General features: G+C 44.5%; 49 protein-coding genes and 1 pseudogene (1 of these 50 running past the window's edge). 28 read left to right on the top strand and 22 right to left on the bottom strand.

Annotation, left to right across the window (positions count from 1 at the left end; translation table 11 throughout):
* The 3 genes from AACT52_RS12470 to AACT52_RS12460 form a co-directional block, all read right to left on the bottom strand.
* Positions 1-1,166 carry the 5' portion of a beta-ketoacyl-ACP synthase gene (locus AACT52_RS12470; RefSeq protein WP_073626496.1) on the bottom strand. The gene continues 16 nt to the left of window position 1, outside the view, so 1,166 of the gene's 1,182 nt are visible here — the first part of the coding sequence; its start codon is at positions 1,164-1,166; the stop codon falls past the left edge of the window.
* A gap of 160 nt (positions 1,167-1,326) precedes the next feature.
* Positions 1,327-2,151, bottom strand: coding sequence for a peptidylprolyl isomerase (locus AACT52_RS12465; RefSeq protein WP_073626494.1), 825 nt, complete (start codon positions 2,149-2,151; stop codon positions 1,327-1,329).
* A gap of 35 nt (positions 2,152-2,186) precedes the next feature.
* Entirely contained in the window at positions 2,187-2,783 is a 597-nt protein-coding gene (locus AACT52_RS12460) for a photosystem I assembly protein Ycf4 (RefSeq protein WP_073626492.1), read from the bottom strand.
* Between the two features lie 485 nt (positions 2,784-3,268).
* Here AACT52_RS12460 and psbD point away from each other — a divergent pair, with 485 nt between their 5' ends.
* From psbD to AACT52_RS12445, 3 genes are all read left to right on the top strand, one after another.
* Positions 3,269-4,327, top strand: coding sequence for a photosystem II D2 protein (photosystem q(a) protein) (gene psbD / locus AACT52_RS12455; protein WP_073626490.1), 1,059 nt, complete (start codon positions 3,269-3,271; stop codon positions 4,325-4,327).
* Complete coding sequence (gene psbC / locus AACT52_RS12450; RefSeq protein ID WP_073626488.1) at positions 4,311-5,696, top strand: photosystem II reaction center protein CP43; 1,386 nt, start codon at positions 4,311-4,313, stop codon at positions 5,694-5,696. Before psbD ends, psbC begins: the two co-directional genes overlap by 17 nt.
* A 344-nt stretch (positions 5,697-6,040) precedes the next feature.
* On the top strand, positions 6,041-6,223 hold the full coding sequence (locus tag AACT52_RS12445; RefSeq protein ID WP_073626486.1) for a PCP reductase family protein: 183 nt from the start codon (positions 6,041-6,043) through the stop codon (positions 6,221-6,223).
* A 187-nt stretch (positions 6,224-6,410) separates the two neighbouring features.
* Here AACT52_RS12445 and AACT52_RS12440 read toward each other — a convergent pair whose 3' ends face one another.
* Positions 6,411-6,923, bottom strand: a complete 513-nt coding sequence (locus tag AACT52_RS12440) for a hypothetical protein (RefSeq protein WP_073626484.1) — start codon at positions 6,921-6,923, stop codon at positions 6,411-6,413.
* 309 nt (positions 6,924-7,232) lie between these two features.
* Between AACT52_RS12440 and AACT52_RS12435 the strand changes: the two genes are divergently transcribed.
* Positions 7,233-7,772, top strand: a complete 540-nt coding sequence (locus tag AACT52_RS12435; RefSeq protein ID WP_272937050.1) for an RNA-guided endonuclease InsQ/TnpB family protein — start codon at positions 7,233-7,235, stop codon at positions 7,770-7,772.
* 61 nt (positions 7,773-7,833) lie between these two features.
* Here the strand turns inward: AACT52_RS12435 and gcvP are convergent, their stop codons facing one another.
* From gcvP to gcvT, 3 genes are all read right to left on the bottom strand, one after another.
* Positions 7,834-10,815 carry an aminomethyl-transferring glycine dehydrogenase gene (gene gcvP, locus AACT52_RS12430; protein ID WP_073626482.1) on the bottom strand — a complete coding sequence of 994 codons (2,982 nt, stop codon included), beginning with the start codon at positions 10,813-10,815 and terminating at the stop codon, positions 7,834-7,836.
* A 260-nt stretch (positions 10,816-11,075) separates the two neighbouring features.
* Complete coding sequence (gcvH, locus tag AACT52_RS12425; RefSeq protein WP_073626480.1) at positions 11,076-11,462, bottom strand: glycine cleavage system protein GcvH; 387 nt, start codon at positions 11,460-11,462, stop codon at positions 11,076-11,078.
* A 206-nt stretch (positions 11,463-11,668) separates the two neighbouring features.
* On the bottom strand, positions 11,669-12,805 hold the full coding sequence (gene gcvT / locus AACT52_RS12420) for a glycine cleavage system aminomethyltransferase GcvT (protein ID WP_073626478.1): 1,137 nt from the start codon (positions 12,803-12,805) through the stop codon (positions 11,669-11,671).
* Positions 12,806-13,030: 225 nt separating this feature from the next.
* On the opposite strand from gcvT, the gene AACT52_RS12415 reads away from it, so the two are divergent.
* The 6 genes and pseudogenes from AACT52_RS12415 to AACT52_RS12390 all read left to right on the top strand — a co-directional run.
* Positions 13,031-14,101, top strand: a complete 1,071-nt coding sequence (locus AACT52_RS12415; RefSeq protein ID WP_198940793.1) for a sulfate ABC transporter substrate-binding protein — start codon at positions 13,031-13,033, stop codon at positions 14,099-14,101.
* 5 nt (positions 14,102-14,106) lie between these two features.
* Positions 14,107-14,979, top strand: coding sequence for a sulfate ABC transporter permease subunit CysT (cysT, locus tag AACT52_RS12410; RefSeq protein WP_073626473.1), 873 nt, complete (start codon positions 14,107-14,109; stop codon positions 14,977-14,979).
* Complete coding sequence (gene cysW / locus AACT52_RS12405; protein WP_073626471.1) at positions 14,969-15,835, top strand: sulfate ABC transporter permease subunit CysW; 867 nt, start codon at positions 14,969-14,971, stop codon at positions 15,833-15,835. Before cysT ends, cysW begins: the two co-directional genes overlap by 11 nt.
* A 237-nt stretch (positions 15,836-16,072) precedes the next feature.
* Complete coding sequence (locus tag AACT52_RS12400) at positions 16,073-17,227, top strand: PstS family phosphate ABC transporter substrate-binding protein (RefSeq protein WP_073626469.1); 1,155 nt, start codon at positions 16,073-16,075, stop codon at positions 17,225-17,227.
* Between the two features lie 3 nt (positions 17,228-17,230).
* Positions 17,231-19,618, top strand: coding sequence for a hypothetical protein (locus AACT52_RS12395; protein WP_073626467.1), 2,388 nt, complete (start codon positions 17,231-17,233; stop codon positions 19,616-19,618).
* 85 nt (positions 19,619-19,703) lie between these two features.
* Positions 19,704-19,994 (top strand): annotated as a pseudogene (locus AACT52_RS12390) (pentapeptide repeat-containing protein); the annotation flags it as partial.
* A 729-nt stretch (positions 19,995-20,723) separates the two neighbouring features.
* Here AACT52_RS12390 and AACT52_RS12385 read toward each other — a convergent pair.
* Both AACT52_RS12385 and AACT52_RS12380 read right to left on the bottom strand, forming a co-directional pair.
* A complete protein-coding gene (locus AACT52_RS12385) occupies positions 20,724-21,527 on the bottom strand; it encodes a sugar phosphate nucleotidyltransferase (protein ID WP_073626465.1) in 804 nt (267 codons plus the stop codon).
* A 217-nt stretch (positions 21,528-21,744) separates the two neighbouring features.
* Complete coding sequence (locus AACT52_RS12380) at positions 21,745-22,056, bottom strand: YkvA family protein (protein WP_073626464.1); 312 nt, start codon at positions 22,054-22,056, stop codon at positions 21,745-21,747.
* A 217-nt stretch (positions 22,057-22,273) separates the two neighbouring features.
* Between AACT52_RS12380 and AACT52_RS12375 the strand changes: the two genes are divergently transcribed.
* Positions 22,274-23,062 carry a MotA/TolQ/ExbB proton channel family protein gene (locus tag AACT52_RS12375; protein WP_073626462.1) on the top strand — a complete coding sequence of 263 codons (789 nt, stop codon included), beginning with the start codon at positions 22,274-22,276 and terminating at the stop codon, positions 23,060-23,062.
* 34 nt (positions 23,063-23,096) lie between these two features.
* The gene (locus AACT52_RS12370) at positions 23,097-23,786 is read left to right on the top strand and encodes an ExbD/TolR family protein (protein ID WP_073626460.1); all 690 of its coding nucleotides are present in this window, start codon (positions 23,097-23,099) and stop codon (positions 23,784-23,786) included.
* A gap of 307 nt (positions 23,787-24,093) precedes the next feature.
* On the opposite strand, the gene psb29 is transcribed toward AACT52_RS12370, so the two are convergent.
* The gene (gene psb29, locus AACT52_RS12365; protein WP_073626457.1) at positions 24,094-24,801 is read right to left on the bottom strand and encodes a photosystem II biogenesis protein Psp29; all 708 of its coding nucleotides are present in this window, start codon (positions 24,799-24,801) and stop codon (positions 24,094-24,096) included.
* A gap of 278 nt (positions 24,802-25,079) precedes the next feature.
* Here psb29 and AACT52_RS12360 point away from each other — a divergent pair, with 278 nt between their 5' ends.
* The gene (locus tag AACT52_RS12360) at positions 25,080-25,682 is read left to right on the top strand and encodes a chromophore lyase CpcT/CpeT (RefSeq protein WP_073626455.1); all 603 of its coding nucleotides are present in this window, start codon (positions 25,080-25,082) and stop codon (positions 25,680-25,682) included.
* Here the strand turns inward: AACT52_RS12360 and AACT52_RS12355 are convergent.
* Both AACT52_RS12355 and hemF read right to left on the bottom strand, forming a co-directional pair.
* Positions 25,679-26,047: an STAS domain-containing protein gene (locus AACT52_RS12355; RefSeq protein ID WP_073626453.1), complete on the bottom strand. Its 369-nt coding sequence runs from the start codon at positions 26,045-26,047 to the stop codon at positions 25,679-25,681. The genes AACT52_RS12360 and AACT52_RS12355 overlap by 4 nt on opposite strands.
* A gap of 341 nt (positions 26,048-26,388) precedes the next feature.
* Positions 26,389-27,438, bottom strand: a complete 1,050-nt coding sequence (gene hemF, locus AACT52_RS12350) for an oxygen-dependent coproporphyrinogen oxidase (protein WP_073626451.1) — start codon at positions 27,436-27,438, stop codon at positions 26,389-26,391.
* Between the two features lie 627 nt (positions 27,439-28,065).
* On the opposite strand from hemF, the gene AACT52_RS12345 reads away from it, so the two are divergent.
* The 8 genes from AACT52_RS12345 to AACT52_RS12310 all read left to right on the top strand — a co-directional run bounded on the left by AACT52_RS12345 (position 28,066) and on the right by AACT52_RS12310 (position 38,077).
* Positions 28,066-28,590 carry a polyketide cyclase / dehydrase and lipid transport gene (locus AACT52_RS12345; protein WP_041035894.1) on the top strand — a complete coding sequence of 175 codons (525 nt, stop codon included), beginning with the start codon at positions 28,066-28,068 and terminating at the stop codon, positions 28,588-28,590.
* Positions 28,591-28,830: 240 nt separating this feature from the next.
* Positions 28,831-29,901: an Mrp/NBP35 family ATP-binding protein gene (locus AACT52_RS12340; RefSeq protein ID WP_073626447.1), complete on the top strand. Its 1,071-nt coding sequence runs from the start codon at positions 28,831-28,833 to the stop codon at positions 29,899-29,901.
* A gap of 100 nt (positions 29,902-30,001) precedes the next feature.
* On the top strand, positions 30,002-31,306 hold the full coding sequence (gene rodA, locus AACT52_RS12335; RefSeq protein WP_073626445.1) for a rod shape-determining protein RodA: 1,305 nt from the start codon (positions 30,002-30,004) through the stop codon (positions 31,304-31,306).
* 100 nt (positions 31,307-31,406) lie between these two features.
* Complete coding sequence (locus AACT52_RS12330; RefSeq protein WP_041035899.1) at positions 31,407-31,604, top strand: NAD(P)H dehydrogenase subunit NdhS; 198 nt, start codon at positions 31,407-31,409, stop codon at positions 31,602-31,604.
* 151 nt (positions 31,605-31,755) lie between these two features.
* A complete protein-coding gene (locus tag AACT52_RS12325) occupies positions 31,756-32,412 on the top strand; it encodes an HAS-barrel domain-containing protein (protein ID WP_073626443.1) in 657 nt (218 codons plus the stop codon).
* Positions 32,413-32,559: 147 nt separating this feature from the next.
* Positions 32,560-34,707 carry a cation:proton antiporter domain-containing protein gene (locus tag AACT52_RS12320; protein WP_073626441.1) on the top strand — a complete coding sequence of 716 codons (2,148 nt, stop codon included), beginning with the start codon at positions 32,560-32,562 and terminating at the stop codon, positions 34,705-34,707.
* Positions 34,708-35,667: 960 nt separating this feature from the next.
* A complete protein-coding gene (locus AACT52_RS12315; RefSeq protein ID WP_073626439.1) occupies positions 35,668-36,606 on the top strand; it encodes a UDP-glucuronic acid decarboxylase family protein in 939 nt (312 codons plus the stop codon).
* Between the two features lie 73 nt (positions 36,607-36,679).
* Complete coding sequence (locus AACT52_RS12310; protein WP_073626438.1) at positions 36,680-38,077, top strand: UDP-glucose dehydrogenase family protein; 1,398 nt, start codon at positions 36,680-36,682, stop codon at positions 38,075-38,077.
* Positions 38,078-38,273: 196 nt separating this feature from the next.
* Here AACT52_RS12310 and AACT52_RS12305 read toward each other — a convergent pair whose 3' ends face one another.
* Complete coding sequence (locus AACT52_RS12305; protein ID WP_073626437.1) at positions 38,274-39,068, bottom strand: LmeA family phospholipid-binding protein; 795 nt, start codon at positions 39,066-39,068, stop codon at positions 38,274-38,276.
* A 157-nt stretch (positions 39,069-39,225) separates the two neighbouring features.
* The gene (locus AACT52_RS12300) at positions 39,226-39,813 is read right to left on the bottom strand and encodes a TetR/AcrR family transcriptional regulator (RefSeq protein WP_073626435.1); all 588 of its coding nucleotides are present in this window, start codon (positions 39,811-39,813) and stop codon (positions 39,226-39,228) included.
* Positions 39,814-40,062: 249 nt separating this feature from the next.
* Between AACT52_RS12300 and AACT52_RS12295 the strand changes: the two genes are divergently transcribed.
* The 4 genes from AACT52_RS12295 (at position 40,063) to AACT52_RS12280 (ending at position 44,029) form a co-directional block, all read left to right on the top strand.
* A complete protein-coding gene (locus tag AACT52_RS12295; protein ID WP_337251555.1) occupies positions 40,063-41,466 on the top strand; it encodes an amidase in 1,404 nt (467 codons plus the stop codon).
* A 109-nt stretch (positions 41,467-41,575) separates the two neighbouring features.
* Positions 41,576-42,133 carry a dihydrofolate reductase family protein gene (locus tag AACT52_RS12290; protein ID WP_073626434.1) on the top strand — a complete coding sequence of 186 codons (558 nt, stop codon included), beginning with the start codon at positions 41,576-41,578 and terminating at the stop codon, positions 42,131-42,133.
* A gap of 232 nt (positions 42,134-42,365) precedes the next feature.
* Positions 42,366-43,016, top strand: coding sequence for a tetratricopeptide repeat protein (locus tag AACT52_RS12285; protein WP_073626432.1), 651 nt, complete (start codon positions 42,366-42,368; stop codon positions 43,014-43,016).
* A 299-nt stretch (positions 43,017-43,315) separates the two neighbouring features.
* On the top strand, positions 43,316-44,029 hold the full coding sequence (locus tag AACT52_RS12280) for a tetratricopeptide repeat protein (RefSeq protein ID WP_073626430.1): 714 nt from the start codon (positions 43,316-43,318) through the stop codon (positions 44,027-44,029).
* Positions 44,030-44,401: 372 nt separating this feature from the next.
* Here AACT52_RS12280 and AACT52_RS12275 read toward each other — a convergent pair whose 3' ends face one another.
* The 6 genes from AACT52_RS12275 to AACT52_RS12250 all read right to left on the bottom strand — a co-directional run bounded on the left by AACT52_RS12275 (position 44,402) and on the right by AACT52_RS12250 (position 52,731).
* The gene (locus AACT52_RS12275) at positions 44,402-46,006 is read right to left on the bottom strand and encodes an MDR family MFS transporter (protein ID WP_233153756.1); all 1,605 of its coding nucleotides are present in this window, start codon (positions 46,004-46,006) and stop codon (positions 44,402-44,404) included.
* Between the two features lie 430 nt (positions 46,007-46,436).
* Entirely contained in the window at positions 46,437-47,006 is a 570-nt protein-coding gene (locus AACT52_RS12270; RefSeq protein WP_096549351.1) for an NADPH-dependent FMN reductase, read from the bottom strand.
* A 177-nt stretch (positions 47,007-47,183) separates the two neighbouring features.
* Positions 47,184-48,458, bottom strand: coding sequence for an MFS transporter (locus AACT52_RS12265; RefSeq protein WP_073626428.1), 1,275 nt, complete (start codon positions 48,456-48,458; stop codon positions 47,184-47,186).
* 161 nt (positions 48,459-48,619) lie between these two features.
* A complete protein-coding gene (locus tag AACT52_RS12260; protein ID WP_073626426.1) occupies positions 48,620-50,146 on the bottom strand; it encodes an HlyD family secretion protein in 1,527 nt (508 codons plus the stop codon).
* 162 nt (positions 50,147-50,308) lie between these two features.
* A complete protein-coding gene (locus AACT52_RS12255) occupies positions 50,309-50,776 on the bottom strand; it encodes a MarR family winged helix-turn-helix transcriptional regulator (RefSeq protein ID WP_073626424.1) in 468 nt (155 codons plus the stop codon).
* 329 nt (positions 50,777-51,105) lie between these two features.
* Entirely contained in the window at positions 51,106-52,731 is a 1,626-nt protein-coding gene (locus AACT52_RS12250) for an ArnT family glycosyltransferase (RefSeq protein ID WP_073626422.1), read from the bottom strand.
* Positions 52,732-52,877: 146 nt separating this feature from the next.
* On the opposite strand from AACT52_RS12250, the gene AACT52_RS12245 reads away from it, so the two are divergent.
* The 3 genes from AACT52_RS12245 (at position 52,878) to AACT52_RS12235 (ending at position 55,103) form a co-directional block, all read left to right on the top strand.
* Positions 52,878-53,525, top strand: a complete 648-nt coding sequence (locus AACT52_RS12245) for a class I SAM-dependent methyltransferase (RefSeq protein ID WP_073626420.1) — start codon at positions 52,878-52,880, stop codon at positions 53,523-53,525.
* 89 nt (positions 53,526-53,614) lie between these two features.
* A complete protein-coding gene (locus AACT52_RS12240) occupies positions 53,615-54,145 on the top strand; it encodes a hypothetical protein (protein ID WP_073626418.1) in 531 nt (176 codons plus the stop codon).
* A gap of 70 nt (positions 54,146-54,215) precedes the next feature.
* Positions 54,216-55,103: a hypothetical protein gene (locus AACT52_RS12235; protein WP_073626416.1), complete on the top strand. Its 888-nt coding sequence runs from the start codon at positions 54,216-54,218 to the stop codon at positions 55,101-55,103.
* 434 nt (positions 55,104-55,537) lie between these two features.
* Here the strand turns inward: AACT52_RS12235 and AACT52_RS12230 are convergent, their stop codons facing one another.
* Together AACT52_RS12230 and AACT52_RS12225 are read right to left on the bottom strand one after the other, a co-directional pair.
* The gene (locus tag AACT52_RS12230) at positions 55,538-56,302 is read right to left on the bottom strand and encodes a hypothetical protein (protein WP_073626414.1); all 765 of its coding nucleotides are present in this window, start codon (positions 56,300-56,302) and stop codon (positions 55,538-55,540) included.
* 366 nt (positions 56,303-56,668) lie between these two features.
* Complete coding sequence (locus AACT52_RS12225) at positions 56,669-57,139, bottom strand: hydrogenase maturation protease (RefSeq protein ID WP_073626783.1); 471 nt, start codon at positions 57,137-57,139, stop codon at positions 56,669-56,671.
* Positions 57,140-57,671: the final 532 nt, after the last annotated feature.

Genomic DNA, 57,671 nt, shown 5'->3' with positions numbered 1-57,671 from the left:
AAAGCTATCACGGCATTCTGCCCTCCAAATCCAAAGCTAAAACACAGCACATTGTGAATTTTCCTTTGACGCGCCTGTCTCACCAAATTCAAATCAAATTCCGAATTGCTTAGCCCAACACAAGGTGGTAATATTTGCTGCTTCATAGCCATCAGTGAAAGAGCGACGCCCAAGGCTCCTGATGCTCCTAGCGTATGACCTGTTGCCCCTTTTGTAGAACTCACTGCCACGCTTTTCGGAAATAAACGCTGTATCAAGATACTCTCAATGCGGTCATTAAGGAGAGTGGCTGTACCGTGAGCATGAATATAATCAATATCATTTGGACTCAGGTGACTGCGGTCAAGACATTGTTTCACGGCGGCGATCGCACTCTTGGCTTCTGGTTCTGGAGCATTCGCATGATATGCGTCTGCTGTCAAGCCAAAACCCAGAATTTGACCATAAACTCTTGCTTGGCGTTGATGTGCCAGTTGGGCTGATTCTAGAACAAATACCGCGCCCCCTTCGCCTAACACCAAGCCTTCACGGTGTAAATCAAACGGATATGCTCCGGTTTTCGCCAAGGCTCCCATTTGCTGGAACCCAGTTATGGTAAGGGGTGTAATCGGTGCTTCCACTGCACCAGCAATGACCCTTTGACATTGCCCAGTTTGGATAAGTAAAGCAGCTTGTGCGATCGCCCAAATTCCGGTAGCACAAGCTGCCATCGGTGCCAAAACAACTCCACAAGCACCTATTTCCCGTGCAGCTGCAATGGCATTCATATGAGGCAAGGTTTCCAACCAATTCTCTAAAGAAGATGAGGCACATGAGGGACTAGTACCTTCCTCATCCCCCCTATCCCCCACTCTCCTGTCCATCTGCCGCGCCATCTGCTCCCACAATCCCTGATAGCTACGACTCGAACCAATCACAACCCCACAATCTGGCAAAGGTGGAAACAATCCTGCATGTTTCAAAGCAGATGTAACAACCGACTGAGTCAGCACTCTCATGTGTGCTGGTTGTTTCGCAATCATTCCTAAAGGACGTGGTTCGAGTTCTGAAAATGGTTGATGCCATCTTATTCCAGATTGACCTGCTATTAACTGTTGCCAACTGTCCTCTAGGTTTTTGCCCAAAGCGGAAACTAGACCAATACCAGTGACAACAACAGCGACCAATTTCGTGGTTTACGGAGTAGGTGATTTGGAAAAGATAAAAAATATGAAGAATACAAGGAGGATGAGAAGATAATGGGAGTCATTTCTCCCCCTGCTCCCTCATCTTCCTCATCCTCCTCATCCTCCTCATCCCCCTTATCTTCCTCATTTCTAGTTGCTACTATCCAGCGTTTTTCAGATTTTCTGCGCCTTGGGTGACTTTAGCAGAATCAATGCGATCGCCCTGCTGAATTTTGTTCACCACGTCGAATCCGTTAGTCACATTGCCAAAAACAGCATAGCTACCATCCAGAAAACCCAAATCGGCTAAAGCGAAGTAAAACTGCGAGGAAGCAGAATCAGGCATTTGCGATCGCGCCATTGCCACTGCACCCTGCTTGTGCTGCAATACAGGTGGCTGAGTAACACCAGCCGCTTCTAATGTTTTGCTGTAAATCGGTTGCTCTGCGCCTTTTGGCTTAATCTCTAAAGGTATATACCGAATTTTTCCAGTTTTTGGATCGGTAAAACTTCCTGTTCCCAACCTATTTGCTGGAACTTTCGGGTCTTTACTTTGGGGATCGCCTCCTTGAACCACAAAAGGTTGGGGTTGGCGCACGACTCTATGAAAAACCAAGCCATCGTATACACCCTTTTGGACTAAATCGACGAAGTTACCAGCAGTAATTGGGGCATTTGTACCGTCTACTTCGATAGTGATGGGTGAACCTTTGACAGTCATAACCACCGTTGCTTTTCCTTCGAGTCGTGGTAAATCTTTCATTCCAGGAATACTCTCGCTTATATTTTCAGATACAGAGGTCGCCTCTGTGCTTGCCGTGTTAGCTGTATGAGTAGTTGTCTCGGCGGTTGAATTGGTGCTTGCTTCGGTAGCTGTGGATGTTGGGGAAGAATTAGAAGCAACTTGCTGTGTGGAACAGCCCCCCAACATCAACGCACCAACAATCATGAGAGTTACTAAAAATTGGGGAATTTTTAACCGCATTGCCAGTTACAGATACAACCACAGTATCTTAGCTTCTAAAGTCCTTCTAACGGCACACCCAAAAAGCGAGCTAACTCGGCACCTTGAACTTCTAACTCTTGTAACGACAAAGGTTGACCAACCCGTGTCAAGGGAATGTCTCGGCGACCCTTAACGCGTAGGTAAAGTGCGCGACGAGGATTAATACCTTCTCTGGCGTCAACTCGCACACATTGCACATCTTCTATACGGCAGTCAAGCTCAATTCTGCGGTTTTTCCCAGGATATCCCCAACGGAAGATTTTAATTGTGCCATTTTGGCGGTCAAACTCGTTGTATCCGCCTCCCACGTTCCATAAAACCGTCAGCCACAGGTACAAGGCTAAAAGTATGCCAGCAGTACCGTAGAACCCCATAACCAAACCTTGTGGGACGAAGGCAAGTTGAGTTGGGTCGGAAACTAGGAGTAAATTAATTTTGAGGTAGCTGGAAATACCAGCAAGCAAAAAGCCCGTGGCTCCTATAGAAACGACAGTTGCCCACCAGTAGTTGCTAAACCGACGAGAACCGAGAACCTTCTGATGTAAGACGCTTGAAGCAGAGCGATCGCCGTTTGGCGACTCACCTGTGTTAATGGTTGTTGATGCCGTCATGAACACTACCTTGGTGCGTGAGATCTTCCCTTTACAAAGTCTGCCATTGCAGCAGATGTATTGCAAGTTTAGCGAATTTCCACGCCTTCATTACCGAGTACCAAGCAATGAGTGGAAAAGGACTTACTCAGTTCACTCAGCACTTATTGCTCAGAACTTTAATTTTTAAGTTTTCTGAGAAAAGTTATGTCAGATTGTAAAAATTCTGATATTAATCATAAGTAGTGGGTTGAAGCTTTATACCTGATTTTTTCTGAAAATCAGGCACAAAGCACGACTAATGTGATAAGTTAAGAATCATTAAGTTTCTGCAAGCTGGATTACCAACTCGTGGAAACTATTGCGACACTGATATGAGAATTGCCGACTCAAAAGGCGGTAAGTTCTCATAATGCCCAGCAGCCTTAAACTGGCTGTAAGTGTCATAAAAGAAGTTAATTCCTCAAAAAAGTTGCAATTTTAGTAAAAAAGAGGATTTTAGTCCGATGACCATCGCAGTTGGACGCGCCCCTAGTAGCAGAGGGTGGTTTGACGTTCTCGACGACTGGTTGAAGCGTGACCGTTTCGTGTTCGTAGGTTGGTCAGGAATATTACTATTCCCCTGCGCCTTTCTAGCACTTGGCGGTTGGCTGACCGGTACGACGTTTGTAACGAGCTGGTATACGCACGGCTTAGCCTCATCGTACCTGGAAGGCTGCAACTTCCTAACAGTAGCCGTATCTACACCAGCAGACAGCATGGGACACTCGCTGTTGCTGTTGTGGGGACCAGAAGCACAAGGGGACTTCACCCGTTGGTGCCAATTAGGTGGGTTGTGGACATTCGTGGCGCTGCACGGAGCATTTGGTCTGATTGGCTTCATGCTGCGTCAATTTGAAATCGCACGTTTGGTAGGGATTCGTCCTTATAACGCGATCGCATTTTCTGCACCAATTGCGGTATTCGTCAGCGTCTTCTTGATGTACCCCTTGGGACAGTCTTCCTGGTTCTTCGCCCCCAGCTTTGGAGTGGCAGCAATTTTCCGCTTCCTGTTGTTCTTGCAAGGGTTCCACAACTGGACACTCAACCCCTTCCACATGATGGGAGTAGCGGGTGTACTTGGTGGAGCACTGCTGTGTGCTATCCACGGTGCAACAGTAGAGAACACCTTGTTTGAAGACGGCGATGCAGCGAACACCTTCCGCGCCTTCAACCCCACCCAAGCCGAAGAAACCTACTCGATGGTGACGGCAAACCGTTTCTGGTCACAGATCTTCGGGATTGCCTTCTCCAACAAGCGCTGGTTACACTTCTTCATGTTGTTTGTGCCAGTCACAGGCTTGTGGATGAGTGCAGTTGGTATTGTCGGTTTGGCACTCAACTTGCGGGCATATGACTTCGTGTCGCAAGAATTACGTGCGGCAGAAGACCCAGAGTTTGAAACTTTCTATACCAAGAACATTTTGTTGAACGAGGGTATCCGCGCTTGGATGGCTCCTCAAGATCAGCCTCACGAAAAATTTGTATTCCCAGAAGAGGTACTACCACGTGGTAACGCTCTCTAATAGATCTGTTGTTGCAGGTGGTCGTGATCAGGATTCCACCGGTTTTGCCTGGTGGGCTGGTAACGCTCGTCTGATCAATCTTTCCGGTAAGCTTTTGGGCGCTCATGTTGCCCACTCTGGCTTGATTGTATTTTGGGCTGGAGCGATGACCTTGTTTGAAGTCGCTCACTTCATTCCCGAAAAGCCCATGTACGAGCAGGGTTTAATCCTGCTTCCTCATATAGCAACTCTCGGTTGGGGTGTTGGTCCTGGCGGTGAAGTTATTGACACCTTCCCCTACTTTGTTGTAGGCGTACTGCACCTCATTTCCTCAGCTGTACTAGGTTTTGGCGGTATCTATCACGCTATCCGTGGTCCAGAAACCTTAGAAGAGTACTCCTCTTTCTTTGGTTACGACTGGAAAGACAAGAACAAGATGACCACCATCATCGGCTTCCACCTGATCATTTTGGGATGTGGTGCGCTGCTGTTGGTGCTGAAGGCAATGTTCTTCGGTGGTGTGTACGACACTTGGGCACCTGGCGGTGGTGATGTTCGCGTCATTACCAACCCCACACTCAACCCGGCGGTTATCTTTGGTTACTTGCTGAAGGCTCCCTTCGGTGGCGAAGGTTGGATCATCAGCGTCGATAACATGGAAGATATCATCGGCGGTCACATTTGGGTTGCCTTCATCTGCATTGCAGGCGGCATTTTCCACATCCTGACCAAGCCCTTTGGCTGGGCACGTCGCGCCTTAATCTGGTCTGGTGAGGCATACCTCTCCTACAGCATCGGCGCTGTGTCCCTGATGGCTTTCATTGCCTCGATCTTTGTTTGGTACAACAACACCGCTTACCCCAGCGAATTTTACGGTCCTACCGGTCCAGAAGCTTCTCAAGCTCAAGCTCTGACCTTCTTGATCCGTGACCAACGCTTAGGTGCTAACGTCGGTTCTGCTCAAGGTCCCACAGGCTTAGGTAAATACCTGATGCGCTCTCCTTCTGGTGAAATCATCTTCGGTGGTGAAACCATGCGCTTCTGGGATTTCCGTGGTCCTTGGTTGGAGCCTCTACGCGGTCCCAACGGTCTTGACCTGGATAAAATCAAGAACGATATTCAGCCATGGCAAGCTCGTCGCGCTGCTGAGTACATGACTCATGCTCCTTTGGGTTCTTTGAACTCTGTAGGTGGCGTGGCTACGGAGATCAACTCCTTCAACTACGTATCTCCTCGTGCTTGGTTGGCATGTTTCCACTTTGTCGTGGGTTTCTTCTTCCTGATTGGTCACTTGTGGCACGCTGGTCGCGCCCGTGCTGCTGCTGGTGGTTTCGAGAAAGGTATCAACCGCGAAACTGAGCCAGTGTTGTCCATGAGGGAACTCGACTAATAGATTTCTTTCATCACTGACAATCACATAACTCAAAGCTCCTGTGTCAAAGCGGGAGCTTTTTCTTAGGGACTTCCAATTAAAAAAATCTTCAATTTGTTGTGATGCACCGAAACAATGGTGGGTTACGGCGCACTTTAGTTATCTGTAAAACCTCAACCCTCGTGCGCCGGAAGCCCCCGTACATAATGGATAATTTATTTTTTGGTACTCCCTTAGCGATGAATAATCAAATATAAATTAATAAAAAACCTTTTATCATTCGCAATATTTATACTTCATACTAATTTCATGACTGAGAAATTTACAATGACTGCTACTGAAGTTTTATGGGGGTGTGTATTATGGAAGATTATTTTCCAGATACCTTGCGATGGACAAACGAAGCCCAAGCAAAGTTGAAGAGTATTCCCTTCTTTGTCCGCGCCCAAGCTAAAGCACGAATTGAACAGCTGGCTCGTCAAGGGTCGCAAGAGATTGTGACAGCTGAGTTGGTTGAGCAAGCTAGGATTGAGTTTGGGCAGTAGAAATGAAACAAGCCCTCCAAAAATAATACAAACAACCCTGGTTTTCATTTCACTTCCCCTCACAGGGACGGAAACTCTATCTAAATGGAGGAATGAACAATATTAGGATTGAGGATTGAGTTAAATTAAGTCAGAGGAATGACTCTGCGGCTTAGTTTAACAAATCCCCATATACTTTTCGCCCTTCTTAATGGCAAGATAACGAGGTATCTAGAAATAAGGTAAAAATATTTAGTCCAAAGCCAAAACAGAAAAGAAACTTAAATAAATTTGTATTTGTTTTTTCAACTAGAGTATTACCATCAAAGGTTTTTGGATCTTTAAGGCGGTTTAGTGTTGCAAAAGCCAATACCCCAAACGAAGCAAACCGAATACACCATTTAATAAATGGTATGGACTGGGGGAAAAAGATATCACATCCGCATTTTATCAATAGAGCGCATAAAAAACCCATCGAAGTGGATACAAGAATCAAATAGAGGGCTTCTTTACGCCCCTTCTCTGCTTCGCTGATAAGGTGGTTATAAAACTCTCTACGCTCTTCTTGTGCATCACGCTTTTCTTGTATATCAAGCTTTTTATCACGCTCAAGCACTTCGTTTAAAAATTTATCCGAATCGCATAGTAATAGAATTACGTCTTGTACCTGCCTCATAACAGTTTCACCATGATATTGGCATGGAGCTTTAGCTTGACTCATGAAGTTACGGTAAAATTGCCATCATTTTTTATACACAGTGATAAAACCAAATTCCGTAAAGGGTCTCAAAATACATAACTAACATAAAGTATGGACTATACTCTGTGGTTGAAGAAAGACAGAATTCCCAAAAAGAAGAGATAGCAAGCATTCTCAAACCCGCAATGCAGGTTTTTCCACGTATCTTGCCTCAATGCCCTCACGGGGATGGAAACATAATAAATCACTGCTTTTTCTTCTATTGAATTCATTTGAAAATGGCTAAAAGAGTGAAGAGCGAGAAGTTTTTATTCCTCACTCTTCCCATCTATCAAGTCATCGCGGGGGTCAAACAATCGTCACAAGTTAAATCGGAAGATTGCAAGACTACATCAACGCATTTCTGACACTCGCAAAGATTGGCATTTTAAGTTAGCCCATAAGCTTTGCAATAATGCAGGAATGATTTTTGTTGAAGATATCGATTTCCGTGTGTGGGCTAAAGGGATGTTCTGCAAGTATACTCTTGATGCTGGATTTGGGCAATTTGTCTCAATCTTGCAATGGGTATGTTGGAAACGGGGGGTGTATTTTGCGAAAGTAGACAAGGACTACACATCTCAAGTTTGCCCTCAATGTGATGCCCACACGGGGAAAAAAGAACTGAAGGATAGGGTTCACAACTGTCCTGAATGCGGCTACACGACACATCGAGATGTGGCAGCCGCACAAGTGATCCGTAACAGAGGGGTCAACGCGCTGGGACGCAGCGTGGAACAAAATGCTTGTGGAGACGGTCTGACGGGGACTGGTGACAGTCTAGTTAAGAGTCGAAGAGACAGCGAAGTTGGGGTTACGAGGCACGGCTGAAGCCTGCCTCGTAACATCCGCATGAGTTTCCCCGTCGCTGTCTTCGCGGGGAGTACGTCAATTAATACGCATCCATTGGCAGACAAGAGCAAACAAAATTCCTATCCCCATAGGCGGAGTCAATACGACCTACACTGGGCCAGAATTTGTGTTCGCGAGTCCACGGTGCAGGGTAAGCAGCTTGTTCCCGAGAATAGGGATGATTCCATTCTCCAACAATGAGGCTTTCTGCTGTATGGGGTGCATTCTTCAAGACGTTGTCTTCAACATCCATTTTGCCTGATTCAATTTCCGCGATTTCTTGACGAATGGCAATCATCGCATCGCAGAAACGATCTAACTCCTCTTTGGATTCGCTTTCTGTGGGTTCTACCATGATTGTACCTGCCACGGGCCAGGAGACGGTTGGCGCATGGAAGCCGTAATCCATCAAGCGTTTGGCAACGTCATCGATTTCGATAGAAGCAGATTTTTTGAGGGAACGCAAATCCAAAATGCACTCATGAGCAACTAAACCATTTTTCCCTTTGTACAAAACCGGATAGTAAGGCTCAAGTTTCTTGGCGATGTAGTTAGCATTGAGAATTGCCACTTTGGTTGCTTCGGTCAAACCATCTGCACCCATCATGGCAATATACATCCAAGAAATCACAAGGATGCTAGCACTTCCCCAAGGCGCAGCAGCGATCGCACCAATGTTTTGTTCACCGCCCATTTCCACAACAGCGTGTCCGGGGAGAAAAGGTACGAGATGGGAAGCGACGCCAATCGGTCCCATACCAGGACCACCGCCACCGTGAGGAATGCAGAAGGTTTTATGCAGGTTCAAGTGACAGACATCCGCGCCGATATCCCCAGGACGACAAAGCCCCACTTGAGCGTTCATATTCGCCCCATCCATGTAAACTTGTCCACCGTGAGCATGAACAACAGCGCAAATTTCCTGAATTTGCTCCTCGAACACACCGTGAGTTGAGGGATATGTCACCATTAAAGCTGCAAGTTCTTTGCTATGCTTTTGAGCCTTAGCCTTGAGGTCATCTAAGTCAACATTACCCTCAGAGTCACAAGCAACAGCAACCACCTTCATCCCACACATCACAGCACTTGCAGGATTTGTCCCGTGTGCCGATGTAGGAATTAGACAGACGTTGCGGTGTGCTTCAGAGCGGCTTTCGTGATACTGTCTGATGACCAGTAACCCCGTGTATTCGCCCTGAGAACCAGCATTCGGTTGCAGCGAAATCCCCGCAAACCCCGTAATTTCAGCTAACCATTCCTCAAGCTGCTGGAACAGGATTTGATAACCTCGTGTTTGCGACAGTGGTGCAAAAGGATGTATTTTGCCAAACTCAGCCCATGTTACTGGTATCATTTCAGATGTCGCATTCAGTTTCATCGTGCATGACCCCAAGGGAATCATCGATGTCGTCAACGACAAATCCTTAGTTTCCAGCTTGTGTAAGTAACGCAACAACTCAGTTTCTGAGTGATAGCGGTTGAAGACGGGATGAGTTAGGTAGCTGGTGGTGCGGGGCTGAGGGAGGTGGGGAGATGAGGGAGTGAGGGAGTGAGGGAGTGAGGGAGATGAGGGAGATGAGGAGCAAAATACTTCTTCAAGGGTAAAGGGTAGTTCATCGCCAAGAGCGAAAATTTCTAGCAGATCGATTAAGTCTTTTTCTGTAGTGGTTTCGTCTAGAGATATACCTACAGTCGTGGCATTGAAAATGCGTATGTTAATTTTACGTGCTTCGCAAGCTTGTAAAAGCTTATTTAAACTGCGTTTTCCTAAATCTACTCGTAGGGTATCAAAAAAATGTTCGGAACCGATGCTGTAACCCAGACGCTTTAATCCTTCCGCTAGGATCACAGTCATCTGGTGGATATCCTCGGCAATTCTTTTTAACCCAGCCGAACCGTGGTAGACAGCATACATACTTGCCATCACTGCCAGCAACACCTGTGCTGTACAAATATTACTGGTCGCTTTCTCGCGGCGGATATGCTGTTCGCGGGTTTGCAAGGCAAGACGCAACGCAGGTTTACCCTGAGCATCTTTTGATACACCTACAATCCGCCCTGGAACCTGCCGCTTATACTCTTCCTTGGTGGCAAAGTAAGCTGCGTGAGGTCCACCGTAGCCTAAGGGAATACCGAACCGCTGAGTGCTTCCCACGGCAATATCAGCGCCAAATTCGCCAGGGGGTGTTAGCAAAGTTAGACTTAAGGGGTCTGCAGCTACCGTTACCAATGCTCCCTCAGCATGTGCCTTTTCTACAAAAGCGCGGTAGTCGTAGATTGTGCCATCAGTGGCGGGGTATTGGAGAATTGCCCCAAAAATAGGCTCAGAAAAATCAAAGGTTTGATGGTCACCGACAATAATGTTAATTCCCAAAGGTTGGGCACGTGTTTGCAACACGTCTATGGTTTGGGGATGACAGTCACGAGAGACAAAATAGGTATTTGCTTTATTTTTGCAAACACCGTAGCTCATGCTCATCGCTTCTGCTGCTGCTGTGGCTTCATCTAGCAATGAAGCATTGGCAATTTCCAAACCTGTTAGGTCAATAATCATGGTTTGGAAATTCAACAGCGCTTCTAGTCGTCCTTGGGCAATTTCTGGTTGATAGGGAGTGTATGCGGTATACCAACCAGGATTTTCGAGAATATTGCGTGCAATTACAGGTGGGGTGATACAGTCGTAGTACCCCATGCCAATAAACGAGCGGAAAACTTGATTTTTGGAAGCTATTTCCTTCAGCTTAACAAGTGCTGCGTACTCACTTTGTGCTTCTGGTAACTCTAATGGGCGAGATAACCGGATTCCCTGCGGTACTGCTTGGTCAATAAGTTCATCAAGAGGCGAAAAACAGTCAGAGGATTCTCCCGTTTTATGGCCTTTGATATACTCCAATACCTCTAGCATTTGCTGGATGTCATTGGGTGATGGTCCAATGTGGCGTTCTCTAAAAGAACTTATTTGAATTTTTTCCCCCAGCATCTGCTGATGGTTTGATTTGGGACGAGGAACATTGAGTACCACAAATTGCTCTCCAGACGCGACTACTTCATATTTTGCAACAAGTATCTTTGACGCGTTGGCTATGTGTGATTAATTTATCTAAATTTTTTGATATTTTTCCGGAGGAGACGAAGGGGGGAGGAGTTTCTCTCTTATCCCCACGGCCGTTGGTACAACGGGGGGAACCCCCCGAGGTTTACCCGGAGGGAAATTCTCCTCTCCTGACGGAGACGCTGCGCGAAAGCAACTTCTGTGCGCAACGCACTGCCTCCTCATTTCCTCTACCCTTCTATCTGGCTACTATACTCACCTGCAGTCAAGGCATCATCAATGTCACCAGGATCGTTGACGCGTACTTTCAGCAACCAGCCTTCCCCATAAGGATCTTCTGCCAATTGTTCGGGTGATTCTATCAAGGCTTCATTACGTTCTATGACTGTACCAGTCACTGGGGAATTAAGGTCTTCCACAGCTTTCACCGATTCAATTGTGCCAAAGGTGTCTTCCTTGGTGACAGCGTCGCCGATTTCTGGGAGTTCCAAAAACACAATGTCACCCAATTGATCTACGGCAAAGGCGGTAATGCCAATGGTGGCAATTTCGCCCTCAAGACGCACGTATTCATGAGTATCCAGGTATCTTAAATCTTCAGGATATTCAAAAGACATACCACTTCCTCTTCCACATCAACAAATTACACCCCTAAGCGCGATTAATACCATATTTGTTTGAAAGCTTACCAGTTCCAAGCAATTAGCCCTAAGTGTAGATCACTCAGTACTTAGCACTGGGTATTCAGCACTGTTCGGTCGATTAACCACACAGGGGATTAAGTCACTGACAACAGATTATTCCTCAAAAACCTGAGCGGTTATCAGTTATTAATCCGATTTTTTGACCGATAAAACGGACGTTTTACCACAACCGCTGGGTAAGCTTTACCACGAATTTCCACTTCTAGCTGCTGACTAACAGTTGCTAGTTCGGTGGGAACGTAGGCTAAGGCAATGGGATAACCAAGCGTTGGTGATAGTGTACCACTAGTCACTTCTCCAACTACCATACCTTGTGATAGTACTTGGTAGGCGTGACGGGCAATGTTGCGTCCTTGCAGTTGCAAACCTACCAGTCGGCGTTGAACTCCATTGGCTTTTTGCCGTTCCAAGATTGACCGACCGATAAAGTCACCTTTCGTGTCAAGATGAACCAGCCAACCTAAACCAGCTTCCATTGGGGTAGTCGTGTCGTCGATATCTTGCCCGTAAAGTGCCATTGCTGCTTCTAGCCTTAGGGTGTCTCTCGCACCCAGTCCTGCCGGAATGACACCCGCTTTGACTAGACTTCGCCATAATTCTAGCCCAACATCTGGATCTACCATCACTTCAAAGCCATCTTCCCCAGTGTAACCTGTGCGGGCAATAAATCCTGGTTTACCCAGTACTGTCGCCTCCAAGTGTCCAAATGCTTTGACTGGAGTTAAGTCTTCTTGCACAAAGGACTGAAGGATGCTACTAGCTTTTGGTCCTTGCACGGCAATTAACACTTTTTCAGGTGAAATGTCTTGGAATTTCATCTCATTCTGGTCAAGGTGTTGCAAGAGCCATGCTTTATCCTTACTAGTGGTAGCAGCATTGACAATCATCACTCCCCGTTGTTCACCAGTGCTGTCTTCGCCTTGGTAGTAAAAAATGATGTCGTCGATGATGCCAGCTTGAGGATTTAATAATACAGTATATTGCGCTGCCCCTTGCTGCAAGCGGCTTAAGTCTGAAGGAACTAAATATTGGAGTTGCGAAATCAGGTTTTTCCCTTGGAGGGTAAATTTGCCCATGTGGGAAATATCAAACATTCCTGCTGCATTTCTGACAGCTTCATGTTCCTGAAGAATGCCAACAAACTGCACCGGCATTTCCCAACCGCCAAAGCTGGTGAGTCGTGCTTTCAGTTCTTGTGCAAGTTCATATAAAGGCGATCGCGCTAAGGATAAGGCAATTTCTTCTTGATTAGCCACAGGTCTTTTTGTTATCGTTGGTCAACTGTGTATAATTATGTCTTTTAAATCTCGCGCAAAGACGCGCTTGACGCTAAGAAAACAAGGTAATCTAAATATTTTGCAAAGACATAGAGAATTGGTATTATTTCTTAATCGCGATTTTTTCATCAGTATTTAGGAATATTCCTTCAAAAACCCCGTTCTAACATCACAAGAACAGCATCTTATTATCAGGAGCTATCTATGAAAAGGCGTTCTGCCTTACGTGCTTTGCTATTTACCGCAGGGTTTATGATTCCTGCCTGCACTCAAACGCAGAACTCTACTCAAAACCAGGTATCAAGTAGTCAAACCCAAGCAACTGCTACTAAGAACTCGGGAGCAGTAGAACTGACTTTGGTTGGTTATGGAGTGGCTAAAGCGCTTTACTCCAAAATGATTCCTGCCTTTCAGCAAGAGTGGAAGGCAAAAACAGGTCAAGATGTCAAGTTCAAAGAATCCTATGGTGGTTCTGGAGCACAAACTAGAGCAATTTTGGGTGGCTTGCAAGCCGACATTTTAGCTCAGAATCTCCAAAGCAATTTAGACCCTTTAGTAGAAAAAGGCTTTGTCAGCAAAGATTGGAGCCAAAGATTACCCAATCAGGCTTCGCCCGCCAGCTCGGTAATGGTTATCGTCACAAGACCAGGAAATCCCAAGCAAATTCAGAACTGGAGCGACCTCGCTCGTGATGGTGTGTCAATTGTGGCAATCAACCCGCAAACTGGTGGTAACGCTCGCTGGGGTATATTAGCAGGGTACGGTTCTATTCTCAAGTCTCAAGGAGAACAGGCAGCACAAGATTATCTCAAAGGTTTCGTCAAAAACATTAAGACCTTGGTCAGCAATGGACGAGAGGCAACAGATACATTTGTGAAAAATAAAATCGGTGATGCACTCGTCACATTTGAGAACGAAATTATCTTTGCCAACAACGTCATTCCTGAAGATTATCCTTATATAGTACCAGCAAGTAACATCCAGGTCGATTTTCCAGTCACGGTTGTTGACAAGATAGTAGACAAACGGGGAACCCGCGAAGTGGCAGAAGCGTTTACCAAGTTTTTGTTTTCACCTAAAGGACAAGAAATCTATGCTCAGTTAGGCTACCGTCCAATAGAGCAAAAGGCATACCAGCAACAAGCCAAGCTTTACAAGCCTGTGAAAACACTTTATAAAATAGCCGATTTTGGTGGCTGGAAACCCGTAGACCAGAAGCTTTTTGCAGATGGAGCATTATTCGATTCTGCTCAAGCAGCAGCCAGAACCCAATAACCTCAATGGTAGCTACCTCTGATACCCTCTCTACTCAAGGCTTTCATAAGTCACTTTTGCAGGGTTTAGCCCTGACTTACATTAGCTTTATCGTTCTGCTGCCTTTAAGCGTTATCTTCTTAGAGGCTTCCAAACGCTCTTGGCAAGAATTATGGCAGGTGATCACTGCTCCTGTTGCTGTGGAGGCGTATAAGCTTTCCTTTGGTGCTGCTTTGTTGGCAGCCCTAATTAACAGTGTTTTCGGCGTCATCCTTGCTTGGATATTAGTACGCTATGAGTTTCCAGGCAGACGCCTAGCAGATGGTTTGGTGGATTTGCCCTTTGCCATGCCTTCAGTGGTTGCTGGAATTGCTTTGGTGTCTCTGTACGGTTCTGGTGGAGTCCTTGGACATTACCTCGATCCCGGAACATTCTTAGGAAATAGCTTGCGATCGCTGGGTATTCAGCAAGTGAACTTGACCTCATCTGTGGTAGGAGTTGTTTTTGCGAAAGTCTTCGTGACGCTTCCTTTTGTGGTGAGAACGGTGCAGCCGGTTCTCATGGAAATTGAACCAGAGGTAGAGGAAGCAGCACACATCCTGGGAGCAAATGCTTGGCAAACGTTTTGGCGAGTCATTTTTCCGCAATTACTGCCTGCGATATTGACCGGTTTTACGCTGGCTTTTGCACGTGCTGTTGGGGAGTACGGCGTAGTTTTGATAATTTCGGGCAATATTCCTTATGAAACGATGATTAGCTCTGTCTACATTTACCGTCGGTTGGAACAATATGACTATAGCGGTGCAACGGCGGTGGCGATCGTGCTGTTGATGTTTTCTCTAGTCATTTTGATTTGTACCAATCTATTGCAATGGTGGAGTCGGCGGTATGAGAATTAGCTCAAAAGCCAAGCCACAATCGTTGCCTTGGGGACGCTATTTGTTGATTGCTTTAGGTCTGTCTTTCCTAGTCATCGTCGTTGTTCTTCCTTTAGTGACTATTTTTTATCAAGCGTTTACCAATGGTATCGAGGCTTACTGGACAGGAATTACGACACCAGAAGCTCGTCATGCCATCTTTTTAACAGTGGCGATCGCCTTAGTCGCAGTTCCTATGAATACTGGGTTTGGGATTTTAATTGCCTGGATTTTGGCGCGATACTCATTTCCTGGTAAGATTTTACTGTTAGGAATTATAGACTTACCATTAGCCATTTCACCCACGGTTGTGGGTTTAATGTTCATCCTTCTCTATAGTCAAACTGTCGGTCTGTTTGGTTCTTGGTTAGAAGCAACCAACATCAAAATCATCTTCGCTTTGCCAGGAATGATTTTTACAACTTTGTTTGTCACACTCCCGTTTGTGATCCGAGAGGTGCTACCTACACTGCAAAGCATGGAATTAGCACAAGAGGAAGCAGCTCAAACACTAGGAGCAAATTCCTGGCAGACTTTTTGGCGCGTGACTTTTCCTTCGATTCGCTGGGCGTTACTTTACGGGGTGATACTTTGTACATCTAGAGCAATTGGGGAGTTTGGAGCCGTCTCGGTGGTTTCAGGCAAACTGATTGGAGAAACAAACACGCTAACATTGCACATCGAACGAGTCTACAGCGAATACGATACGATCGCTGCTTTTGCCTGTGCGTCGCTTCTGGCTTTGTTAGCATTGCTGACGCTAATTGGACAGGAGTTACTGCGTACAGCAGACAAACCCCGGAGTTTTGCATTATCGCAAGTTTTTAAGAGGGATTAGGCGATCGCGTGTACATAACTAGGCTTTGCGGCTAAAATTGTCCTAGTTAAAAAACAGGGTGGCGATAAATTGACTCATCGACCAAAGTTGTCGTTGTGAGTTGAGTCATGTTGTGTTTGCGGCGTAAGTCTAACAAATCTTTGGGTCTCTACCACAAAAGCCCATTCCCAACAACTGGTAAAAAAGAATTTGTTTTTACTATTCCGTAACCTACAAAGCGCATCCTTGAGGAATTGCATGAGTACAAATGAATCAAATGCTAAGGAAAGCATAATCTGCACTTGGTGTAGCTATGATGCAAATCCTATTGGGGCTAAGTACTGTCAAAAATGCGGCAAACCCCTTGTGGTTTCTTCTGTAGCTATTCAAGAGAGAATGACTAGGTCTACACTGTTTGTGACTGGGGTTAGTTTATCAGCCATACTCTTGCTGCTTGTTGGTGTGGGAGGCTACTTTTTCTGGCAGCAAGCCCAATCGTCACTAAATGTTAGCACTGAAAACATTTCTTCCAACAATTCATCTTCCAACAATTCAGACATTCGATCTTACACTTCCATGAAGGAAGTCCCGAAAGTGCCAGAAGGAACATTTAACTTTGGTGGTTCGCTTATTTTTGCATCTCTGGTTGCTCAAGGCACACACAAGGCTATCAACCAAGCTCACCCTAATTTTATCCTACGCTACACCGATCCAGTTGACAACCAACCTGGTACTGGTAAAGGAATTGAAATGCTGCTCAATGGTCAACTTAGCTTTGCCCTATCCGGTCGTCCTCTTGAGGATGCTGAGTATAAACAGGCAACTGAGCGCGGTTTTAAACTGGATCAGGTCGCCGTTGCTATTGATGGGCTTGGCTCCTATACTCATCCAGATATTTCCATCCCTGGTCTTTCCGTAGCTCAACTCCAGGACATTTACACAGGCAAAATCACCAACTGGAAAGAGGTCGGAGGACCAAACTTACCGATTGTCCCTTTCAGTATAAATACTAAAACTACAGCATTACTTAAAACGCTTCTTGGTTCAAAAGTTGGTAGTGTTAGCCCTAAAGTGCGATCCAGCCGAGACTATACTGTACTTGTTCGTGATGTAGCCTCTACCCCAGGAGCCATTGGTATCGGCGCAGCGATGCTAGTAGCCACTCAGCAGACGGTTCGCCCTGTAGCCTTGGCTCCTGGTGACAGCAAGCAGTATGTCCCAGTTGTCACGGATGGTCAACTGAATATAAAAGCCTTCCAGAATGCTACTTACCCCATAACCAGGTATTTGTATGTCATCATCCGTCGGGACGGTAGAGCAGATGAACAAGCTGGAGTCGCCTATGGTAATCTATTGCTGTCTAAAGAAGGTCAAAAATTTGTCGAAAAAGCGGGCTTAGTACCAATACGGTGAGAAATGACTCAGGAAAACTATATATCAAACGAAAACCTTGATTCATTGCTAGGAGAGTATGCTCATCCCCAAGGATATCTAGAGTATGTCAACACTTTACCGTTTCTGGGTCGTCTCCACTGTTCCACTCGACAAATTGAGGCTGGAAGTTGGCAGGAGATTCTACTTGACTACGAAGTTGGTGCTTCTGGAATTGCAGACGGTGCTTGGATTAAGGTAACGTTCAAGTTTTACTCAGACTGGGGACTGTTTCAGACGGAAGACCCCAAGGCGGCTAACTATCTTTCAGCAGAATACCAAGCTCGTTCTCCTCTTCCTGGTGAGAGTCCCGCAACAGTGCAGTCACTCAAGGTTCGGTTTGACCAGAAGGGGCATGAACGTCCTTATCAGAAGGCAATTATTGTGGATATTGTCGATGGTTACATCAAACCAGGCGACCATATTTTGATTCGGTTGGGCGATCGCCGTGCTGGAGGACCAGGAACAAGGGTACAAACTTTTGTTGAGCAAGGCTTCCGCTTCCGTGCTTACATTGACCCCGTTGGCACCTCTCGCTTTGCCGAAATTCCCGGCGATGTCGTGATTGATATTGTGCCAGGACCACCTGCCAAACTTGCAATTGTCACTCCGCGACTGGTCAAGGCAGGTATTTCGTTTCCTGTAATAATACGGTCAGAAGATGTTTGGGGAAATACTTGTTGGGGCTTGGGAGGACAACTGCAGTTAACAGGTCATAATTCATCTAGAAGTTTACAAGAGCAGTTGCTGGATTTGCCAGAGCAAGGTTGGGCTGTGGCAAAAACCACCTTGACTTTGGATGCAGATGAAGAAATAATACTCCAGGCGACTTTGATAGGAACTAATTTACAAAGCCCTCCCACTCCTATCACAGCAGATAGCAACCTAGCTTATCCTCGTGCCTTTTTTGCTGACCTTCATGTCCACTCCAACAACACAGTAGGAACAAATAGTACGGAGTATAATTTCGCCTACGGTCGAGATGTTGCCGGGTTGGATGTTTTGGGTTATACGGCAAATGATTTTAATATTACCGAGGAGCGGTGGAAGCAAGATGTGAAACTGTGTCGGGAGGTGACGCAGGAAGGCGAGTTTCTTTGTTATCCGGGTACAGAGTGGTGTGGAAATTCCGCTGCGGGGGGCGATCGCAATGTCGTTTTCTTAGGCGACGAAGTCTTATTCCCCTATGATCGCCAAGGAAAGCTCGTTCGTTCCTTCGAGTGGAATGAAGACATGAAAGGCAAACAACTGCTTCCCGGTGCTTGGCCTGTAGATAAACTTTATGCTGCATATATTCACAATCCAGAGCAGCACCTACTGATTCCCCACATCGGCGGACGGCGTGCTATTTTAGACTGGCATCACCCCAAACTCGAACGTCTGATAGAAATTGGTTCTGCTTGGGGACACTTCCCTTGGTTTTATCAAGATGCCATTAGTCGAGGATATAAAGTTGGGGTGTCAGCCAACGGCGATGAACATCGCGGACGTTGTGGCGGTGGCGTTCCTGGGACAGCGGTTTTTGGGGTCAATGGTGGAGTAACGGGGATTATTTCGCCTTCGTTGACAAAGTTAGATATTAATCATGCCTTGCGTTCTCGTCATACCTGGGCTACAACAGGCGATCGCCTAGTTGCTTTGCTTTGGTCAGGATCGCACATTCAAGGGGATGAATTGACTGCATCCGGTGCAGTGACTCTTCACTATCGATTGTTAGGCACAAGCGGCTGGGACGAAATTGCTGCATACACTCACAATGGGTTACTCTGGCATCGCAACCTCCAGTCGGAAGCAGGTTACGCTGCAAATAAAATTCGCCTGCGCTGGGGTGGTTCGCGAATTAAAGACCGCTATCGTTGGGCTGAGTGGCGTGGAACCTTGGAATTTTCCAATACTTTAGTTCAGAGCTATCAGCCTCATGGTTTGGAACATCCAGAGGAATATGTTAGACGAGATGGACCACTGAAACTAGAGTTTAGCTCAGATACCTACGGCGACTCTGATGCAATTGAAATCGAACTTTCTGATTTACTCCACGCTCACTTCGAGCTGCATGTTGAAATCGGTAGTTACATGAAGGTAGGAAGCCCACTACGGCGAAATCCTTACATCCATTGCCCGGAATTTAGCTGGGAATTTTCCGGTAAAGACCTGATCAACAAAGGAATTTTGCGGCAAGAATTGGGAGGAGCAGAGCTTTTCATTGCGGTAGAACGCTTAAGTGCAACTCCTATGCCAAGAGATGTTAGTGGTAGCTTTATACTAGAACCTCAGTCCAGTCCCCACGGTTTTCTGCCAATCTATATTTCAGGTCGTCAGGTTGATGATTCTAAGGTCTGGACTAGTCCTGTGTTTATCACGTTTGAAAATTAATTTGGGATACTCGCCGAGAAACCCGCTTTCTTAATAAGGTTTAATAATGAATGATGGCAATGTTGAGATTTATTAAGTGGGCATTATCAGGTATCGGCAAGTCCTAGCTGGGTTGATCTTAGCTATAGTTCTTTTCTTGTTTCCCCTGTCGGCAGAAGCAGCAAGTTCTTCCAGTATCAGCCGTTCTGCAGGCAATGCACTCAAAGGTCAGGATTTCTCTGGTCAAAGCTTAATTGGAAAAGAGTATAATAATCTCAATCTGGAGAACGCTAACTTTAGCGATGCTGATTTGCGTGGAGGCGTTTTTAACGGTTCTGTATTGCAGGGAGTAAACCTGCATGGTCTAGATTTTAGGCATCTTCCTAGTTTTCTAGTTCAAACTTCTTTAACCCAGCATCACTGGGTCTTTCTTCATGTCTGAGTCTAAAGTCCAGAAATAAAGGCGATCGCGCTAAGGATAGGGCAATTTCTTCTTGATTAGCCGCAGGTAGTTTTGCTGTCGTAGATTAACATCTATCAAGACATAGTGGGAGGGTGAGAACCCCTACCTTTTAATCCGGGGCGGGGTCTTACACGTAAAAAAATTAGCCAGCGTTACTACTACGAATACTCGTCATCATCCATAGATCAACCTTCACATTGGCTGGCTGATTTTTTAGGGGACAATGCGTCGGATGAAACCCGACTCAACAGGTTTTAAAGAGTTGTTTCTTTTTCAGGAACTTTGCACGCTTCAAATGCGTCATAATCAATATAGCGCCGGCTCACGCCAAACCATTGTAGGAAAGTCTTCCGCTTCATGCCCAGAGAACCGATAATGACACTAGCTTCTGAGAAAAAGACTTAGGAACTGAATCTTTAAATCCATCCGAGGGGGGACGCCTCTTAGATGTAAAACTAAAATGCTTGTTGAGACGGTCTGGCGGGGAGTAAGTCACGAGGCTGCTCTAGTTAAGAGTCTAAGAAACAGCGAACTTGGGTGTAACAGCATGACCTTGGTCTGCTGTGGAACAACTTTTAAGAATCCCTGCGCATTTATGCCAGGGAGTACGTCAAATATCCTACGGCATGATTCTTCATAGGCAGTGTTGGCAGGACATCGCCTCTACTCACCTTCCCCATCTGCCAAAGTAGCAAAATACCGTACGGCTCGCACTAAATCATCCGGTGTGCCAATATCAAGGTAAGTACCATCAGTAAATGCTTCTGCTTCTACGTGAAAACCTTTATTTATAGCAGCTTGAATGATATCGCCAATAGGTATTTCTGGTAGCTGTGATAAATTGCTCTTCGCCTTAAGAGTTATCAGATACTCATGTAAAAACTGTGTAAAAGCAGGTGTCCAAACCGCAATGCCCCACATATAAGGCAAATCTGACTGGGGAGGTTTTTCGATTATCAAACGGACTTTACCTTTATCGTCAAAGTCAACCATACCCGCTTTTTGAGGTTTATCCGTAGGGAATAGTCCCAAGACGACATCGGCGTTACTAACCTCAAGGCGTGAGAGTACCCGTACATAGGCATCTTCAGGTTGAAACAAAATATCAGGAAAACCTAAGGCTACGACAGCATCTTGGACAAAAGGATAAGCCTGATCCAACGTGAAAGGTACACCATAACCCAAACCCATGATGAGATAGCCCAAGTTCATCGAAAGCATTGTGCCATCTCCAAAATATGCCGGAATATCCCACTTACCAGGACGCAGTATAAAGTATGCCTTATCAATCCCTGCCAGTTGCATTTTTTCTAACAGATATTGAGAAACTACCTTCGGTCGCCAGTTAGATTTAACACCAAAGTCTTGAAAACCAACCGGATATAACTCTTTGCTAAGCGGTAAAGGAGAAATGCGGGTTGCCTGTCCACCAGCAGGTAGCAGTCCGATGATTTGACGCTTGGTCATAGGTAATTAAAAATTAATAGTTAAAAATTATTTGCCCCCATTGGGTAAATATTTTAACTGGCAGGTATCACATAATAAGCAGTAATCGGTAAATTCAATAACTATAGACTAATGACTGATGACAAATGACTAAAAAAATATCCCCCTTCTTCAGAAGCGCAGTTGTGAACAGACGGCAAAAGGAGGGGGTTTCTTACGTTTTATTTCGTTGCAGAAATTACTTGACAGAGACGGCATCAACATCGATAGTGTTGGCGGTGGAGGTGGAATTCTCGGCAGTATTGGCGGCTTTGACGTCCACATTACCCTTACGCTCTTTAAAGCCTTCTATCATGAGCCCAGATACCTCAGTAACGAGCAATGTCAACAGAAAGACATCATCAATTTCTCCCACAATGGGGATGACGTCTGGAAGAAAATCAATTGGGCTGACAAAATAAAGCAGTGTTCCTAAAATTACCCACCAGCGATACTTAGGGTTACGTAGTAAATTGCGGTACCAATTATAAAGGGATTGAATTGGATTCATAGATTTTTACCTCCAGTTACCTTTAATTTTGGCAAATTATGCCCTACACTTCCTGTGGGAATAACCGCCCTAGTTTGTCTGGAAGATGCTACTCGCAAGTTCTCGCTAAATCCCAACCCTTGAATGTGAAACGATTATGTTAAGTTGTGCTTTAATTTCTAAAATTAAGTGCTTAATTGACACTTAGACCACACATAGATGGAGGAAACCTACAACAGTGGATATCGTAGATTTGTTTAAAAAGGGCGGACCAGCGATGTGGCCATTGCTTGTCCTGTCGATTTTATCTTTAAGTGTCATTTTTGAGCGTTTGTGGTTCTGGTTGCGAATTTTAAGCCAGGAAAAGGAAATAGTTAATCGCGTTTTGGATGCCGCCCGTGTGGATTGGGCGTCGGCTAGTGACATTGCTAGACAGGCAACCCGTCAACCTATCGGACGGTTCCTGTATGCGCCCCTAAGCCTGCCAAAAAGCGATGCAGAAACCTTCCGACTGGCACTGGAAGCAACAGCAGAAGATGAATTGGCTGGAATGCGACGGGGTGAAAAACTTTTGGAAACTGTCGTTGCCCTTGCGCCCTTGTTAGGATTGTTGGGTACGGTTTTAGGGTTGATCCAGTCTCTACGCTCTATTCGCATTGGTGATTTAGGAACCGAATCCACTGCTGGGGTAACTACTGGTATTGGGGAATCCCTAATTAGTACGGCAGCAGGACTCATTGTTGCTATCACCAGTTTGGCATTCTACCGCCTATTTCAAGGTCTTTTGGTTAACCAGGTCAAAATTTTCCGCAAGGCAGGAAATGATATGGAGTTGCTGTATCGGCAGTCTCCGCCTGACTATACTAATACTACACCTGAAACTAGGGTAATACCTTCGACAATCATACGAGAATCTGCTCGGGATAACTTGAATTCGCCTCGGAAAAAAGGTAGAAGAACCAAGCTTTCTGAAACACCTGAACCCCCGCCAGAGTCTGATTTGTCAGAACCGAAAGATAGTCAATAAAAAAATTCCACGCCCCAGGTATGAGACTAAAACAATGAAAGTGAACCTACATACTCCAGTAGAAGAAGTCCAAATTCAAATCATTCCCTTAATAGATGTCGTTTTTTGTATACTGACATTTTTTCTTTTGGCGGCTTTGCAATTTAGTCGCCAAGAAGAGATTAGTATTAATTTACCTAAATCCAGTACTGGTACGCCATCTACTACTAGTGCTAAACCCAATAATATCGGTTCCAACGCACAAGTCCAACGACAAATATTAACTTTGACTATTGATGCTATTGGTCAAACTTACGTAGACAATGACTTAGTAAAACGAGCACAAATCAGAGAGAGTTTCCAGAAATACCTCCAACAAACTCCCAACGCCATTTTGGCTCTAAAAATCAGTCAGACAGCAACCTACAATGATGTCATATCAATTATAGATTTGTGGCGACAAGTCGGAGGCGATCGCATATCTTTTGTCACTACACCATCTTACTCTAATTCACCCATTTCTCCTGTGCCAACCAATCCTGCTGTCCCAGGAACACCACTTCTACCCAACAGCGCACCCATACCTCCCATTAATCCACAAATCAACCCTAACTTGAATCTTCCTTCAACGCCCAATCTACCTCAGACGAACCAAGGTGTGACTCCAGTTAATCCAGGTACTCCCGTATTGCCTAAAGTACCCACAGCACCTGCTGGGAAAACCAATCCGACTCCCAACAGGTGATTCGGATATGAGGGAGATGAGGAAGAGACTCCTACTCCCTTCCCGCCAGAATATTACCGATTTAAAAAACCGCACCAGGCGCTGCACTACTGTACGTGCATTTGCGCTCTCTGTGATCAGTAGCTTTATATATAAATTATTTATTGGCTGTATGAAAATAATTCAGAACTCAAAATTCAGAAGAATTGTTTATCTAATAGTAGATAGTAGAGAAAGCAGTTTCAAATTTTTTACAAACAAATTAGAGTTGTTGAAACGAAAAATCCACATTCTGTGTTCTGAATTCTGAATTCTGAGTTCTGTTTGACTATTCGTTAGTTTTTGGCGGAGTCACTGTGGTACTCGATTGCTGAGTACGCTGTTCCCGTCTTTTTCGCTCTGCTGAAAGCATATCTGACATAACTATCAAGGCTTGTGACATTTTATCTATGTTAGAGCGGTATATCTCTAAATCTTTATTGAGTTTGTCGTCAGATATATGCAAGCCATTGCCAATTGTTTTCAAAGCCTCAGTGCGTTTCTTTTCGTCTTTAACGAGTTCTGGGTCTGACTGTTCTAATAAAGTGAACAAACCAATTGCAAACAAGCGATTGTATTTAAATTTCTCATTGTTTGCGATTGCTTGCAGTGAGTTTTGAAAGTCAGCATCTCGAGATGAGGGAGTTTCCTGGCTTAACCACGCAATGAGTTCTGAAGCGTTTAAGCTTGTTGCTAATGCTTGCAAACGTTGAGCATCCTGTTTGTAGCGCTCTTCGTCTTCTTCTACAGCCTGAAGCAGGGCATGAAAAATCGACTCTTTATCCCGTTCTGGCAGGTAGCCTTGCATAAAGCGGTCAAAGGTAGTGACGACGCCCAAGGCATAAATAGGATCGTAGCTAAAATCGACATTCACTGACAGCAGGTGCATTTCCACCATTAGCTCTTCCACCACCCGACGATAAATGGTGTTTATCGGGCGGGTGTGAAGGTTGTAGAAAGTTCGCTTAGTATCAGATACGGTACGGACGTTATTCACAAAGCAATTTTCAAGGGCGACGTATTATTATTCTCTCGCTTTAATGGCACTTTGCCAAGTTTAGTTTTCTACTTGCGTCCAAGTCATTCCAAATTCGGGATAATAAATGTTTTGTCGCCATAATAAGCTATGATTGGCGGTTTATTGTGACAAGTTGCTCTTCTATGGAGTTATTCAAGAAGACAGAGTGTAGGGTGTAGGTAGTAGCAACAATTCACGACACTACATAAGCAATCCCAAAACAAATCTGTTTCAATGGAATCTTGGACATCTGACTTATGACTTTTTCACCGCAACTACTCGCCCTAGCTCATTATCTTGCTGGTGAATTTGATAATCGAGAACAAGCTATTGCAGAGTCTGCTTGGTATGTTCACCTGCGTTTGTGGCAAAGACCAGTTCCTCTATTTCAAGAAGACAGCCTGACACTATTTGCCGAACAAGCCAATATTGTCAATCTAGATCGACCTTACCGTCAGCGCATTATCCGGCTTTTACAAGAAAGTGAGCCTGATGCACCCCTAAAAGTGCAGTACTATATGCCCAAAAATCCAAGTAGCCTTGTCGGTGCTGGTCGCAACACAGCTTTACTTAACACCCTGACACCCGACAACTTAGAATTACTACCAGGCTGTGTGCTCAACGTTACCCAGCAATTGTTAGCTGCCAATAACTATAAGTTCGAGGCTACCCCACCTCCAGACACTCGTTGCTGCTTTACTGTTGATGGCAACATCGTACAAGTTTCCTTGGGCTTTGAGGTGACTCAAGATAAATTTTTCAGCTACGACAAAGGAATTGACTCTACGACTGGAAAAGCCACTTGGGGAGCGATTTTGGGACCCTACTGCTATGCAAAGCGAGAACAGTACTGTTTTTAGCTGGCGATGCTACGGGGTCCACCTTCTAAAGCCTCTTCCTCGGTTTCAAAGATTTCAAAAACTGTATCCATCATAGTGACTTCAAACACCAGCTTGGCTTCTGGATGCAGATTACAAATCCGAAAACTGCCCTTAACTTTATCAGCATCGCGCATTCCAGCTACCAAAGAGGTCAGACCAGAACTATCTATGAAATTCACCTGACCAAGATTCACCACCACATGACGACTGAGTTTAGAGATACACTCCTGCAACTTCAAGCGAAATTGCCAAGCAGTGCTAATATCCAGGCGACCAGCCGGTGTTAAAACGATGACGGTATTGCCGTCTTGGGTTGTATAAGTTTTTTGAGCTATGTATATCACTGAACTCCCCCTAACACTCCTTTAAAAAGAAACTGTGGTTTGACATTGCTTGAAGCTGGCAAAAGCTACAAGTTCTGTTTTTCGACTCATCTCCACCTTTTTCTACTGGAATGACGACCTAGACTCTGTGAGTGATCTGACCTGGTATGGCATTGCGTGATGCTGTAGCCTGATATGAAAAAGCTACAGCAACGACTGTCATCTTTATTGCTAAGTGCTTCTATTTAGTAGTTTAACTTACTAAAGAAGTGGTGGGTGCTAAATGGTGAGTACCATTTTTTGCTATTTAGGTTCTCATAGCAATCTGGATTGTTAGATGGTTTATACTCGGTACTCGGAACTCATGACTGAGAATTACTTAGTATCCAGTTTACCCAGTCTTGAGGCTTGAGGAAGGTTTCATACAACTGAGCCTCGGGGGAATTTGGTTCAGGCTGATAACCGTATTCCCAGCGTACTAAGGGTGGTAGGGACATGAGAATTGATTCGGTGCGTCCGTTAGTTTGCAGCCCAAAAATGGTGCCTCGGTCATACACCAAGTTAAATTCTACATACCTTCCCCGGCGATACAGTTGAAAATTCCGTTGGCGATCGCCATATTCCATTTTGTGCCGTCTTTCCACGATCGGGATGTAGCTTGGTAAAAAGGCATTGCCGCAGTCTTGTGAAAAAGCAAACAACTGTTCCCAAGTGCGTGGTTCTGGTGTCCCAATTTCGTTGCTGTAAATAGCTGCTGCACCATCTGGATGAGGACCGCGATACAATCCACCCAGACCATCTTGATAATCAAAAAACAGTCCGCCAACACCCCGCGTTTCTCCTCGATGCTTTAAGTAGAAATACTCATCACACCAACGTTTAAACACTGGGTAATACTCTGGATTGTGAGCATCACACGCCTGCTTCAGTGTTTTATGAAAATGCACGGCATCTTCGGCAAAGGGGTAATAAGGAGTTAAATCCGCACCGCCACCGAACCACCACACGGGTCCTGCCTCAAAGTAGCGATAATTGAGGTGAACGGTCGGCACGTAAGGGCTGCGTGGATGCAACACCATTGAAGTGCCTGTGGCATAAAAATCGTGCCCTGCTGCCTCTGGGCGCTGCGCTAGTATCGAAGGCGGTAGATGGGAACCCCAAACTTCCGAAAAACCTACCCCAGCTTGCTCAAATATTGCACCCTCACGCATAACGCGCGATCGCCCTCCACCTCCTTCTGGGCGTTCCCAGGCATCTTCTTGAAATTGCCCCACACCATCCAGTTCTGTCAAGGTTTGAGTGATTTGGTCTTGCAACTGTTTCATAAACTGACTGACTCTAGCTTTCGCGTCAGTTGGCAGGGTTTGAGTAGATTCTGCCCGCATTGTTGGGGTTTGGAAGTTCGTCACCATAGACTCAAGAACCATTTATTACAATTTTGGTGAAAGCCGCAAATTTTAAGTTGAAAATTCACGGGCAACAGACGCTATAAAGCAGGCTAAAATTGCCCAAAGAGCTATCCTCTCTATAGTCAAGCATTTATATGACTGATGGGCTTGGCTACAGATAGTTATTTTCCCTCAAATGCGTGTATGCTTGTGTGTTTATTGTTTTTTTTCAAGTTGTTTATATTTATGTAAAGTTCTAGGATTGATACTAAACTCCCAAAAGTCAGTCTACAAGCACTTTCAACTATAGGAAATCTCAACTGCTGTCCAAAGAAGAATTTATTACCACATCCGCACTCAAAGGAGGCAAAGATACGGCGCTTACGGATATATATATGAAACGGTTGTTCCTCTTGCAAGGTTTTCACTTACAGCATCAAAGGTCGAACCAACTTGTTCAACAAGATCCCTATATCAATTTTATCCGCCACGAATCGGGGGTTATACTCCAGCATTCAAGTTGGCGGCGTATATGTCCAATGGCGACTTGCTATGCTGAAGGCAATTTTGAGAAAGTTGAATGCAAGGGAAGATCCCAAATGCTGAGTATGCCAGAGTTACAAAAAGCCTGTAGCGAGGAGGAATAGGAAAATGCGAGGTTGGTTATCCAAATTCATCCACCGCAAACGTCGGCGGTTTTGTGCTTCTCTGGTACGGACGTATCGAGAAATTAGTTCTGCTTCTGTGGATGAACTGTGGCAAAAAGTCGTTGACATAGCAGATGTTTCTTGGCACCCAATGCTAAAAAGCACCAACGTTCCCTATGGATTAGTACCTAAACCTGGGCTGATTTATCAAGCGGTCACACGCTTATCACCAATTCCCATCCGCATCTTTGTAGAACGCGTCAATCCCAGAGAGTTGTTGACTGTAAGAGTGCTGGCAATTCCAGGTGTAGAGGAACGGATTACTTACAGAGTTGAGTCTACAGTTTGTGGGACTTGTGTGTCTTATTCCGTAACGCTGCGTGGTTGGTTATCACCGTTGATTTGGTCTTTTTCCCGTCCCTACGCGGATCGCGTGGCGCGATCCTTAGTTGAAGCAGTAGAGGGAGCGACATTGCAAGCAGTGTCAGGAAAGAGAAAATCCCTCAAAGATAGTTGTTTTGATTTTTAGAGGCTGGGGACTGGGGACTGGGGACTGGGGACTGGGAAATAAAGTAAAAAGAACCAAGTTAAAAGTAAAAAGAAAGAACAATTCAATATTTCTTTTAACTTTTAACTTTTAACTTTTAACTTTTCTTCCCAATCCCTAATCCCTAATCCCTAATCCCCAATCCCTTATTAAAGTTAAGATTCTAATAGATAAGAATGACTTTTTGTTAAAAATTGTTGCGGCTCTAAGGCAAAAAACACTATGTATGATGTCCTCGATTTCCCTTCAGTCCTAGAAGTGTTGCGACCAGTGCAAGATCCAGAATTGCGTAAAAGTCTGGTAGAACTCAACATGATTCGCAACATCAAAATTGATGGTGGAAAGGTTAGTTTTACCTTGGTATTGACAACACCTGCTTGTCCTTTACGTGAATTTATTGTAGAAGACTGTCAAAAAGCAGTAAAAAAGCTACCAGGGGTGACAGATGTATCTGTCGAGGTCACAGCGGAAACACCGCAGCAAAAAGGCTTACCTGACCGCACTGGTGTTCCTGGTGCAAAGAATATCATCGCGGTTTCCAGTGGCAAAGGAGGCGTTGGGAAAAGTACGGTTGCTGTCAATGTAGCAGTTGCTTTGGCTCAAACAGGGGCCAAGGTTGGTTTGCTGGATGCTGACATCTACGGTCCTAATGACCCCACAATGCTAGGACTGGGTGATGCTCAGATGATCGTGCGCTCAACAGAGAAAGGGGAAATTCTCGAACCTGCTTTTAATCACGGTGTCAAATTAGTCTCAATGGGCTTTTTAATTGATCGAGATCAGCCCGTGATTTGGCGTGGACCAATGCTCAATGGAGTGATTCGCCAGTTTCTCTATCAAGTGCAATGGGGAGAATTAGACTATTTGATTGTGGATATGCCCCCAGGAACAGGCGATGCTCAACTTACATTGGCACAAGCAGTACCAATGGCGGGAGCAGTCATTGTCACTACACCCCAAAGTGTGGCGCTGTTGGATTCTCGAAAGGGTTTGCGGATGTTCCAGCAGATGGGTGTACCGGTCTTGGGGATAGTAGAAAATATGAGCTATTTTATTCCACCAGATCAGCCAGAGAAGCAGTATGACATTTTTGGTTCTGGTGGTGGTTCCAAAACTGCGGCTGAGTTGGGAGTGCCCTTGCTAGGGTGCGTACCACTAGAGATTTCCACTAGAGTTGGGGGTGACAGTGGTGTGCCAATAGTTGTTGGCGAACCAGATTCAGCGAGTGCTAAAGCATTAAAGGCGATCGCCCTGACTATTGCTGGTAAAGTGTCAGTTGCTGCCCTGACATAAAAATTACAATTTTCGCCTGGTTGAACTGGCTAAGCCTGGAATACAGATTTTGAGTCGTCCCTAAATTTAAAATCTCACAGTTAAAGTTTAAAAGGATACAATGTTGTTAAAACGTTCGCTTCCCAGAATCCGTTGGAAGCATTGGTTTAAACCTTGGCAGCAAGTCGATTGGTTATTATTTTGTTTGCCAGTCGCTTTGACTATATTTGGCGGCATCATGATCCGCAGTACAGAATTGAATCAGGGGCTGACTGATTGGTGGTGGCATTGGCTTGTGGGTGGCATTGGTCTGACCATAGGTCTGTTTATTGCCAGAATCCGTTACGAAAACCTGGTTCAGTGGCACTGGGTGACTTACACTATCACCAACATCAGCCTAATTGCAGTGATGATAGCCGGTCAGAGTGCTAAAGGCGCACAACGGTGGATTAACATCGCTGGCTTCAATGTGCAACCTTCAGAATTTGCCAAACTCGGGTTGATTATCACCCTTGCGGTATTGTTACACAAACGCACCGCTTCTAGTATTGATAGCGTTTTTAGGGCTTTGGCAATCACTGCTGTGCCTTGGGCTTTGGTCTTTTTACAGCCTGACTTGGCAACATCGCTGGTGTTTGGTGCGATCGTCTTAGGGATGTTGTATTGGGCAAATGCCAACCCTGGTTGGTTGATACTGCTGATTTCTCCGATTGTGGCAGCGATTCTGTTCAGCATTCCTTGGCCCTTACCAATTGTTTTGTTCAACCAGATATCTCTGACACCGTTAGGGTTACTGTGGTCAGGCGCTATGGGTTTGCTTGGCTTTGTCACTATTCCAGGAAGAGGATATGGCATTGGCGGGATAAGCGCAATAATTTTTAACCTTTTAGGTGGTGAATTAGGTGTATTTGCTTGGAACCATATTTTAAAAGATTATCAAAAAGACCGCCTGACTGTATTTGTTAATCCCGAACACGATCCTTTAGGCGCTGGATATCACCTGATCCAATCTCGTATTGCCATTGGTGCTGGTGAATGGTGGGGATGGGGTCTTTTCAGAGGTCCTATGACCCAATTAAATTTCGTCCCCGAACAGCATACAGACTTTATTTTCTCTGCGGTAGGCGAAGAATTCGGTTTTATTGGCTGTTTGGTAGTCCTGTTTGTCTTTTGCTTAATTTGTTACCGACTGTTACATATTGCCCAAACTGCCAAAGATAACTTTGGCTCTTTGCTTGCTGTAGGCGTTTTGTCTATGATTGTGTTTCAGATGATTGTTAACATTGGCATGACCGTAGGTCTAGCACCGGTAGCAGGTATTCCTCTGCCTTGGATGAGTTACGGTCGTTCTGCCATGCTAACTAACTTCATTGCCTTGGGATTGGTAGAATCAGTGGCAAACTTTCGACAACGGCAGAAGTATTAGACGGTAATCATTAGTCTATGGGATTAGTAATTAGTACTAATACAAAGGTAGGTTGAGAAAGATTAAGCTATTAACAGAGAAACAAGCAAGGGGAAAGAGGATGATTCTACCTGGAGCAACTGTTCGCGTCAAGAATCCAGCAGATATCTACTATCGTTCTGAAGGACTCGTGCAGCGGGTGAGCGATGGCAAAGTCGCTGTCCTGTTTGAAGGTGGTAACTGGGATAAACTCATTACCTTTCGCCTGTCGGAATTGGAACTTGTAGAAACCACAGCAGGACGTAAGAAAGCCAAATAGTCATGAGTCATTGTAGAGACGCGCCATGGCGCGTCTGTACATCTTTGTTTTAAAGACTTTTGACTGATGCATACAGTTCACAGGCAGGATGCTCACTAGCGCACGCTCATTGGTTCTTTTTGAATTTTGAATTTTGAATTTTGAATTGGTTATGCGCCTTCCCCTGCCACAGTTTAATAGAAGCGATCGCCACCCAAATCATATTGCGGAGGTGATCGAGACTTCTAGTTGCGAATTTTTAGCTCAGTGTTTGGAACCAGAAGATTTAAGTTTTCCCTCAATGCCTCCGTTTGGCAGTTGGGTGCGTTCTGTTGATGAAGAATCGGGCAATCAAATTTATGCTGTGGTGTATTATGCAACTACGACGACCGTAGATTCCGTACACCGGGCAGTGGCTCTGGGGTTGTCTCTACAAGATTTGCGAGAGGAGCAACCCCAGATATTTGCTATGCTAAAAACAGAATTTCGTGCTGCAATTGTAGGATGGGTGCAACCCGCAGATACGAATTTTTCCAATGCTCGGGTGTACCAATATCTGCCTCCTCGTCCCCCACAAGTTCATCAAGCAGTTTACCGATGTGAACACGAAGCAATCATTGAATTCACCGAAGATCTGGATTTTGTGCGGACACTACTTTCTGTAAACGGTGCCCCTGTGGATGCCTTAACCGCAGCCGCTGTTCGAGAGGTGTATCAGTTACGTAAAGCAGATCGACAATGGCTGATCAAAGCTGGACGTAACCTAAGCGTGCTGCTGAAAGACGACTATGATCGTTTACGGTTCATTTTGAGCCAGATCCACCCATAGGTAGTTAGTTCTCTCGATCATCGTTCAGGTACTCTAGGTAAAATTTTTTGATTTTTTTCCATTAGGGTGACTTTTGCCATTGAATAGATTCAGCAATTACGCTTAAGGTAATCACAGCCTCACTATCCCAACTTCTGCGTCCTACCTATGGAACTCATCTCACAAGTTCTTGCTCTGGAACCCACTGCCCAAGTTCTTGGCAAGGAACCAATCGTTCCCTTCGCTATTTTACTGGTGGTCATTTTAGCGGTACCCATCCTGTTTGAGCGGCTGCAATTACCAGGATTAGTAGGTTTGCTGGCTTCGGGGGTCGTGCTTGGTCCTCACGGTTGGAATTTATTGCAAACACAATCAGCGATGATGACTGTGCTATCAGACATTGGGTTAGTTTACTTAATGTTTGTCGCAGGGTTAGAAATAGACATAAAGCAGTTTCGTCGCACCAAAAATCAGTCGTTGGGGTTTGGCAGCTTGAGTTTCTTGGTTCCCTTAGCAGTAGGAACTTTTGTTGGGCGGATTTTTGACTTTGATTGGAATGCGGCAGTATTAATTGGCTCTTTGTTCGCTTCCCATACCATTTTGGCATATCCGATTATTACTCGCTTGGGAGTAGTGAATAACGAAGCCGTGACTGTGACTATGGGGTCCACTATTTTTACTGATATTGGTGCCCTGATAGTGTTAGCAGTGTGTGTGGCAATGAAAGATGGGCACTTCACCTTTGGGCGGCTAACCATCTTGCTGAGTTTGTTAACTATCTACTCAATTGTAGTTTTGGTAGGCTTTGATTGGGCGGGTAAAGAATTTTTTCGGCGTTCTGGTGATGATGAGGGAAACCAGTTTTTGTTTGTGCTGCTGTCTGTGTTTCTTGCTGCTGTAGGCGCACAATTGATTGGAATAGAAAAAATTGTTGGAGCATTTTTAGCAGGTTTGGCTGTCAATGAAGCAGTGGGGGAAGGTCCAGTAAAAGAAAAGGTAGTGTTTGTTGGCAGTGTACTGTTCATTCCCATCTTTTTTGTTAACCTTGGCTTGCTGATTGATGTGCCTGCCTTTGTGCAAAGTACTGGAATCATACAGTTAACGCTGTTATTTGTCATCGGTTTAATTGCAAGTAAATTGCTTGCTGCAATTCTTGCAAAACTGGTTTATCGCTACAACTGGCAGGAAACGCTAACAATGTGGTCGCTGTCTGTGCCGCAAGTTGGTGCAACGTTAGCAGCAGCGTTAGTGGGATATCGAGATGGGTTGCTTGATTTGAAGGTGTTAAGCAGCGTTATTGTCCTGATGCTGATAACTTCTACTTTGGGACCGCTGATTACCAGTCGGGTAGCCGTAGGTTTGACGAATTCAACAGTTAAAGAGCAACGAATCACTCCGCCTTACCATAAGCCAGAGGAAAGAGACGGAACATACAGTATAGTCGTACCTGTCTACAATCCCCAAACACAGCAGCATTTAATTGAAATGGCGGCGCTGTTGGCACGACAGTCAAATGGCAGAATTGTACCGTTAGCGATCGCAACTGCTTTTGCTCACATGGATGCACCCCAGTTGGAAGCCTCCGTGCGAAGAAGTCAAAGGTTACTGGCAAAAGCAACAGCACTGAGTGATGTCTTGGGTGTAGAAGCACAACCCTTGCTGAGAATTGACGATGCTTTTGCCCAAGGAATTAGCAGGGCTTCTCGCGAACAAAAGGCGAGTTTGATTGTCATGGGTTGGGGTAAACGTACTGGGTTCAAAGCACGTTTATTTGGTAACGTCATTGATAACGTTCTGTGGGCATCCCATTGTCCAGTGGCGGTGACACGGCTGGTGGAATCACCAAAAAAAATTCAGCGCATCTTGGTGCCATTGGAAAATTTGATGACACCTTCATTACAGCCTGTAAAATTTGCCCAGATTTTAGCAGATGCAAATCAGGCACAGGTGACTGTGCTAAATGTTTGCGAACGCCGTACGAGTTCAAGTAAGATTGCTTGGAGGCGATCGCAACTCTCGTTACTGATCTCAAGATTAGCACTGCAAAATCCACCCGAAGTTCAAATCATAGCTCATGAAAATACTGCTCAAGCCATTTTGCAGGCAGCGAGACTATATGATCTCGTCGTATTACCTTTTATACGTAATCGCACTGTTCCTGGTGGGTTAGCTATTAGCGATGTCACAACCGAATTAGCGAAGCAACTCACCTGCTCAATTGTCATGCTTGGAGAACCTCAACGTACTCAAACTGCAGTTGTGTCAACTGAGGTTACGAGTAGCACCACAGCTACGATGTCACAGGGAATTGTGTGATTCAATAGGCGTTAGGCTGCCATTGTAAGTCTAAACTGAGATTTCTGAATCCACAATCGTGAAATCAGAAGAAACGACTTGATGTGTTAGATAGCTAACGCCACTCATTCTTCTTCTTACATTAATTCAAATAAATAAAATTTTCAGCAAGTTTCTTAGTCTATAAAACTTACTTTCCTTACTTTTCCCACCTACTTACAATTGAAACATAAAAAGAAAAAAGTTTTTCCCTTTCTATCTGCTTCTTTTGTAGATGCAAATCAAGACCGTAAACACACAAAAAATTTCAACATAGCCAGTACAAAGCTGCTTGGCAGATATCTACATTTGCATTTTTCATGTTTATTACGATTAGTTTTTGAACCGACAACTACTATAAATCAATACGCTTGGTTATAAGACCAGAACCCTTATCAGAACGACAATGTACAGACGCGCCTCCTCTCGTCTGTACAGAGAACACGAATCCCACCAAAAATCCTTAACTGAACCGTATTGTACTATAAATGAATAAGAAATGTGGATCATAATAAAGTCAAGAAGACTTGCGCTGCTCTAACAAAACCCACCTTCGTACCGTAAAAAATTAAGAATAAGGTGGGAAAAAGAACCAGATGAAATATCTAAAAACTTATAGCCACAGGTGAAGCATCAAGCCAAAACTTGACTAGCTTTACGTAAATAAAAGCTTTATATTTTATCCAAAAAAGTTTATTTTTTTAAAGATTTTGTAAAATCTTGCGTCAAAGCTTACCTTTTGTATCAAATTTTGTTATTTTGCTAATTGAGAATTGAAACCAAAAAGTGCAAATATAACAACAAAGCATCCGGGGGCAAATAGCCAGCTTTAACAAAACCTTCTAAATTACCGAGCAGGGTAAGGTATTTTTGTTTCAAAGCTGGGTACTCTAAATACAAGCGCAATGACGACTGCAAATATCTGTAAATAAGTGGCAAACTATGAGAATTTTGGTGACGGGCGGTGCTGGGTTTATTGGTTCCCATCTGATTGATCGACTGATAGCTGAGGGACACGAAATTGTTTGCCTGGATAACTTTTACACTGGTCACAAACGCAACATACTTAAGTGGTTGGATCATCCTTACTTTGAAATGATCCGCCATGACATCACTGAACCAATTCGTTTGGAAGTTGATCAAATTTACCATCTGGCTTGTCCAGCTTCCCCAGTGCATTACCAGTACAACCCCGTGAAAACAGTCAAAACGAACGTCATGGGGACGCTTAATATGTTGGGGTTGGCTAAACGCGTGAAGGCACGAATTTTATTGGCTTCAACCAGTGAAGTTTACGGCGATCCAGAAGTCCATCCTCAAAGCGAAGAATACTGGGGTAACGTTAATCCTATTGGAATTCGCTCATGCTATGACGAAGGCAAAAGAATTGCTGAGACATTAACATTTGATTACTACAGACAAAATAAAGTCGATGTTCGGGTAGCCCGCATATTCAACACTTACGGACCTCGGATGCTAGAAAACGATGGTCGAGTCGTCAGTAATTTGGTTGTTCAAGCACTGCGGGGTATTCCTTTAACCGTTTACGGAGAGGGTTCGCAGACTCGTAGTTTTTGCTACGTATCAGACTTGGTAGACGGACTGATCAGACTGATGAATAACGACTACATTGGTCCAGTCAATTTGGGAAATCCCGATGAATATACAATTTTAGAATTGGCGAAAACAGTGCAAGAGTTGGTGAACCCGGACGCACAGATTAAATTTGAGCCATTACCTTCTGACGATCCACGTCGCCGTCGTCCCGACATTACAAGGGCAAAAACTTGGTTAAATTGGGAACCTACCATTCCTTTACAAGAGGGGTTAAAACTGACTGTAGAAGACTTCCGCCAGCGTATAAAAAGTACTGAGTCCTGAGTAAAAAACTTGTGGATTCGTTGTAAAAACTTGTTTGTAAAAGATTAACCCCAAAAAGCGAGGAATTGAACAAATGCGTGTTTGCGTCATCGGTACTGGTTATGTAGGCTTGGTAACAGGTGCTTGCTTAGCTCACATCGGGCATGATGTTATTTGTATAGATAACAACGAAGAGAAAGTCAAGATCATGAAGTCTGGGCAGTCGCCAATCTTTGAGCCTGGACTGTCGGATATTATGCAATCTGCTATTAGTACAGGTAAGATTGAGTTCTCAACAGACTTGGCTGCAGGAGTCGCGCACGGGGAAATTCTGTTTATTGCTGTGGGAACGCCACCTTTACCAACTGGGGAAAGTGATACGCGCTACGTTGAAGCGGTTGCTCGTGGTATTGGTGCCCATTTAAACGGTGGGTATAAGGTGATTGTGAATAAATCCACAGTGCCCATTGGTTCGGGAGACTGGGTGCGGATGATTGTCTTAGATGGCATCGCCGAACGCCAGAAAACCTTGATCACCGCTGGTGCCGCTCCAACTTACGATAAGTTGCCTGAGATGACAGCGCAGTTTGATGTCGTCAGCAATCCAGAGTTTTTGCGGGAAGGTTCGGCGGTGTATGATACCTTCAACCCTGACCGCATCGTGTTGGGAGGCAACAGTCCAAAGGCGATCGCCATGATGAAAGAACTGTATACCCCCATTGTTGAGCGCAAGTTTGCAGATAACCCATCTCTACCCCCAGTGCCAGTACTGGTAACAGATTTAAGTTCGGCAGAGATGATTAAATACGCTGCTAATGCTTTCTTGGCAACCAAGATTAGTTTCATTAACGAAATTGCCAACATTTGCGATCGCGTTGGTGCTGACGTTACGCAAATTGCAAAAGGTATCGGTTTAGACTCGCGTATTGGTAACAAATTCTTAAACTCTGGCATTGGTTGGGGTGGTTCCTGCTTTCCCAAAGATGTTGCTGCCCTGATTCACACGGCAGATGACTATGGTTACGAGGCTCAGTTGCTAAAAGCGGCTGTTAGTGTCAACGAACGCCAGCGCGTGCTTGCCATTGAAAAACTCCAGCAAACTTTGAAAATCCTCAAAGGGAAAACTGTGGGATTATTGGGTTTAACCTTCAAACCCGATACCGATGATATGCGTGATGCTCCAGCACTCAACATTATTGAGCAGTTGAATCGACTGGGAGCCAAAGTTAAGGCATACGACCCAATTGTTTCTCAAACTGGTATGCGTCATGGTCTGACCGGTGTGCTGGTAGAAACCGATGCTGAAAGACTTGCCGATGGCTGTGATGCTTTGGTAGTTGTGACCGAATGGGAGCAGTTCAAAAACTTGGACTACAGCAAGATGGCAACGTTGATGAGCCACCCTGTGATGATTGATGGTCGTAACTTCCTTGATCCTGAGACATTGGTTAGGGCTGGCTTCCAATATGTAGGTATCGGTCGCTGTCGCTAACCCAAGATTTGATTTCTCGTTCCCAGCCTGAGGCTGGGAACGCTCTTTTACAGGCTCTGCCTTCATCAAATGGGGATCGGTAAACAATACCGTTGCTGTTAAGACTTATGCGTGACAATTTCATACTTGTAGAGACGCGCTGTTTGAAGCGTCTCTACATTGGCTAAACCTCTTGCAGAAGTCATTTTATAAAAAATTAGGGATTTTTAGGAATACGCTCAATCTCTGCATAACCACTAAAAATCAGCCGTTGACCTTCTGTTTCTAAACGGTTGAGCCGCATTTTCACCCCATCCAAGTCAAAGCGGTCTAAATCGACCATATTATCTAAAATTTCCACAAGTGCCAAACTCAAGGTTCGTGAGATTTCTCGTTGTGCTTCTGGTACTGAATCAAGTTCAATTTCTGGGTCTTTAAAAGAAACACGTCGCCGCCGTTCAATACCTATAGTGACGGTCATATTCAGCGGTACAAGTTCACCGTTGTTTAAATCAGCCTTGGCTAAAATCCGCATTCGATTTTCAGGTAGTAACTGTACCTGGATTTCAGGAAAAGAGACTGGTTGACCGCCAGATAATGCTGTTAATGCTGGTACAGTAAGATTTTCCAGACGCTTTGTTACCAATTCTGCTTTAAAAGATTGATTGATGCCGGCTTCTAATAGGACGACTTGAGCAATAGCTTGAGTCGGTTGTTTTAGGCGCAGCTTGCCGCTCAAAACGGAGCTAAAGTCAATGGAAACAGCATCAGTTTCTATAGAAATTTCCTCAGCAGCAAAGTCTTTACGGATAACCAAGCCACGACCTTTCATTTTGAAGCTATCGATGCTACCCTGCAAGAGTTTACTAGAGGGAAAGCAACGGACAGAGACTTCCACTGACTCGCTTTGAGTGAACAAGTGGCGAATCGTTTGGCTCGCGACTGTGTTGAGCATTCGCTCTCCCCAGTCACTGCCTTTAGGATCTGTTAAACCAGTAAGTCCGCCTAACATTCGAGTTTAAGTTATAGAAGTTCTCTGTATTTTTGTAACAAATTGTGAAAGATTCAGCAAGTGTTTGGTGATTGATCGTGCTGATGGGAAGGGGTGAGATTGCTAATGATCGAGTCGATAAGTAGGTAAAAATAAGTCTTTAGGCTGAGTTCAACAATCAACTTGCCCTTATATGTTCAATCGCAACAAACAGTGCATCGAGCATCACTTCAAAACTGGCATCAGTTGAACGCTTTAGTGTTAGCAATCCTGCTTGCTCCACAGCAATAAAACCGGAAACTGCAGCATTTACCATTCGCATGACATCAATCAGTTGATTTTCACTCAAGTCATAGGATTCTAACCCCGTTCTAAAGAAGCTGAGGGCTTCCTGAATGATTGGGGAAGCTTCTGGATCGGTGGGTTGTAGTTGAACTTGCATCATCACCCTGTAAAAGGCTGGATGCTTTCGGGCAAAATTACGGGTTGCGTGCCCACCAGCCTTAAGCAGCGCATGAGGGTTGCTCACTCCGGTGATTTGTTGCTTGTAATAGGCAAAAAATCTCTGCCAAATGACTAACACAACTGCTTGGCGTAATGCGGCATTGCCATCGAGATGCTTATAAATTGCGGGTGGCTGAATGCCCAGCTCCCGCGCTACTCGATTCACTCCAAGGGCAGATTCTCCTTCTCGATCAAGGCAAGCGATCGCAGCTTCAATGACATCCTGCCGCGTTAGGGAGTTCTCTTTCTTAGGACGACCCATCAAAAAACCTGATTAGTTAATATAATTAACTAAAAGTTAATACAATTAATTTTATCGAGATCTCAGTTGAGATGACAGCAATCTCGGTTCTTTCGTGCCATTTCCCACACAAGTTACTATGAGCGATCTAGTCTTTACGCCCGCCCATCAGCTTGCTCAGATGATCCGCGATGTCTAACGACAAGCCGCTGAGTCCCAAGGGGACACGCTGCGCGAACGCGTCTACGCACGGTTTCTTCAGTTGAAGTACTGGATGCTTATTTAGCGCAGATCGCTAAACATAACACTAAGCTAAACGCCATCTGTACCTTAGACGAAGAACGTGCCCGTCAACGAGCAAAGCTTGCTGATGAAGCTTTAGCACGAGGCGAGAACTGGGGCATTCTGCATGGAGTGCCGATCACGATTAAAGACACACTTGAAACGGCAGGATTGCGTACTACCGCAGGTTACAAACCCCTCAAAGATTACATCCCTCAACAAGATGCGACTGCTGTTGCCCGACTGCGGGAAGCTGGCGCGGTCATTTTGGGCAAAACAAATCCTGCTGAACTGGCAAGTGACTACCAGGGCATCAACGATTTGTTTGCCCGCGTTAACAATCCCTGGAATTTGAACTATACACCCGGAGGCAGTTCCAGTGGCAGTGCGGCTGCGGTTGCGGCTGGTCTTTCATCGTTGGATCTTTGCTCGGACTTTGGCGGTTCGATTCGTCAGCCCGCTCACTTTTGTGGTATGTTTGGACTCAAGCCGACTGATCGCCGCGTTCCCACAACTGGACATATTTTGGAAGTGCCAGGAATGCCCAAGTGTATTCGTCAAATGCTTACAGTTGGCGCACTTGCCCGTTCTGTGGAAGATTTGCACCTCTGTCTGCAACTTATTGCAGGTGCGGACTTGTATCAACCTGAGATTCCACCAGTTCCACTCGGTTCGCCCAGTACTAAAAGCCTTCAGAATCGGCGAATCGCTTGGGCAGATGAATTTTCTGCCTTCCCGGTTGCCTCGGAGATTAAGTTAGCAATTCAGTCTGTTGCTAAGATTCTGACTGATGTCGGTACTCAAGTTGAGCATTGGATACCAGAATTTGATTTTGTTGCTGCTTGGCAGATCTACTATGCCGTTGCAACTTACAATGTCCTCTACTCAGAACCTGTTAACTTTGATACTGAGTTCTTCCGCAAGATGGCTTTTCTGTTTCGTGAAGCAACTCAGGGCGATCGCGCATTGCGAAAGCTCAGTAACGTTCCTGGAATGGTTTTCCCTATTTTTCTCAACCCAAGCCTAAAAGGTTATTTTGAAGCGTTGAGCCAGCGCGATCGCTTGATTGCTCAAATGGACAGGGAACTAGAGCAGTGGGATGCATGGCTATGTCCCGTTGCAATGACCCCTACATTCACCCATCGCGCGAAAGGTCAAGCGGTGACAGTAGAAGGTAAAAAAGTCCCTTATATGATGGCATCAGGTGCTTACACAGTGCCATTCAATCTCACTGGGCATCCAGTGGTTGTGATACCCATTGGACAGACACTGGACGGATTACCGATTGGAATGCAAATTGTTGGGAAACGATGGCGAGAGATGGAATTACTGGCGATCGCTCAGGAGATTAACAAAGTGGTTGGTGGCTTCCAACACTCATCTGGTTATTGAGTGGTTAATAAAGTCCAATATAGATGCACATTAACCGATTTTTCCGTAAAGTCCTGATAGGTGAAAGTAGTATTAATCTGCGATTCTTTGAAACGGCAGCAACAAGACCATGCGAAAAATACGGTTGTTCATTGCCTCTAGTCTTGACGGATACATTGCCAGGACATCAGGAGAGGTAGATTGGCTATTCACCGACTCTGACTACGGTTACAAGGAGTTTTTTGACCAAATAGACACAGTACTGATGGGTAGTAAAACGTATTACCAAGTCTTGACATTTGGGGAATACCCATACAAAGGTAAAGAAAGTTTTGTTTTCTCAAAAACTGTGCAAGCTGAAACAGACAACAACGTGGAATTTGTCAAGGGTAATTGGAAGGGCTTTATTAACACATTGCGTCAATCAAATGGTGGTGATATCTGGTTAGTTGGGGGAGCACAGACGATTCATTATTTCATGAAACACGGTTTTATCGATGAACTGATTCTCTCGATACATCCAATTATTCTAGGAAGTGGAATTCCACTGATTGTGAATGATCCCAGCTTGGAAACAGCGCTTGAGTTGAAGGATGTTAAAACCTATGATTCCGGATTGCTGCAAGTGACTTACGATTTAACAAGAAAAGCCACAGACAAGGATTGTGTATCAAAAGATATTTCTTGAAATTGAGGATTTCAAGTAAAATTTAGCATTGAAATACGTTGGTTCTGCATAATGCAGAATCAACGATGGAATTTGAAGGGTAGCTTAAATTAGTTCACGTGATGTGTTTTGCCTTCTCACAAAACATCAACTGATAGGATAATCTGAATGAGCCGGACAAGTTCGATGAACATAATATGCTGAATATGCATCTCTATAAGCAATAAGACAAACTATTCAGACATTGTGTGCGATGAACCTGATCAGCGAATTAAAACTAGCATTTGTTAAACCTCTTAGTTGCTTGACACTGTGTTTGTTGACTACAACTGTTACATCACCCTTGGTGCTAGCTGAAACGAGTTATCCGCAGCAACCACAAAGAGTAGCACAATTGGGAGACAGGGAACAGCTGGAGCGATCGCGCCTCATTCAAGAAGCAAATGTTTTGTATAGTCAGGGAAACTTCACAGGTGCAGAGGAAAATTTACGCAAGTTGATCAAGAAATTTCCCAAAGATGCTTTTGGTTATTATCAACTAGGGAATGTCCTTTATCAACAAGGCAAAGCCGAAGAAGCAATTACTCAATACAAAGAAGCTATTCGTCTCAATTCGCGCTATGCTCTTGCTCATAACGGAATGGGCATTGCTCTTGCTAGCCAAGGTCGTTTACAAGAAGCCATTGCAGAGTATCAAAAAGCACTAAAAATTAATCCCGAATATGCGGATGCGCTGGCAAGTTTAGGACAGGCGCTGTGGCAGCAAGGCAACCGGGATCAGGCGTTGGCATCTTTAGAAAAAGCTGCGAATATCTTCAAAGCACAAAATAGACCTGATAAAGCTAACCGAGTTGAACAGCTTTTGCAACAGCTCAAGGCAAATGATGATCCCTCGGTATCATGAAATAAAGTGCAGAGAAAATATTCTTAATGCATGTGGCATAAACACTCCCGTCTTAAAGAGATGTGAGCATTAGAATGAAAGTCAGATAGATGCCTGGTGAAGCCTATGACTTCGATAAAGGACTGAAGTTGAGCGGCAAAAGCGGGAGACTATTGTAGAGAAGTTGCGTTCGGCGTTCGCGCAGCGTGTGCAAAGCACTCAGCCGTGTCGAAGACTCTCGCTTTCTCCTGAACAACTCAAAACATTGGGGATTGACCCAGAAATGTTGGATTAGAATAAACTCCACAAAGGAGATTGAAATGAAGGTGTTGAAACTAGCAAAAGCAAGGGTAACTCATGGTGGAATTTGTGCATCTTTATTTTTGACTTTTGCTCTCGGTACACCTTTAGCTATTGCTGCCAATAAAGCTGGTGACTATCGACAATTAGGGCTTTTATATCGTCAACAAGGACGGTATCCTCAAGCTATTGAGGCAATGCAAAAATCTGTAGAACTCGAACCCGAAAATCTTATGGGACGAGTTAATTTAGGTTGGACATTGCATTTAGCTGGACATGAGCAAGAAGCAGCACAATCTTTATGGCAAGCAATATATCAAAAGCCTATGTTTGTTCCTGCTTATAATGCTTTAGGAATTGTTTATCTCGTTGATAGCAACTTAACAGCAGCGGTGCTGGTTCATACTTGGGCAGCAATTCTCAAGCCAGATAATGAGATTGCTTATTTTAACTTAAGTTTAGCCTTGCATCGGTTACAAATTTATAACTTAGCGATAGCGACAGCTAACCGTGCCGCTATTCTGGAACCAAATAATCCTCATCCTTTGGTTGCTAGTGCGATCGCCTATTGGGATAATGGTGACAAAGATACTGCCAAAAAAGTTTATACCAAAGCCATTAACTTAGATTCCAGGTATAGCGATAAAACTTTTTTAAGTCATCTCAAGCAAGCTGCTTTTAGCCAACAGCAAATTCAAAAAACAGAGCAAGTATTGTCTAACAAAGTCAATTGACTCTTGTATAATATTATGTTCCGAAAAGTAGCCATAAGAAAAGGGAGCATCCCAATGCATGCAAAAATACCTGGCGATTAGAAATCGCGGCTATACAGGCTAAGTCCGCCTACGCGGACTAATTAGAGCCTGCGGAGGCAGGCTTTGTTTGTGTAGCCCCAGACTTCCAGTCTGTTCGCGTAGCGTGCGCCTTAGCGCATGGGCAATTTATACATTTGGGATGCTCCCTAAGAAAACTTGTTTGTAGTAAGGACTTTAGTCCAAGATTTAGTTGAAGAGGACGCGCATTCCTCACTACAAATTTATTAAGGCTTTGTGTGTGTCGCCTCAGCCTTCTATGGTATTGAGTTTCTAAGAATTTTTTCAAAAAGTCTAATGACCAACAGCACCACCCGTAGGCTTAACTTTTTTTAAGAATAAAATAGCAATACCACTGACTAACAAGGCAATGGCAATAAAGTAGAAACAATCGTTAAAAGCATTTACGAAAGCTTCACGACGCACTATATTATCAATAGCTTTTATTGCCTGGTCTTGTGCTGTACTCAAATCAGAACCACGACTGGTAAAATACTGTGTCATTTGGTTAATTCTCTCTTGAGTAGCTGGGTTATATATAGATATTGATTCCCCTAATCTATTGGAGTGAAATTGCTCTCTATTAGTTAACAGAGTCGCTAATGCCGCAATTCCCATAGAACCGCCCATATTACGCATCATATTAAATAAACCACTTGCTGAACCTGCTTCTTTCGGACTCAAACCAGCAGTAGCAATAGAAGTTAGCGGTACCATAATGAGTGGTTGTCCCATTGCGCGAACAAGTTGCGACCAAATTAATTGGTCATATCCCGTTTGATAAGTCATCTTGGAATTCATGAATGCACTCACGGCAAATAACGACACACCTACAGCAACCATTAAACGCACATCAATGCGTTGCATCACTTTTGGAAGAAAGGGAATAATAAACAATTGGGGAATTCCTGCCCAAATCAGAACTTGACCAATTTGCAGCGCGTTGTATCCTTGAATTTGAGCTAAATACAACGGCAAAATATAAATTGAACCATACAATCCTACTCCCAAGGAAACATTTACAATACTTGCTAAACCAAAGTTACGATATCGCAAAAGTCGCAAATTAATAAATGGCTGCTTCCGGGTTAATTCAATCCAGAAAAATATCGTAATAAAAATCGCCGCTAATATACTCAAGCGCACAATTAACGCTGAACCAAACCAATCTTTGCGGCTACCCTCTTCTAAAACCACTTGTAGGGAACCTAACCCAATTGCCATTGAAATAATTCCCCACCAATCGCCTTGTTTAAGCAATTGTAATTGAGGCCTTTCTTGCGTGATTCCATACCAAACGCCAGCAAGCATCAAAGCCCCTGGAACTACATTTATATAAAAGCTATAGTGCCAACTGAAGTTTTCCGTTAACCAACCTCCTAATGTTGGACCAATTGACGGTGCAAAAACCGCCGTAATCGCAAATGCGGCTAGCCCAATTGCTTGTTTAGATGGAGGTAAAGTTGTTAGTACAACCGTCATGGCAGTAGGAATTAAAACTCCTCCTGTAAAGCCTTGTAAGGCGCGGAAGACAATCATAGAATTGAGATCCCACGACCATGCACAGCATATAGAAAAAAAGATAAACAAGGCGGTGTTAACTAAAAGATATCGTCGCAGGGAAAACACCCGAGACAACCATCCTGTTAGGGGAATAACGACAATTTCCGCCACCAAATAAGCAGTGGAAATCCAAGAACCTTCTTCTAAAGTTGCCCCCAAAGACGCTTGAATATCTTGTAGAGAAGCGTTGGTTATCTGAATATCTAGTACCGCCATGAATGCGCCTAGCATACTCGCCAAAACGCCAATCCAGGTTCTCAGTGGTACTTTTTGATTGGAGGAAGATTGGGTAGAACCCTGATTGCCTTGGTTGCTAACTGCATTTGTATTAGCCACAGTAGTACTCCAAGTATTGAATGAGAGATATGTTTGTATTTTTTACCCTAACGCTAAAAGGGTGTGGAGAGCATATTGGCCGTAGGTAATAAGTTGTTACGCGTCAGGGAGTGAGGGAGTGACGGGGTGAGGGAAAGGATTTGACGGTTTTCTTCAAAGTTAAAAAAACGTATTTTATAAACGCAACAGCTTAGCAGATTTAGAGTGAAGTAAGTAAGTCGGCGCAAATAATCATCACTGGTTTGTAGTAGCGCTTTAGCGCTGTTCGCGCAGCGTGGCGTCAGCCATAGCGCTACTACGAGCCAAATACAGAGATTTTACTTTTCTTTACATAGTTTGGTTTTTTCTTGCCGACTTACTTATGACCGACAGGCGATCGCCTGCATAATCTTTAGACTTCTTTGCGCTACTTTAGGTACAAAGTCTTCTTCTATTTACCGACTGTGTCTTCAGCTTGGAATGTCTTGATGGCGTATGCGAACGCCACAATGCCTGCGTGCAGCACCCTCGATATTTCCGAGTGCGAAACAATGCCAATCTCATCAATCTTATTAGTAGGCAGTGGAACCGTCAGTGACGCTTCGGGAACGATCCGGGCATCCATTGTCGTGAGCGTTTCCCTTAGAGAAGCCTGTGCATATGTCGCCCGTGGTGACGCATTGAGCAGTGCGACGGGTTTGCCCACGAGTTCTCCGCTGCCAACCACCCAGTCGAGGGCGTTCTTCAACACGCCTGGCACACCATGCGCATACTCTGGAGTCGAAATCAATATGCCGTCAGACATATGTAGTTGAGCACGAAAGTCCATCACCGAAGACGGTTCAGATCCCTCAAGATCAGGATTGAAGTGCGGCAGATCGCCGAGACCCCCATAGACAGTAATTCCAACCCCCTCTGGTGCCAAGGCGATCGCAGCGCGAAGCAGAGCTGTGTTTGATGAGGTAGTCCGAAGGCTACCTGAGATAGCAAGAATCCGTATGACTCTAAATTCTTTTATCATGTGATAGTGTTGTCAGAGGAATTCACAGCCCTATACAGATATACTTAAATCTTGCACCCTTCTCAACAAGAGCCAGAGGCTCTAATATCTCGTTACCAGGTTGAACCTGGTAACGAGGGTTTGGAGGCTGAGCCTCCTCACTGTTGCAACTCGAGGCTTGATTTCAGCTTTCACCTTTTAAGATTTTGCAGTTGTTAAGATACCTTTTTGCTCATAAATTACGAATACTAATTTCCTTAAAGCAGGTAACTGTTTGGCAAAATAGATAGACCCTAAAATACAAGCAATACCATCAATAATTAAAGTGTAAGGAGCGCCGATTTTCTCCGCTAATGCACCTCCCACTAAATTACCAAAGGGTATCATTCCCAAAAATGACATTGTGTATAAGCTCATAACCCGTCCGCGCTTATCCTCGTCAACAATTGTTTGTAAAACTGTGTTGCTACCAGCAATTTGGATAATTGTTCCGCAACCAACAAACAACATTGTCAGCAAAGAAAGTGGAAGCAAGCGCGACAAGGCAAAACCAATCAAACCTATTCCTAAAATTCCTGGACCCAAGACAATCAATTTCCCAAGTCCCACAACTGTTTGCCGCGTAGCTAAATAAATACCACTAAATAGTGCTCCGACTCCCGACGCTGCCATCAAAAAACCTAGAGTTTGTGCGCCACCTTTGAGGATTTCTTCTGCAAAAACCGGAGCGAGAACGGTATATTGCATTCCGAAAAAGCTGACTAAAGCTGATAGTAATAACAGTGCCCGAATCGGTGGGAAGCCAAAGGCATACGCAAATCCTTCTTTAATTTGTTGCAAAGGATTGACGTTACTTACTGTTGTTTTCCAAGGTTTAAATTTCATCGCCAACAAAGCGAGAATCACGGCAATGTAGCTTAAACCATCAATTAAAAAACAGTAAGCTGCACCGACTTGAGCAATGAGTAAACCACCAATCGCAGGTCCAATTAACCGCGCCCCGTTGAACATAGTGGAGTTGATAGCAATGGCATTTGCTAAATCGTCTCTGTGTTCTACCAACTCTGTCACAAATGCTTGTCGTGCTGGCGCATCAAAGGCATTGATAAATCCTTGTAACAAACTCAACGCGATAATGTGCCAAATATGAATTACGCCTGTAAACGTCAGAAATGCTAGCGCCAACGACTGAATCATCGCCAGTATTTGCGTGCCAATAAGAGTACGATGACGGGAAAAGCGATCCACAAATACCCCGCCAAAGGGAGTCAAAAAAAAGCTAGGAACTTGACTGGTAAATCCCACAATCCCTAACATCAATGGGTTGTTGGTTAAGTGATAAACTAACCAAATCGTGGCAAGTTGCGTCATCCACGAGCCAATCAGGGAAATGCCTTGTCCGGCAAAAAATAGTCGATAATTCCTTGACCTGAGTGCTGGTAACAGTGGTCTTCTCTTTGCTTGTGCGTTCATTAAAGCCTTAGTTTATACCAATCTGATATCCTTTCATAGATACCATTTGACCTCTCACCCAACCCCTCTCTGGGGGCGGAGTAGGATACCACTGCTTTCGGAAGAGGTTTGAGAGTTCAGGTAAGATTTTTCCTTATCCCCTCTACCGTATCCCCCTCGTACTACTTAACTTTCACACTGACTTCCGCAGACATCCCTGGTGCAATCTGCGATTCGTAGCCTTTGACACTCTCAGAGTCAAAAACAATTTTTACAGGAACACGTTGCACAATTTTCGTAAAGTTACCTGTGGCATTATCCGGTGGTAAAAGGGCAAATTGCGCGCCGGAGGCTGGCGAAATGCTATCAACGCGACCCTTGAAGGGATGATGGGGTAAAGCATCGAGCTTAATCTCCACTTGCTCTCCTGGCTTCATGTCTTCCAACTGGGTTTCTTTGAAGTTGGCGACTAGCCAATAATCGTTATTGACGATCGCCATCAAAGGTGTTCCTGCTTGCACTCGGTTGCCGACTTCGACTGTTTTGCGCCCTATCCGTCCGGCAGCAGGTGCGGTAATGTTCGTGTAGGAGAGCTGCAACTGTGCATCTTTCAAGGATGCTTCTGATTGAGCGATCGCTGCTTTTGCTGCTTCGTACTGGTTACGGTTCACGTTTGTTTGTTGTCCGCTTGCAGTCGCTTGTTGCAATCCACCTTTGGATGCTGCCAGTTTTGCTTGAGCACTTGTTACGCCTTCTTGTGCTTGTGCTAATTTTGACTGTGCTTGAGATACCCCTACTCTTGCAGAGGCTAACCGCGCTTGTGCTTGTTGCACTCCTTGTAAAGCCGCATTTCTTTGCGCTAAAACCACATTATACGCTGCTGTGGCTGTCTCTAGCTGCTGGCGGGCAATAGCCCCTTGTTGAAACAGAGTGTTGTAACGGTTGTAGTCAGCTTGTGCTCTTTGTAAATTAGCATTTGTTTGTGCTACCTGCGCTTGTGCTACGGGAATTCCCGCTTCAGCTTCTCTAACAGCAGCTTCAGCCGCTGGGATACCTGCTTGCGCCTCTTTGACTGCTGCTTGCGCTGTGGCGATCGCAGCTAAAGCGTTGCTCACATCGCCTTGCGCTTGAGTTGTCTTACCACTCGTCGTTTGTGATGCTAGAGCAATATTGGCTTGTGCTGCTTGAGCTTGACGCTTTGCGTTTTGCAGCGCCGCTTCTGTTTGCTGCACTTTAACTTGATAGTCCCTAGGATCTAGCTTCACCAATAGCTGTCCCTGTTCCACTTGCTGGTTGTCATTCACCAACACTTCACTCACAGTTCCCGGAATCCGGGTGCTGACTTGGTGAAGATGCCCTGCAACTTGGGCGTTGTCTGTGTCCTGATGGGTAGAAGCATACTGCCACCAGTGATAACCGAAACCTCCAGCAGCTATAGCACCCACACCCAATCCTGCCAAAATCAAAGCTATCGGTTTTTTCTGCTTTGGTGTTTCGGGCGGTTGGGGTTTGGCTTCCTTGTTCTCGATCTCGGGCTGAGTTTCTACATCAGCTTCTTTTGTTGTTTTCAGTGCTACATCTGTCTTTGTAGCTTTCTCTGTTGTCACAGCTTCCAAAGTCTCTAAGTCTTTAACAAGTTCTTTCTCCAGAACTGCAGTTGTTTTATGTCCGTTACGTCCGTTTGAATTGGTAGTGTTTGTGCGTTCCATAATAGTTAAGCCCCTATATTCTTTATGTTCAGTAAATTAATTAGCGTACGAACTATTTGAGGAAAGATATTTAGAAAAAAGGTATTTAATAACTTATTAATTAGGATACGTAATATTATCTGCAAAAGACCTAGGCAAGCGCCTCACCCATTTGGGTGATTCTTAAGATAAGTTAACTATCGTCTTACTCAGAATTTGGGAAAACTGTTCGCGTTCAGCGTAGGAAATACCGCGCATGGCTTGCTCGCGAATTTCTACCGCAATAGGTGGTAGCACTGTTTCGAGTTCTCTTCCTGCATCTGTGAGCCAAATACGCCAGATGCGGCGATCGCGAGAGTCGCGTTCTCGACGAATCAAGCCTCTTTCTTCCATTCGATCCAATACGCCAGTTAACGTCCCTCCCACCTGTTGGAGTTTTTCTCCAATACTGGAAGTCGGTAAGCCGTCTTCCTCCCACAAACAGCACAGAACCACCCAGTGAAAGGGGGTTAGCCCAAACGGCTCCAAACGCTCAGTAAACCTGCGAGCGAGGAGTTGTGAGACTAGTTTGATGCGGTAGCCAACTCCGTATGGTGCGCGAACTTGCTGCCATGACTCCAAATCTTGGGGCTTGTTGGGTTTAGAGACCATTTGTTGACAAAACTTAGCATACGTAATTTTAATATAGCATTATTTGACCAGTTAGCAAGAACTGGTTGCCATTTTCTGATGAAGTCACTAAGCTGCCGCATGCATATGACTTGCCGACTTTGAACTGACAATATAATCTACAATCCAATCATCTCCTTATCAGCCAAAATAGACTAGTACCCTACACTTAATCCAAAAGTCAAAGGTTTTTAGTACAGTATTTCATGAATTCGTAATGTTTTTAAACGCAGAGGAGCGCGCTCGGTAAGCGCAAAGGGACGCAGAGTCTTCGTTTAAGTTTTTGCTATCAAAGAGATGCAATCATGTACTTAGTTGTTGAGAAGTTGAATTAAACTTACTTTTTGTACAGTACCGAGAACCCGATGAGGTTGAGATAAGTTAGCTGCCTGTTCGACAGAAACCCAAGCATAGCCAGAAGTTGGCAGTTGGGAAACTTGCTGGACTCGCTTGCCGTGGAGAGGAGTGTAGAATTTGAGTAACACGTCAGTCTTGCCTCTTGTGTCCACAAAGTTGATAGGAGATGAGTGTAAGACTTGAGCAATTGTTGGCTGTTGAATAAAAGCCTTGACATCAGGGTTGTAGTCGCCTATCAAACCACTGCTACCTGCAACAGCCAAAGATATCCAAGCAGGGACTAACCAACCGGCTAACCAGTAATGAGAAGTCAGAAACTTTTTGCCAAAGCGGTAACGACCAATCCACACTAAAGGTAATATTAACCAACCTACTCCTGATGCTAATGCCAGGGTAGCGTACTTGCGAACTTCCGCATTACCCCAAATAAAAGCGACTATTCCCGCTACGAACAGTAAAACACCTAGTATGCCAAAGGCATAACTTAGATTGCGAGGAATTTTTTTTAGAGACGCGCCATGTCGCGTCTGTACATCCTGGTAAATTTTGCCTAGCCAATTTAACCCGAAAGCAGCAAACAAAGCTATGAATGGATATAGGGAAAGACTGTAGTGAGATAAACGAGTGGAGAAAAGACTCAGTTCAGCAAACAAAATGAGGGGATAGCCAACCAATATCAGTTGGTGGCGAGGAATGGGACGACGAATGAGCAAAGCTAAGCCTAAAAGACTCAAAAAAAACCAAGGAAAGGCTTTTACAGGTAGATTCCAGAAATAGAACTCTAACCCATTATTACCGCGTTCACCAGACCCCAACTTAACAACAAAGTTAATTAATTGCCCAAAACTCGCATTACCGTATCGTAACCAGCTTAGCCACAGCCAGACAAAGGTGGGAATTAAACCTACCACAAACCCCAAATACAACATTGGGTTTGCAAGATGACGATGACGGCGATGCTCCTTTAGGAGATAGGGTAGCAAAGCAATGATGGGCAAAACAATCATAAAGCTTCTGACTAAAAAGCCCAAGCCGAAACTCAAACCGACTAAAAAGCACCAAGCAAAGCGATATTTAGGATGTAATTCAGCTTTGAGTAAAGACCAAATAGCTAAAAGTACTAGGAAAATCATAGGCACATCAGGTGTGCCTAAACGACAGTATTGCAGCCAGAGAATTTCTACACTCAAAATGGCAGCAGCAAGCCAAGCAATCTTTTTTCCAAGGAGAATTTTGCCGATTTCGTATAGAAGTAGTACGCTTAGGGTGCCAGTAATCATACTTGGCAATCGCCCACTTGCTTCAGAGATCCCAAACAGCGTGTAGCTACTGGCAACTAACCAATAGGGACCAGGAGTCTTATGATGAGGAGTTGACCAGGGATGTATCCAATCGCCCTTGTCTATCATAAAGCGCGATCGCCAGGCGTAAAGCCCTTCATCATGTGCCATCAAGCTACTCTCCCCAGAACTGAACACCAATAAAGGGAGTATCCAAATTAACAAACTGACGTGAGGAAAGGCACGCAAAAACCCCGTAACACCCTTGATGGGATGCAGAAATTGTAGTTTATATAACATTGAATTGTGACTAGCCAAATTCTTCCTTTGGCTCATTATATTTTTATGTCTCTTCTTAGAATACGTATGGTGGTAGATCAATTGTTTCCGCCAAACGGTACCTAAATTGACAAAATTTTGGAAAAATTTGTTCTCAACAGACCTTTATGCCGCTTAGACCAGACCAACGCATTAAGCTAGATGATACAGACGACAAGCTGTTCTATGATTATCCCCGCTTCGTCACTCATGTGGACGAAGGTTTTATTCAACAGCTGACAGATTTATACCGCGATCGCCTCAAACCCAACACCCGCATTTTAGATATGATGAGTAGTTGGGTTTCGCATCTGCCTCAAGAGATATCTTTTGCTCATGTTGAGGGACACGGACTCAACGCCGAGGAACTGGCACGAAATCCCCAGTTAAATCATTACTTTGTTCAAAATCTCAACGAAAATCCTCAGCTACCCCTAAAAGACCAGGATTTTGATGCCGTTCTCAACTGCGTTTCAGTGCAGTATTTGCAATATCCAGAAGCGGTATTTTCAGAAATTCACCGCATCCTCAAGCCTGGTGGTGTGGCAATTTTCAGCTTTTCTAACCGAATGTTTTTTCAGAAAGCGATTCAAGCGTGGCGAGAGGGTACAGAAGCCAGTAGAGTTGAATTGGTAAAAGGCTATTTCTCTGCTGTTCCAGGTTTCACGTCTCCAGAAGTGATTGCTCGTGTGTCAACTCTTCCCAATTTCTTACAGTGGATGGGTGTCACGGGAGGAGATCCGTTCTATGCTGTCATTGCTTACCGTAGTAATTAGTCATCGTTATCAAAAACTTCGTCTGATTACAAGCCAAAAGCAGGATCGATAAATTTCCACCGAATGTCAAGCAAAACAAGGAGGCAAACATGAATTTCCCGCGCGCCCGTAGAATTTTTGCAGCTTTGTTGTTATGTTTCTTACTATTTACAACAGCTTGCGCTCCGAAAACACCCGGACGTTTTGACCAGGCACAACAGGAAAGCAGCCAACAAAGAAGCGGTCAAGCGGTTGCGAAAGATGCAACCCAAGGTGGCGAATTTAACAAGTTCTTCCCAAGTCCTCAAGCTGGCTACCAGCGCGTATTTACTCAAGAGAAAAAAGGCTTTGCTGAAGCGAAGTTGAAAAAAGACGGCAAAGACCTTGCTGTCATTTCGATTAGTGATACACAAGCAGTCAAAGGAAGCGCCAACCCAGCGGCAAAATTCGTGAACAGCAGCAAGACAATAGGCGGATATCCAGCTGTGAGCCAAGGGACGACTGGCACAGCTATTTTAGTTGGCAATCGCTATCAGGTGAAAGTGCAATCCCGGGATGCGTCATTTACAGAGGCTGAACGCGAAGCTTGGTTACAGAAATTTAACCTTAATGGTTTGACGCGGCTAGCTAAAGCCCAATAACTCAAAAAAGACAGCTAGGAATTTGGCAACTGGAATCCTGAGTAACCAGAAAATAATATAGGAGTCTATTGTGAGCAAACCGATTCAACAATTGGTTGATGAACTACCAACCAACAACTTGACCGTTTCTGCATTGCGATCGCTCGATTTTGTCGCTCCTGGTGAGTGGCAAAACGTGGTAGGCTTTGTCAACACCATCAAAACTGTGACTGGCGAAACCGACGAAGACCTGATTCAGCAAATTGGCGAACGCGCGATTTATCTCTACAACGACCGTTCTCAGGGATATCAACGAGCCATGTGGCTTTATCAAAGCGTTGATAGCACAGATAGAGCACTTGGTGCAGCCGCTTTGGCGAACAAAGTGGGTGAGAAAATTCCCCTTTTGGGTTTTTTAAATCGGGTGACTCCTAAAGCTGAAAAAGCCCAAACCATCGACTTGTGCCTAAAATTAGTCGCTGAGTTGGTAGCCTTCTGTCAAATTAACGGTATTCCCGGAGACAGCATTGGGGATTTTGTCGCGTCTTTGGGTGAATATAGCGGTGAGTCGTTCATCCGCATGGCTGCATTAGTTTGCTTTGATGGTTTGATACCCTTAGGTCCAGACTTCATTAGTAGCGCACTATCTAGAATTAATCAGACAAGTCCTCAGGAGTTAGAGCAAAACTCGACTTTTCAGAATATTCAACAAGACATTCCAGGTAACAATTCCAGTAGTAAACTGAACTTTATCGGTGAAAGCTTCAACTCAGTGAGTGGTTGGATGAGTGGTCTGGTTGCCTCCAAGGGTTTAACACCACAAAAGGTAGCCAACAACTTGCAAAACTTTATCGACTTTGCTGATGACAAGTTAGACTACCTCGCCGCGTTCCTGGATGTATCGACAAATTACTACGAACATACTGGCACGCAAACCTTGGCACGTCGCTTGATTGAGCGAGCTTCGGCTGAAATTTAACTGAATCGTTTTATAGGTAATTGGTAATACTTTATATTACCAATTACCTCATACAAAATAATTATAAAAAAAATATACTTCTAAAGACGTAATTATAGCAGATGTCATCCGGATGAAGCATACATTTATCTGCGTTTATCTGCGTGCATCTGCGGTTCCTTAATTCTTTAATATATAGCGCTTCTGATTTGAATGAAGTACAAATTTATCTGTGTCCATCTGTGTCCATCTGTGGTTGATTATTTCTTTGGTGTACTTTACAAGGGTTCTTACCGCTATATTGCACCGAATTAAAAAACTAGCGGGTAAGTATTCCAGCCTTCACACGCAAATCAACCCAATGGCTGGTTTTATAACCCAGGTAAGTTACGTATATTAAATCAGGTGATGTGCTTGTTCTTTTTCCGTAAAAGCACGGCATTGCCGTGCTTTTCTTACTTTGGCAAATTGACTTCCTTCACAGTGGCAGACAGGAAAGGTTCAAAGCGTTGAAAATTTTCCAGTTTGTCGAACTTACCTGTTTGCGAACCTGGATCAAAGGCAGTAGTCATCACATAAAGTGCTTTACCATCAAAGGCAACATAACCAAGATGTTCCTCTTGTATTCCACCTTTTTGCTGAATTCCTAAAAACCGATAGCGCATTCCCTGAAGTTTACCAACCGATACCTGTTGTGGAGACTGTACTGAGAAAAGAATACGGTCACTATACAGAGCCCGACGGTCTTTCTCCAAAATATTGTAATGCTCAGCAACCCAAAGTTTAAGTGCTGTTGCTAACTGGTTTTGGTACTTGGGTTTTTGGTAATCCACGTTTGAACTTGGTGGAATACCAGCTTTTGCCAACATCTGTTGAAAATTCGGTTGATTCTCCAGTGGGTAAACTCCTATTTCAACCGTACCCAAAATATTTTTATTTGATGACACGCACAACAGAGGTGCATTTCCATCACAAGCAGCAACTCGCCAGCCAGGAGGGGCAGATGTTTGTCCTAAGATACTCTTCCAGATATTTCCTTGATTTGGTTGAGAGTTGCTAGATGTGGTTTGACGCTGCTTTTGAGCAGCATTGGCTTGTCCTGGTGTTGGCTGTAATGTGTTATTTGAAGACAAGTAGGGGAGAGCGTATTTTACAAATCCTAGCGGTGTGAACACCACCAGCAAAATAACACCAAGCAAGACGTGATACAGTCGTAACATTTTTTATATAGTGCGTGAGATAGCAGATAGTATCTATAAAATTTGTCGATATGTTGTAAAGAGAGTTTATTCTCCAGCTTGTATGTCAAGATACTACTATACCGATACAACTTACATCTCAAGTCAATAAGTTTCCGGAAATGTCCTAGAGAAATAAAAATTGCTCCTGCTACTCATACCGCATACGGTTCAGTAAATCATAAGTAGGGTGCGTTACGGCTTTAGCCTAACGCACCATGTTATATCGCGGTGCGTTAGGCGCTTTGAACATGTTCGTCGTTACAAATGTATCGAAAGGGTGCGCCTAACACACCCTAAAAAAATTTTATTTTTACTTTCTAAATAACCTCTGACAGACATTTAAAACTACTTTTCACTCTGTCTGATAATTGCAGTTATTTCTTCAAAAACTAAGTCAGCAGAGTGTTGGACAACAGGGCTTAACTCCAGCCCAAAACCAAGATTTTCTGCTTCAATTAAATAAACCGTCACGTCTTCGGGAAAGTCCTCTTTAAAAATTTTCCTACCTGCGGCTAAAGCATGATCCCAGCGAAAATCATGCAAATTATAACTGGGTTCCGGTAACGCTTCAAGTTCTTTCCCAGGAACTTTAAAAACAGCGCCTGGTTCAGCACCTGTTGAACTTGCATCAATAATGATTAACTTTTTGCTGCCTCTTGCTTGAAACATCACTTCCATCCCTGCAGTGCCACAATCATAAACTCGCACATGAGGATGAGGATGTTGGGCAAGATATTGCTGTAAGCGTTGGGCAATGAGTACGCCTACGGCATCGTCACTACGGTTAAGATTTCCGCAACCAATAATTGTAAGCATGGGAGGATACTGCATTTATTTTGATTGTTCGTGATATATAGCACTTCTCGTTTGGATGAAGTACAGATAAATCTCGTGTAAATCTCGTGTCCATCTGTGGTTCTCCTAACTTGATGTATTGCACTCAACACCACCAAGCGCTATAGTTCCGCAGGTAACTCCTCAGGAATTAAGAGATAAGCTACTGAGGAATTAAGGCAAACAAGTTATCCCATCTGGCTATCTAACCAATATGAAAATCTTTCGACAGCATGAGCAATATCCTGCCTTTAGTAATAGAGTAAAGTACGAGTACTTTTGCAAAACTAAATATATATAGCAATCCTAAATGATTTCTGAAAAATCTTAAGTATTGTAGGGTGGGCAGTGCTTACCGTATTTTGCCCACTACATCCGGGTTTTGCGTTCGCACTGCCCACCTTACGTGTCGTTCAAAAATCAAATAGGAGCCCTATACCTTAGTGTAAATTTCAAGAATTTTACCGAAAAACTGGGTTTAAAGCCCCGTCCTTTTAGGACGGCTTTTTATTGT

Source organism: Scytonema sp. HK-05 (assembly GCF_963872035.1).
GTDB lineage: Bacteria > Cyanobacteriota > Cyanobacteriia > Cyanobacteriales > Nostocaceae > Kalymmatonema.
The sequence above is the reverse complement of the archived record's forward strand: the minus strand, read 5'-3'. Positions and strand labels throughout refer to the sequence as shown.

Coding starts and splice junctions, on each gene's coding strand:
- AACT52_RS12465 (WP_073626494.1), bottom strand. CDS start 2,151: ATGCGGTTAAAAATTCCCCAATTTTTAGTAACTCTCATGATTGTTGGT.
- AACT52_RS12460 (WP_073626492.1), bottom strand. CDS start 2,783: ATGACGGCATCAACAACCATTAACACAGGTGAGTCGCCAAACGGCGAT.
- psbD (WP_073626490.1), top strand. CDS start 3,269: ATGACCATCGCAGTTGGACGCGCCCCTAGTAGCAGAGGGTGGTTTGAC.
- AACT52_RS12445 (WP_073626486.1), top strand. CDS start 6,041: ATGGAAGATTATTTTCCAGATACCTTGCGATGGACAAACGAAGCCCAA.
- AACT52_RS12440 (WP_073626484.1), bottom strand. CDS start 6,923: ATGAGTCAAGCTAAAGCTCCATGCCAATATCATGGTGAAACTGTTATG.
- gcvH (WP_073626480.1), bottom strand. CDS start 11,462: ATGTCTTTTGAATATCCTGAAGATTTAAGATACCTGGATACTCATGAA.
- AACT52_RS12415 (WP_198940793.1), top strand. CDS start 13,031: ATGAAAAGGCGTTCTGCCTTACGTGCTTTGCTATTTACCGCAGGGTTT.
- cysT (WP_073626473.1), top strand. CDS start 14,107: ATGGTAGCTACCTCTGATACCCTCTCTACTCAAGGCTTTCATAAGTCA.
- cysW (WP_073626471.1), top strand. CDS start 14,969: ATGAGAATTAGCTCAAAAGCCAAGCCACAATCGTTGCCTTGGGGACGC.
- AACT52_RS12400 (WP_073626469.1), top strand. CDS start 16,073: ATGAGTACAAATGAATCAAATGCTAAGGAAAGCATAATCTGCACTTGG.
- AACT52_RS12395 (WP_073626467.1), top strand. CDS start 17,231: ATGACTCAGGAAAACTATATATCAAACGAAAACCTTGATTCATTGCTA.
- AACT52_RS12385 (WP_073626465.1), bottom strand. CDS start 21,527: ATGACCAAGCGTCAAATCATCGGACTGCTACCTGCTGGTGGACAGGCA.
- AACT52_RS12380 (WP_073626464.1), bottom strand. CDS start 22,056: ATGAATCCAATTCAATCCCTTTATAATTGGTACCGCAATTTACTACGT.
- AACT52_RS12370 (WP_073626460.1), top strand. CDS start 23,097: ATGAAAGTGAACCTACATACTCCAGTAGAAGAAGTCCAAATTCAAATC.
- AACT52_RS12360 (WP_073626455.1), top strand. CDS start 25,080: ATGACTTTTTCACCGCAACTACTCGCCCTAGCTCATTATCTTGCTGGT.
- hemF (WP_073626451.1), bottom strand. CDS start 27,438: ATGGTGACGAACTTCCAAACCCCAACAATGCGGGCAGAATCTACTCAA.
- AACT52_RS12345 (WP_041035894.1), top strand. CDS start 28,066: ATGCGAGGTTGGTTATCCAAATTCATCCACCGCAAACGTCGGCGGTTT.
- AACT52_RS12340 (WP_073626447.1), top strand. CDS start 28,831: ATGTATGATGTCCTCGATTTCCCTTCAGTCCTAGAAGTGTTGCGACCA.
- rodA (WP_073626445.1), top strand. CDS start 30,002: ATGTTGTTAAAACGTTCGCTTCCCAGAATCCGTTGGAAGCATTGGTTT.
- AACT52_RS12330 (WP_041035899.1), top strand. CDS start 31,407: ATGATTCTACCTGGAGCAACTGTTCGCGTCAAGAATCCAGCAGATATC.
- AACT52_RS12325 (WP_073626443.1), top strand. CDS start 31,756: ATGCGCCTTCCCCTGCCACAGTTTAATAGAAGCGATCGCCACCCAAAT.
- AACT52_RS12320 (WP_073626441.1), top strand. CDS start 32,560: ATGGAACTCATCTCACAAGTTCTTGCTCTGGAACCCACTGCCCAAGTT.
- AACT52_RS12315 (WP_073626439.1), top strand. CDS start 35,668: ATGAGAATTTTGGTGACGGGCGGTGCTGGGTTTATTGGTTCCCATCTG.
- AACT52_RS12310 (WP_073626438.1), top strand. CDS start 36,680: ATGCGTGTTTGCGTCATCGGTACTGGTTATGTAGGCTTGGTAACAGGT.
- AACT52_RS12305 (WP_073626437.1), bottom strand. CDS start 39,068: ATGTTAGGCGGACTTACTGGTTTAACAGATCCTAAAGGCAGTGACTGG.
- AACT52_RS12300 (WP_073626435.1), bottom strand. CDS start 39,813: ATGGGTCGTCCTAAGAAAGAGAACTCCCTAACGCGGCAGGATGTCATT.
- AACT52_RS12290 (WP_073626434.1), top strand. CDS start 41,576: ATGCGAAAAATACGGTTGTTCATTGCCTCTAGTCTTGACGGATACATT.
- AACT52_RS12285 (WP_073626432.1), top strand. CDS start 42,366: ATGAACCTGATCAGCGAATTAAAACTAGCATTTGTTAAACCTCTTAGT.
- AACT52_RS12280 (WP_073626430.1), top strand. CDS start 43,316: ATGAAGGTGTTGAAACTAGCAAAAGCAAGGGTAACTCATGGTGGAATT.
- AACT52_RS12270 (WP_096549351.1), bottom strand. CDS start 47,006: ATGATAAAAGAATTTAGAGTCATACGGATTCTTGCTATCTCAGGTAGC.
- AACT52_RS12265 (WP_073626428.1), bottom strand. CDS start 48,458: ATGAACGCACAAGCAAAGAGAAGACCACTGTTACCAGCACTCAGGTCA.
- AACT52_RS12260 (WP_073626426.1), bottom strand. CDS start 50,146: ATGGAACGCACAAACACTACCAATTCAAACGGACGTAACGGACATAAA.
- AACT52_RS12255 (WP_073626424.1), bottom strand. CDS start 50,776: ATGGTCTCTAAACCCAACAAGCCCCAAGATTTGGAGTCATGGCAGCAA.
- AACT52_RS12250 (WP_073626422.1), bottom strand. CDS start 52,731: ATGTTATATAAACTACAATTTCTGCATCCCATCAAGGGTGTTACGGGG.
- AACT52_RS12245 (WP_073626420.1), top strand. CDS start 52,878: ATGCCGCTTAGACCAGACCAACGCATTAAGCTAGATGATACAGACGAC.
- AACT52_RS12240 (WP_073626418.1), top strand. CDS start 53,615: ATGAATTTCCCGCGCGCCCGTAGAATTTTTGCAGCTTTGTTGTTATGT.
- AACT52_RS12230 (WP_073626414.1), bottom strand. CDS start 56,302: ATGTTACGACTGTATCACGTCTTGCTTGGTGTTATTTTGCTGGTGGTG.
- AACT52_RS12225 (WP_073626783.1), bottom strand. CDS start 57,139: ATGCTTACAATTATTGGTTGCGGAAATCTTAACCGTAGTGACGATGCC.